Source organism: Burkholderia sp. IDO3, from assembly GCF_003366075.1.
Lineage (GTDB): Bacteria > Pseudomonadota > Gammaproteobacteria > Burkholderiales > Burkholderiaceae > Burkholderia > Burkholderia anthina.
On sequence record NZ_CP028963.1, the window covers coordinates 3242086 to 3298492 of the forward strand.

The 56407-nt window shown below is 67.3% G+C and carries 54 protein-coding genes (2 of these 54 running past the window's edge); 16 read left to right on the forward strand and 38 right to left on the reverse strand.

The window, feature by feature from the left end; genetic code table 11:
• The 4 genes from gshB to DCN14_RS29920 form a co-directional block, all read right to left on the reverse strand.
• Positions 1-883: the 5' portion of a glutathione synthase gene (gene gshB, locus DCN14_RS29905; RefSeq protein ID WP_096507417.1), read on the reverse strand. It extends 74 nt beyond the left edge of the window; the window shows 883 of its 957 coding nt (coding positions 1-883); the start codon lies at positions 881-883; the stop codon falls past the left edge of the window.
• A gap of 25 nt (positions 884-908) precedes the next feature.
• Positions 909-2198, reverse strand: a complete 1290-nt coding sequence (gene gshA / locus DCN14_RS29910; protein ID WP_044848231.1) for a glutamate--cysteine ligase — start codon at positions 2196-2198, stop codon at positions 909-911.
• A 243-nt stretch (positions 2199-2441) separates the two neighbouring features.
• Entirely contained in the window at positions 2442-3929 is a 1488-nt protein-coding gene (locus tag DCN14_RS29915; protein WP_096507418.1) for an ammonium transporter, read from the reverse strand.
• Between the two features lie 32 nt (positions 3930-3961).
• On the reverse strand, positions 3962-4300 hold the full coding sequence (locus tag DCN14_RS29920; RefSeq protein WP_006398175.1) for a P-II family nitrogen regulator: 339 nt from the start codon (positions 4298-4300) through the stop codon (positions 3962-3964).
• 356 nt (positions 4301-4656) lie between these two features.
• Here DCN14_RS29920 and DCN14_RS29925 point away from each other — a divergent pair, with 356 nt between their 5' ends.
• Both DCN14_RS29925 and DCN14_RS29930 read left to right on the forward strand, forming a co-directional pair.
• The gene (locus DCN14_RS29925; RefSeq protein ID WP_096507419.1) at positions 4657-4908 is read left to right on the forward strand and encodes an accessory factor UbiK family protein; all 252 of its coding nucleotides are present in this window, start codon (positions 4657-4659) and stop codon (positions 4906-4908) included.
• 241 nt (positions 4909-5149) lie between these two features.
• Positions 5150-6808 (forward strand): YifB family Mg chelatase-like AAA ATPase, encoded by a 1659-nt coding sequence (locus DCN14_RS29930; RefSeq protein ID WP_096507420.1) that lies wholly within the window; start codon positions 5150-5152, stop codon positions 6806-6808.
• Positions 6809-7141: 333 nt separating this feature from the next.
• Here DCN14_RS29930 and DCN14_RS29935 read toward each other — a convergent pair whose 3' ends face one another.
• Positions 7142-7714 carry a hypothetical protein gene (locus DCN14_RS29935; RefSeq protein WP_096507421.1) on the reverse strand — a complete coding sequence of 191 codons (573 nt, stop codon included), beginning with the start codon at positions 7712-7714 and terminating at the stop codon, positions 7142-7144.
• A gap of 163 nt (positions 7715-7877) precedes the next feature.
• Between DCN14_RS29935 and DCN14_RS29940 the strand changes: the two genes are divergently transcribed.
• On the forward strand, positions 7878-8414 hold the full coding sequence (locus DCN14_RS29940; protein WP_096507422.1) for a TlpA disulfide reductase family protein: 537 nt from the start codon (positions 7878-7880) through the stop codon (positions 8412-8414).
• A 97-nt stretch (positions 8415-8511) separates the two neighbouring features.
• Here DCN14_RS29940 and DCN14_RS29945 read toward each other — a convergent pair whose 3' ends face one another.
• The 9 genes from DCN14_RS29945 to DCN14_RS29990 all read right to left on the reverse strand — a co-directional run bounded on the left by DCN14_RS29945 (position 8512) and on the right by DCN14_RS29990 (position 21790).
• Positions 8512-9867 (reverse strand): sigma-54 dependent transcriptional regulator, encoded by a 1356-nt coding sequence (locus DCN14_RS29945; protein WP_096507423.1) that lies wholly within the window; start codon positions 9865-9867, stop codon positions 8512-8514.
• A gap of 100 nt (positions 9868-9967) precedes the next feature.
• A complete protein-coding gene (locus DCN14_RS29950; RefSeq protein ID WP_096507424.1) occupies positions 9968-11989 on the reverse strand; it encodes an ATP-binding protein in 2022 nt (673 codons plus the stop codon).
• Between the two features lie 4 nt (positions 11990-11993).
• The gene (locus DCN14_RS29955; RefSeq protein WP_096507425.1) at positions 11994-13283 is read right to left on the reverse strand and encodes a dicarboxylate/amino acid:cation symporter; all 1290 of its coding nucleotides are present in this window, start codon (positions 13281-13283) and stop codon (positions 11994-11996) included.
• Positions 13284-13636: 353 nt separating this feature from the next.
• Positions 13637-15331 carry a cation acetate symporter gene (locus tag DCN14_RS29960; protein ID WP_096507426.1) on the reverse strand — a complete coding sequence of 565 codons (1695 nt, stop codon included), beginning with the start codon at positions 15329-15331 and terminating at the stop codon, positions 13637-13639.
• Between the two features lie 11 nt (positions 15332-15342).
• Positions 15343-15648, reverse strand: coding sequence for a DUF485 domain-containing protein (locus DCN14_RS29965; RefSeq protein ID WP_096507427.1), 306 nt, complete (start codon positions 15646-15648; stop codon positions 15343-15345).
• 387 nt (positions 15649-16035) lie between these two features.
• Positions 16036-17241, reverse strand: coding sequence for a CaiB/BaiF CoA-transferase family protein (locus DCN14_RS29975; RefSeq protein ID WP_096507428.1), 1206 nt, complete (start codon positions 17239-17241; stop codon positions 16036-16038).
• 30 nt (positions 17242-17271) lie between these two features.
• Positions 17272-18408, reverse strand: a complete 1137-nt coding sequence (locus tag DCN14_RS29980) for an acyl-CoA dehydrogenase family protein (RefSeq protein ID WP_096507429.1) — start codon at positions 18406-18408, stop codon at positions 17272-17274.
• 14 nt (positions 18409-18422) lie between these two features.
• Positions 18423-19619: an acyl-CoA dehydrogenase family protein gene (locus tag DCN14_RS29985; protein WP_096507430.1), complete on the reverse strand. Its 1197-nt coding sequence runs from the start codon at positions 19617-19619 to the stop codon at positions 18423-18425.
• A gap of 29 nt (positions 19620-19648) precedes the next feature.
• The gene (locus tag DCN14_RS29990; RefSeq protein ID WP_096507431.1) at positions 19649-21790 is read right to left on the reverse strand and encodes a 3-hydroxyacyl-CoA dehydrogenase NAD-binding domain-containing protein; all 2142 of its coding nucleotides are present in this window, start codon (positions 21788-21790) and stop codon (positions 19649-19651) included.
• A 244-nt stretch (positions 21791-22034) separates the two neighbouring features.
• Between DCN14_RS29990 and DCN14_RS29995 the strand changes: the two genes are divergently transcribed.
• From DCN14_RS29995 to DCN14_RS30005, 3 genes are all read left to right on the forward strand, one after another.
• Positions 22035-22997: a LysR family transcriptional regulator gene (locus DCN14_RS29995; protein ID WP_096507432.1), complete on the forward strand. Its 963-nt coding sequence runs from the start codon at positions 22035-22037 to the stop codon at positions 22995-22997.
• Between the two features lie 67 nt (positions 22998-23064).
• Positions 23065-24948, forward strand: a complete 1884-nt coding sequence (ggt, locus tag DCN14_RS30000; protein ID WP_096507433.1) for a gamma-glutamyltransferase — start codon at positions 23065-23067, stop codon at positions 24946-24948.
• A 153-nt stretch (positions 24949-25101) separates the two neighbouring features.
• Positions 25102-25737: a LysE family translocator gene (locus DCN14_RS30005; protein WP_096507434.1), complete on the forward strand. Its 636-nt coding sequence runs from the start codon at positions 25102-25104 to the stop codon at positions 25735-25737.
• 125 nt (positions 25738-25862) lie between these two features.
• On the opposite strand, the gene DCN14_RS30010 is transcribed toward DCN14_RS30005, so the two are convergent.
• Genes DCN14_RS30010 through tauA form a run of 3 tightly spaced genes read right to left on the reverse strand, consistent with a single transcriptional unit; the run spans position 25863 to position 28690 of the window.
• Complete coding sequence (locus DCN14_RS30010; RefSeq protein WP_096507435.1) at positions 25863-26828, reverse strand: ABC transporter permease subunit; 966 nt, start codon at positions 26826-26828, stop codon at positions 25863-25865.
• Complete coding sequence (locus tag DCN14_RS30015) at positions 26828-27625, reverse strand: ATP-binding cassette domain-containing protein (protein ID WP_096507436.1); 798 nt, start codon at positions 27623-27625, stop codon at positions 26828-26830. The genes DCN14_RS30010 and DCN14_RS30015 overlap by 1 nt, the downstream gene beginning before the upstream one ends.
• A 48-nt stretch (positions 27626-27673) precedes the next feature.
• Positions 27674-28690, reverse strand: coding sequence for a taurine ABC transporter substrate-binding protein (gene tauA, locus DCN14_RS30020; protein WP_096507437.1), 1017 nt, complete (start codon positions 28688-28690; stop codon positions 27674-27676).
• A gap of 382 nt (positions 28691-29072) precedes the next feature.
• Here tauA and DCN14_RS30025 point away from each other — a divergent pair, with 382 nt between their 5' ends.
• The 4 genes from DCN14_RS30025 to DCN14_RS30040 all read left to right on the forward strand — a co-directional run bounded on the left by DCN14_RS30025 (position 29073) and on the right by DCN14_RS30040 (position 31776).
• Positions 29073-29624, forward strand: coding sequence for a PAAR domain-containing protein (locus DCN14_RS30025; RefSeq protein ID WP_096507465.1), 552 nt, complete (start codon positions 29073-29075; stop codon positions 29622-29624).
• On the forward strand, positions 29621-30535 hold the full coding sequence (locus tag DCN14_RS30030) for a hypothetical protein (protein ID WP_096507438.1): 915 nt from the start codon (positions 29621-29623) through the stop codon (positions 30533-30535). Before DCN14_RS30025 ends, DCN14_RS30030 begins: the two co-directional genes overlap by 4 nt.
• A gap of 13 nt (positions 30536-30548) precedes the next feature.
• The gene (locus tag DCN14_RS30035; protein WP_096507439.1) at positions 30549-31217 is read left to right on the forward strand and encodes a hypothetical protein; all 669 of its coding nucleotides are present in this window, start codon (positions 30549-30551) and stop codon (positions 31215-31217) included.
• Between the two features lie 130 nt (positions 31218-31347).
• Positions 31348-31776 carry a DUF4440 domain-containing protein gene (locus DCN14_RS30040; protein ID WP_096507440.1) on the forward strand — a complete coding sequence of 143 codons (429 nt, stop codon included), beginning with the start codon at positions 31348-31350 and terminating at the stop codon, positions 31774-31776.
• A gap of 116 nt (positions 31777-31892) precedes the next feature.
• Here the strand turns inward: DCN14_RS30040 and lipA are convergent, their stop codons facing one another.
• From lipA to DCN14_RS30055, 3 genes are all read right to left on the reverse strand, one after another.
• Positions 31893-32885 carry a lipoyl synthase gene (gene lipA, locus DCN14_RS30045; RefSeq protein WP_059451537.1) on the reverse strand — a complete coding sequence of 331 codons (993 nt, stop codon included), beginning with the start codon at positions 32883-32885 and terminating at the stop codon, positions 31893-31895.
• Positions 32878-33633 carry a lipoyl(octanoyl) transferase LipB gene (gene lipB / locus DCN14_RS30050; RefSeq protein ID WP_096507441.1) on the reverse strand — a complete coding sequence of 252 codons (756 nt, stop codon included), beginning with the start codon at positions 33631-33633 and terminating at the stop codon, positions 32878-32880. The genes lipA and lipB overlap by 8 nt, the downstream gene beginning before the upstream one ends.
• Positions 33634-33716: 83 nt before the next feature.
• Complete coding sequence (locus tag DCN14_RS30055) at positions 33717-34043, reverse strand: DUF2917 domain-containing protein (RefSeq protein WP_096507466.1); 327 nt, start codon at positions 34041-34043, stop codon at positions 33717-33719.
• A gap of 102 nt (positions 34044-34145) precedes the next feature.
• Here DCN14_RS30055 and DCN14_RS30060 point away from each other — a divergent pair, with 102 nt between their 5' ends.
• Positions 34146-35132, forward strand: coding sequence for a transcriptional regulator GcvA (locus tag DCN14_RS30060; protein ID WP_096507442.1), 987 nt, complete (start codon positions 34146-34148; stop codon positions 35130-35132).
• Here the strand turns inward: DCN14_RS30060 and DCN14_RS30065 are convergent.
• The 10 genes from DCN14_RS30065 to DCN14_RS30110 all read right to left on the reverse strand — a co-directional run bounded on the left by DCN14_RS30065 (position 35116) and on the right by DCN14_RS30110 (position 44183).
• Entirely contained in the window at positions 35116-35424 is a 309-nt protein-coding gene (locus tag DCN14_RS30065; protein WP_011353335.1) for a YbeD family protein, read from the reverse strand. The two genes, DCN14_RS30060 and DCN14_RS30065, sit on opposite strands and share 17 nt — an antisense overlap.
• A complete protein-coding gene (locus tag DCN14_RS30070; RefSeq protein WP_096507443.1) occupies positions 35424-36350 on the reverse strand; it encodes a D-amino acid aminotransferase in 927 nt (308 codons plus the stop codon). Before DCN14_RS30070 ends, DCN14_RS30065 begins: the two co-directional genes overlap by 1 nt.
• A 48-nt stretch (positions 36351-36398) precedes the next feature.
• Positions 36399-37709, reverse strand: a complete 1311-nt coding sequence (locus DCN14_RS30075) for a D-alanyl-D-alanine carboxypeptidase family protein (RefSeq protein WP_096507467.1) — start codon at positions 37707-37709, stop codon at positions 36399-36401.
• A 498-nt stretch (positions 37710-38207) separates the two neighbouring features.
• Positions 38208-38852, reverse strand: coding sequence for an alpha/beta hydrolase (locus DCN14_RS30080; protein ID WP_096507444.1), 645 nt, complete (start codon positions 38850-38852; stop codon positions 38208-38210).
• 13 nt (positions 38853-38865) lie between these two features.
• A complete protein-coding gene (locus DCN14_RS30085; protein WP_006485233.1) occupies positions 38866-39183 on the reverse strand; it encodes a ferredoxin in 318 nt (105 codons plus the stop codon).
• Between the two features lie 147 nt (positions 39184-39330).
• On the reverse strand, positions 39331-40482 hold the full coding sequence (locus DCN14_RS30090) for a VanZ family protein (protein ID WP_096507445.1): 1152 nt from the start codon (positions 40480-40482) through the stop codon (positions 39331-39333).
• A gap of 19 nt (positions 40483-40501) precedes the next feature.
• Positions 40502-41125: an ABC-type transport auxiliary lipoprotein family protein gene (locus DCN14_RS30095; protein WP_096507468.1), complete on the reverse strand. Its 624-nt coding sequence runs from the start codon at positions 41123-41125 to the stop codon at positions 40502-40504.
• 38 nt (positions 41126-41163) lie between these two features.
• Positions 41164-42093 (reverse strand): MlaD family protein, encoded by a 930-nt coding sequence (locus DCN14_RS30100; protein ID WP_096507446.1) that lies wholly within the window; start codon positions 42091-42093, stop codon positions 41164-41166.
• Between the two features lie 24 nt (positions 42094-42117).
• The gene (locus DCN14_RS30105) at positions 42118-43062 is read right to left on the reverse strand and encodes an ABC transporter ATP-binding protein (RefSeq protein ID WP_096507447.1); all 945 of its coding nucleotides are present in this window, start codon (positions 43060-43062) and stop codon (positions 42118-42120) included.
• Positions 43059-44183, reverse strand: coding sequence for an ABC transporter permease (locus DCN14_RS30110; RefSeq protein WP_096507448.1), 1125 nt, complete (start codon positions 44181-44183; stop codon positions 43059-43061). Before DCN14_RS30110 ends, DCN14_RS30105 begins: the two co-directional genes overlap by 4 nt.
• A gap of 284 nt (positions 44184-44467) precedes the next feature.
• Here DCN14_RS30110 and DCN14_RS30115 point away from each other — a divergent pair, with 284 nt between their 5' ends.
• On the forward strand, positions 44468-46537 hold the full coding sequence (locus DCN14_RS30115) for a bifunctional 2',3'-cyclic-nucleotide 2'-phosphodiesterase/3'-nucleotidase (protein WP_096507449.1): 2070 nt from the start codon (positions 44468-44470) through the stop codon (positions 46535-46537).
• Positions 46538-46551: 14 nt separating this feature from the next.
• The gene (locus tag DCN14_RS30120; RefSeq protein ID WP_096507450.1) at positions 46552-47397 is read left to right on the forward strand and encodes a tetratricopeptide repeat protein; all 846 of its coding nucleotides are present in this window, start codon (positions 46552-46554) and stop codon (positions 47395-47397) included.
• A gap of 60 nt (positions 47398-47457) precedes the next feature.
• Here DCN14_RS30120 and DCN14_RS38140 read toward each other — a convergent pair whose 3' ends face one another.
• The 3 genes from DCN14_RS38140 to DCN14_RS30135 form a co-directional block, all read right to left on the reverse strand.
• A complete protein-coding gene (locus DCN14_RS38140; protein WP_162826255.1) occupies positions 47458-47790 on the reverse strand; it encodes an OmpA family protein in 333 nt (110 codons plus the stop codon).
• An 82-nt stretch (positions 47791-47872) separates the two neighbouring features.
• Positions 47873-48547 carry a M35 family metallo-endopeptidase gene (locus DCN14_RS30130; RefSeq protein WP_096507452.1) on the reverse strand — a complete coding sequence of 225 codons (675 nt, stop codon included), beginning with the start codon at positions 48545-48547 and terminating at the stop codon, positions 47873-47875.
• The gene (locus tag DCN14_RS30135) at positions 48537-49091 is read right to left on the reverse strand and encodes a hypothetical protein (RefSeq protein ID WP_096507453.1); all 555 of its coding nucleotides are present in this window, start codon (positions 49089-49091) and stop codon (positions 48537-48539) included. The genes DCN14_RS30130 and DCN14_RS30135 overlap by 11 nt, the downstream gene beginning before the upstream one ends.
• A gap of 491 nt (positions 49092-49582) precedes the next feature.
• Between DCN14_RS30135 and DCN14_RS30140 the strand changes: the two genes are divergently transcribed.
• From DCN14_RS30140 to DCN14_RS30150, 3 genes are all read left to right on the forward strand, one after another.
• Entirely contained in the window at positions 49583-50503 is a 921-nt protein-coding gene (locus DCN14_RS30140) for a biotin--[acetyl-CoA-carboxylase] ligase (RefSeq protein WP_096507454.1), read from the forward strand.
• Positions 50500-51288: a type III pantothenate kinase gene (locus tag DCN14_RS30145; protein WP_096507455.1), complete on the forward strand. Its 789-nt coding sequence runs from the start codon at positions 50500-50502 to the stop codon at positions 51286-51288. The genes DCN14_RS30140 and DCN14_RS30145 overlap by 4 nt, the downstream gene beginning before the upstream one ends.
• A 227-nt stretch (positions 51289-51515) precedes the next feature.
• Positions 51516-51758: a hypothetical protein gene (locus DCN14_RS30150; protein ID WP_096507456.1), complete on the forward strand. Its 243-nt coding sequence runs from the start codon at positions 51516-51518 to the stop codon at positions 51756-51758.
• Between the two features lie 16 nt (positions 51759-51774).
• Here DCN14_RS30150 and rfaE2 read toward each other — a convergent pair whose 3' ends face one another.
• From rfaE2 to DCN14_RS30180, 5 genes are all read right to left on the reverse strand, one after another.
• A complete protein-coding gene (gene rfaE2 / locus DCN14_RS30155; protein ID WP_096507457.1) occupies positions 51775-52260 on the reverse strand; it encodes a D-glycero-beta-D-manno-heptose 1-phosphate adenylyltransferase in 486 nt (161 codons plus the stop codon).
• A 155-nt stretch (positions 52261-52415) separates the two neighbouring features.
• Positions 52416-53294, reverse strand: coding sequence for a diiron oxygenase (locus tag DCN14_RS30160; protein ID WP_096507458.1), 879 nt, complete (start codon positions 53292-53294; stop codon positions 52416-52418).
• A 485-nt stretch (positions 53295-53779) separates the two neighbouring features.
• Positions 53780-55006, reverse strand: a complete 1227-nt coding sequence (locus DCN14_RS30170; RefSeq protein ID WP_096507459.1) for a patatin-like phospholipase family protein — start codon at positions 55004-55006, stop codon at positions 53780-53782.
• 24 nt (positions 55007-55030) lie between these two features.
• Positions 55031-55798 (reverse strand): PhaM family polyhydroxyalkanoate granule multifunctional regulatory protein, encoded by a 768-nt coding sequence (locus DCN14_RS30175; protein ID WP_115531462.1) that lies wholly within the window; start codon positions 55796-55798, stop codon positions 55031-55033.
• A gap of 92 nt (positions 55799-55890) precedes the next feature.
• Positions 55891-56407 carry the 3' portion of an enoyl-CoA hydratase/isomerase family protein gene (locus DCN14_RS30180; RefSeq protein ID WP_096509057.1) on the reverse strand. Its footprint extends 311 nt past the window's final position, so the window shows 517 of its 828 coding nt (coding positions 312-828); its start codon lies off the right edge, out of view — the gene reads right to left on this strand; the stop codon is at positions 55891-55893.

Sequence of the window (56407 nt, forward strand, 5' to 3'; positions counted from 1 at the left end):
GGAAGCACGTCGGGCTCGTCACGTTCACCTCGGTCAGCCAGTCGCCGATCGCATCGAGGCCGACCAGCAGCAGCCCGCGCGCCGCGAGCACGGGGCCGAGCGTCTCGGCGATCTCGCGATCGCGCGGCGTCAGCGGCTGCGCGACGCCGAGCCCGCCCGCCGCGAGATTGCCGCGCACTTCGCTGCCCTGCGGAATCCGCGCGAGCGAATACGGCACCGGCTCGCCCGCGATCAGCAGAATGCGCTTGTCGCCCGCCTTGATCTCGGGAATGAACTTCTGGATCATCAGCGAGCGCGTGCCGTCATGGCCCAGCATCTCAATGATCGCGCCGAGATTCATTCCGTCGGCCTTCACGCGGAACACGCCCATCCCGCCCATGCCGTCGAGCGGCTTCACGATCACGTCGCCATGCTCGGCGTGAAATGCCCGCAAGCGCGCGGCGTCGCGCGTGACGAGCGTCGGTGCGACGAACTGCGGAAACTCGCCGATCGCGAGCTTCTCCGAGTGATCGCGGATCGACTGCGGCTTGTTGAACACGCGTGCGCCTGCCCGCTCGGCAAGCTCGAGCATCCAGGTGGCCGTCACGTACTCCATGTCGAACGGCGGATCCTTGCGCATCAGCACCGCGCCGAACGACGTCAGCTGCCGGGATTCGTGCGCGGCCGTCTCGTACCACGGATGACGATGCAGGTCGGCCGTGTCGCCGACGATCGTCACGCGCTGCACGTCCGCCTCGACGCCCGAACCCGTCCACGCAAGCTGGTGCGGCTCGCATGCGTACACCGCATGCCCGCGCCGCGCGGCCTCCGCCATCATCGCGTAGGTCGAATCCTTGTAGATCTTGAAGCGCTCGAGCGGGTCGGCAATAAAGAGAATGTCCATGCGGGTCCTGTACGTAGCGAAGCCGTTACACCTGGATGGCTTCGGGATCGGTCTTTTCCAGTTCGATCGACGACGCGATCAGCGACAGCCGCGCGACGACGCCGTACATGTAGAAACGGTTCGGCGGCGCGGCGCCCGGCTTCGCGCCGGCATCCGGCAGCGCGGTGTGCTCGAAGCCGAGCGGCACGTAATGCATGCCGGGGGCGTTCAGGTTCTGGTCGCGCTCGCGGCCGCCGTGCGTGCGGTAGAAGCCGCCGACCACGTAGCGGTCGATCATGTACACGACGGGCTCCGCGACTTCGTCGCCGACGCGCTCGAACGTATACACGCCTTCCTGCACGATCACGTCGCGCACCGCGAGGCCGGCCTTCGATTCGGCCATCTGCGCGCGCTCCGCCTTCGACATGCGGCCGATCTCGGCCGCGTCGTGCACGGTCATCACGCCGCGCCCCGCGGTGCCCGCGTCGGCCTTCACGACCACGTACGGCTTTTCACTGATGCCGTATTCGCGATACTTGCGCGCGATCTTCTTGAGCACGCCGTCGATCGCGTCGGCGAGCGCCTGCTCGCCTTCATGGGCCTGCCAGTCGACGCCTTCGACGTGCGCGAAATACGGATTCACCATCCACGGATCGACGCCGACCATCTTCGCGAACTTCTTCGCGACGTCGTCGTAGCACGAGAAGTGCGTCGACTTGCGGCGCACGGCCCAGCCCGCATGCAGCGGCGGCAGCAGATACTGCTCGTGCAGGTTTTCCAGCACGGCCGGAATCCCTGCCGACAGGTCGTTGTTCAGCAGGATCGAGCACGGATCGAAATTCTTCAGGCCGAGGCGGCGCTGCGAACGCTCGAGCGGCTCGAGCACGATCTTCTGGCCGTCGGCCAGCGTGATCGGCGTCATGTCGGTGATGCTCGGATCGAGCGAGCCGAAGCGGACGTTCAGGCCGGCCTGGCGCATGATCGTCGCGAGCCGCGCGACGTTTTCCAGGTAGAACGCGTTGCGGGTCGGCAGCTCGGGAATCACGAGCAGGTTCTTCGCGTCCGGGCAGATCTTCTCGATCGCGGCCATCGCGGCCTGGACGGCGAGCGGCAGCACTTCGGACGGCAGATTATTGAACGCGCCGGGGAACAGGTTCGCGTCGACGGGCGCCAGCTTGAAGCCGGCGTTGCGCAGGTCCACCGAACAATAGAACGGCGGGGTGTGTTCCTGCCATTCGAGCCTGAACCAGCGTTCGATCGCAGGCGTCGCGTCGAGGATCTTCTGCTCGAGTTCGAGCAGCGGACCGTTCAACGCGGTAACGAGGTGGGGAACCATGAATCACTCGCGAGCGGGAGAATGAAGATTGTAGAGCAATTGCCTTGCCCATTTGGGGATTGTTCCCGGCTTCACAAGGGTTTGGAGGAAGTTTTCGGCTATTGACCCGATAGGTCGAAGGGTTATGCGCTGCGACAGCAGGCGTCAGGAGAAAAAAAGCCCGCCGGGTGGGCGGGCCGAAGTCGCTGCGCTCATTCGTCGCGGGCGCCGTCTGCGCGGCGGCCCGCCGTTCATCCGTACGACTTATTCGACGTGTTCGCCGTGCAGCACCACGTCGAGACCTTCGCGCTCTTCCTCTTCGGTCACGCGCAGGCCGATCGTCAGGTCGATCAGCTTCAGCAGCACGAAACTCAGCACGCCGCTGTACACCAGCGTGATCAGCACGCCCTTCGCCTGCAGCAGCAGGCTGCCGTCGGCCCCGCCGATATCCTTGACCGCGAACACACCCGTCAGCAACGCGCCGAGGATCCCGCCGATGCCGTGCACGCCGAACGCGTCGAGCGAATCGTCGTAGCCGAGCTTCGACTTGAGCCAGGTCGCCGACCAGAAGCACACGACGCCGGCCGCGATGCCGATCACGAGTGCGCCCGTCACGCCGACGAAACCGGCGGCCGGCGTGATCGCGACAAGGCCCGCGACCGCACCCGACACGATGCCGAGCACCGACGGCTTGCCGTGCGTGAGCCACTCGGCGAACATCCAGCCGAGCGCCGCGCAGGCCGTGGCCACTTGCGTCGTCAGCATCGCGAAGCCGGCACGGCCGTCGGCCGCGACCGCGGAACCCGCGTTGAAGCCGAACCAGCCGACCCACAGCATCGAGCCGCCGATCATCGTCAGCACCAGGTTGTGCGGCGCCATCGATTCGCGGCCGAAGCCGACCCGCTTGCCGAGCATCAGGCACGACACGAGGCCCGCGATACCGGCGTTGATGTGCACCACGGTGCCGCCCGCGAAGTCGAGCACGCCGTCCGACGACAGCCAGCCGGTCGGCTCCCACACCATGTGCGCGATCGGCACGTAGACGATCAGCGACCAGAGCGTCATGAACACGAGCATCGCCGAGAACTTCATCCGGTCGGCGAACGCGCCGCAGATCAGCGCCGGCGTGATGATCGCGAACGTCATCTGATAGACGAAGTAGACCGACTCAGGAATCGTCGTCGCCAGGTGGCTGACGGTCAGCGTGGTCGCCTTGTCGCCCTTCACGTAGGTCATCCCGTGCAGGAACACGCGCGACAGGCCGCCGATGAAGCCGTTGCCCGGCGTGAACGCGAGGCTGTAGCCGACCACCGTCCACAGCACCGTGATCACCGCGGTGATCGCGAAGCTCTGCATCACGGTCGCGAGCACGTTCTTCTTGCGGACCATGCCGGCGTAGAACAGCGCGAGGCCGGGGATCGTCATGAACAGCACGAGCGCGGTGGACGTGAGCATCCACGCGGTGTCGCCGGCGCTGATCTTCGACGAATCGACGGAGAACGGTGCGGTCGGCGCGGCGGGGGCGGCCGATGCGTCGGCGGCGCCCGAAGCGGGTGCGGCGGCAGCCGGTGCCGATGCGTCCGTGGCGGCCGGCGCCGAAGCGGCGGGCGCTGCGGCAGCGGAGGCATCGGACGCCGTGGCGGCGGGCGCGGACGCAGCCGCGGCGGACGCCGCGTCGTCGGCGAGCGCGGGGCCGACGCCGGCCGCGATCAGCGAGCCGGCCATCAGCAGGGACATCAGAAGTTTGCGCATCTCGGGTTTCCTCTTGTCGCTTGTCTTGTTCGTTACAGCGCGTCCGCGCCTGTCTCCCCGGTCCGGATCCGGATCACCTGTTCGATCGGCGTGACGAAGATCTTCCCGTCGCCGATCTTGCCGGTGCGCGCGGCCCGCTCGATCGCCTCGACCGCCTGGTCGACGAGGTCGTCCGACACGGCCGCCTCGATCTTCATCTTCGGCAGGAAATCGACCACGTATTCCGCGCCCCGATACAGCTCGGTGTGCCCCTTCTGGCGCCCGAACCCCTTCACCTCCGTCACGGTGATGCCCGAGACGCCGAGCGCGGAGAGCGCTTCGCGTGTCTCATCGAGCTTGAACGGCTTGATGATTGCGGTAATCAGTTTCATGAAGTCCTCTCGCTGGGTGTCCCGTCGAATTGGTTGGAATGTTGTAACGGTTCTCTTCTCAGCAACTCGCATGCCATGTTCGCGAGAGCGCCGTCTCGAACGGCCCGGAAGCGGGGTCGCATCGCATGCCGAAAGGCGCGCGAGCCCGGCCGAATGGCCAATGTGGGCCGGGTTTGCTGGCGCGGCGAAAGGATCGTTGCTAGAGTGCACGCACGTCCCGGATCACCGGGCCATTCACCCATGCGGGCGCCATGCCCGGAATTCGCGCCGCCGGCGCACCATTTCCGGTCATGCGTGCATCATGGGCACGTACGCAACTGAAGATGCACATTTTTTGTGCAAGGAAGGGTAACCACATGAAGCAACCCAGCGACGTTTTCAACGATCTGCAGTCGCGCGTCAGCGACCTGCTGAAAAACTCGCCGGCCAAGGATGTCGAGCGCAACGTGAAGGCCATGCTGTCGCAAGGCTTCTCGAAACTCGATCTCGTCACGCGCGAGGAGTTCGACACGCAGGCCCAGGTGCTCGCCCGCACCCGCGTGCGTCTCGAGGAACTCGAGAAGCGCGTCGCGGAACTCGAGCAGAAGCTCACGGCACCCCAGGCCTGACGCCCCGCCCGACCGACGGGTCCGGGCGCGGGCCGCCTCGTGCGGCTCGCGCCCGCTACCCCGAAATCGCTCCGCCGTTTCGTCGTACTCCGCAGTCCCTCGCTCTTCGCTGTTCCTCGTTTCAGCAGTCCCTCGTTCTTTCTCCGCGCCACGCCGGCAAGCGCGCACCGATTCCTCCGATTCCCGCGGCATGCGGCCCCGAACGGCCGTTGCCGTCCGATTCCTTTACAGGAGCCTCGCCATGTCGCTTGCCGTGGTGCGCAGTCGCGCGCCGGCGGCCGGCCGCGCGCCGGACGTCACCGTCGAAGTCCACCTCGCCAACGGGTTGCCGTCGTTCTCCATCGTCGGCCTGCCCGATCTCGAAGTCCGCGAAAGCCGCGAGCGCGTGCGCGCCGCGCTGCAGAACTGCGGATTCGAATTCCCCGTCAGGCGCATTACCGTCAATCTCGCGCCGGCCGACCTGCCGAAGGAGTCGGGCCGCTTCGACCTGCCGATCGCGCTCGGCATCCTCGCGGCGAACGGCCAGATCCCGGCCGACGCGCTGGCCGGCCGCGAATTCGCCGGCGAACTGTCGCTGACCGGCGCACTGCGGCCGATGCGCGGCGCGTTCGCGATGGCGTGCGGCGCGGCCCGCGACTGGCGTGCGGGTGGCGCCGGAGCGGGCTTCGGCTCCGGTTTCGATTCCCGTCCCGATTCCCGTCCCGATTCCGGGCTCCGGCCCGGTCTCGGTTCCAGCCCCGATTGCGTCGCGATATCCGGCGCGACCGCCCCGTCGCGCCCGCCCGAGCTGTACCTGCCGCTCGACAGCGCCGCCGAGGCCGCGCTCGTGCCGGGCGTTACCGTGTTCGGTGCGCCCGACCTGCCGGCGCTGTGCGCGCATCTCGCCGATGCGCCCGACGCCCGGCTCGCGCCGGTCGCGGCGCCGCGCCTCGACGGACTGCCGACGCCGGCCGCCCCCGATCTCGCGGACGTGGTCGGCCAGCGTGGCGCGCGGCGCGCGCTCGAAGTCGCCGCCGCCGGCGGCCACCACATGCTGATGGTCGGGCCGCCCGGCGCCGGCAAGTCGATGCTGGCCGCGCGCCTGCCCGGCCTGCTGCCACCGCTGACCGACGACGAAGCGCTGACGTCGGCCGCGCTCCTTTCCGCGAGCCGTCTCGGCTTCTCGCCCGCGCAGTGGCGGCGGCGGCCGTTCCGCTCGCCGCATCATTCGTCGAGCGCCGCCGCGCTGGTCGGCGGCCGCAACCCGCCGCAGCCTGGCGAGATCACGCTCGCGCACCTCGGCGTGCTGTTTCTCGACGAGCTGCCCGAATTCGACCGGCACGTGCTGGAGATGCTGCGCGAGCCGCTGGAAGTCGGCCGCATCACGATCTCGCGCGCGGCGCAGCAAGCCGACTTCCCCGCCGCCTGCCAGCTGATCGCCGCGATGAATCCGTGCCCGTGCGGCTGGCACGGCGATCCGTCCGGGCGCTGCCGCTGCTCGCCCGACGTCGCCGCGCGCTACCTGCGCAAGCTGTCGGGGCCGCTGCTCGATCGCATCGACATCCAGATCGACCTGCCTGCGCTGTCGCCAGCGGAACTCGCGTCGCGCGCGACGGCGCCCGGCGAATCGAGCGCGGCGGTCGCCGCGCGGGTCGCGCAAGCGCGTGCGCTGCAGCTCGACCGGCAGGGCAAGACGAATCACATGCTGAGCGGCCGCGAGACCGACGATCTGTGCCGGCCGACCGGCGACGGCGAGCGGCTGCTGCGCGAGGCCGGCGAACGCTTCGGCTGGTCCGCGCGCGCGTATTTCCGCGTGCTGAAGGTGGCGCGAACGATCGCCGACCTCGCCGGCGACCCGCTGCCGACGGCCGCGCAGATCGCCGAAGCGATCCGCTACCGGCGCGCGCTGACGGCGCTGTAAATGCCTGCGGAGGACAAAATTAGACTGTCAAGACTTGACTTATGCACAATTCCACGAATCCGGCCCCGGATCGGCTCGCGCGGGCGCTCTCTTATTGCGGAATTGCTATCCCGTTGTTTTTATTGATCTTTCCTAAACGGCGCACGAGCCGCCAAATGTCCCGAAAGGCCGTCCGGCATGGCTTTGCGGCGGATTTGGCAAACTTTTCAACAAAGTTATCCACATGCGCTGTGGATAGCCGAAAAATCCCCGCAAAATCCGGCGATTAGCGTCGAAAGCTGCGAATGAACTTTCAATTGTCACAGAGTGTCTGAGCGCCCTCGCCGGCCGGTATCAGTCGAGTTTGAACGAGCCGAAAAACTGGTCGAGCTGCTCCTGCGCAAGCGGCCCGTCGGCGATCACGACGGCCTGGTACGCGTGGCGGCCGCGCGCGACGAGCCGCGCGATGATCGTCTTGCGCGCATGGTCGCCGCCGCTGGCTGCACCGGCAATGCGCAGCTCGAGCCCGTTCACCGCGCCGCCGGCCGCGAGCGGCACGGGCACCGATGCGATCTGCGGCGTGCCTTCGAGATTGCGCGACAACCCGGCCTGCAGGAAGTCGAGCGCCGCGCGGCGTGTCTCGTCGCGGTCGTCCGGCAGCGTCAGCGTGCCGACCGCGAACACGGCGCCGTCGACGTGCGCGGCCTGCATCCGCATCGGCATCGACGCGCCGCCCACCGCCACCGGCTGGTTCTCGACGGTCGGCTTCGCCGGCAGGTCGATCGTGTAGCCGGCATCGTTGTGCAGCGTGCGCCAGTCATATGACGGCGAGCACGCAGCCAGCACCGCGCTCACGCACGCGAGCGCGGCGAAGTGTCGCAGCGGACGAAAAAGGGGGCGCAACAATTCGATGACTTCCTTCGGCATGGCAGTGATGGGGACAGGCAAAACGCCCATTATCCGCCGAACCCGACGGCCGAGATGTGAGGTGGCCGCCGGTGCACGGGCCGCATTCGCGCTAAAATGAGCGCCGAATTTCGACGTCCCTTGCATCGACCCGCGTCATCGACCGACTCCGAGAGCACCGCAGATGAACACCACGCCTCCCGCCCAGCGCCGCACCGGCCCCGCCCGCTATATCGTCGCGGCCGTCGTCGTCGCAGCCATCGCCGTTGCCGGCTTCTTCGCGTTCAACGGCAAGTCCACCGTGCCGGACGCCACGTTCACGCTGCTGTCGGGCCAGAAGGTGTCGACGGCCGGCGACCTGAAGGGCAAGGTCTACCTCGTGAACTTCTGGGCGACGAGCTGCGCGACCTGCATGCAGGAAATGCCGCAGATGGTCGATACCTACAATCGCTTCAAGGGCCAGGGGCTGGAATTCGTCGCGGTCGCGATGAACTACGACCCGCCGATGTACGTCGCGAACTACGCGCAGACGCGCCAGTTGCCGTTCAAGATCGCGCTCGACGACGGCAGCGTCGCGAAGCAGTTCGGCAACGTGCAGCTCACGCCGACGACCTTCGTCGTCGACAAGGACGGCAAGATCCTGAAGCGCTACGTCGGCGCACCGCAATTCGCGGAGCTCGACGCGCTGCTCAAGAAGGCACTCGGCAACAACGCCGCCTGAGCGCCGCCCGACACGGCTCGCAGGGCCGCGCACCGCACCCTGCTCCGTCGAACGGACCGCACGACCGGCCAGCCCGGTTCTGCGGTCCGTGTCTTTTTCAGCGCTCGGTTTCGCCTTTCGCGGACAGCCCGTAGCGCTTCATCTTCTCGTACAGCGTCGCCTTGCCGACATGCAGCCGGTCGGCCGTCGCGGCGACCGCGCCGCCCGTCTGGTTCAACGCCTCGGCAATCACCGCGCGCTCGAACTGTTCGATGCGCTCCTTCAGCGTCTGGTCGCTCTCCGCGTCGTCGCTGCTCGCGCCGGCCTCCTGCGGCATGTCGGCGACGCCGAGCACGAAGCGGTCGGCCGCGTTGCGCAGTTCGCGCACGTTGCCGGGCCAGTCGCGCTGCATCAGGCTCGCGCGCTGCCGGTCGGTCAGCACCGGCGCGGGGCGCCCGTAACGCACGGCCGCGTCGAGCATGAAGTGCTCGAACAGCGGCACGATGTCCTCGCGGCGCTCGGCGAGCGGCGGCAGCGCGATCGTCACGACGTTGAGCCGGTACAGCAGGTCGCGCCGGAACGTGCCGGCCGCGACGAGTTCGCTCATGTCGCCTTTCGCGGCCGCGACGACGCGGCAGTTCACGCGGATCGGCTGGTTCGAGCCGAGCCGCTCGAGCACGCCGTCCTGCAGCACGCGCAGCAGCTTCACCTGCAGCGCGAGCGGCATGCTTTCGATTTCGTCGAGGAACAGCGTGCCGCCGGATGCGTATTCGAGCTTGCCGACACGGCGCTTCGCCGCGCCCGTGAATGCGCCGGGCTCGTAGCCGAACATCTCCGACTCGAACATCGGCTCGGGCAGCGCGCCGCAGTTCACCGCGATGAACGGCTTGTCGCGACGCGGCGACAGCTCGTGCAGGCTGCGCGCGATCAGCTCCTTGCCGGCGCCCGTGTCGCCGTTGATCAGTACCGACGCGTCGGTGGGCGCGACGTTCGCGATCAGCTTGCGCACCTGTTCGATCGCGGGGCTCCGGCCGATGATGCGCGGCGCGACGATGTTCTGCCCGGCCAGTTCGCGCCGCAGCGCATGGTTCTCGAGCACGAGCTCGCGCCGCTCCAGCGCGCGGCGCACCGTCTCGATCAGGCGTTCGGCCGCGAACGGTTTTTCGATGAAGTCGTACGCGCCGTCGCGCATCGCCTGCACGGCCATCGAGATGTCGCCGTGGCCGGTGACGAGGATCACCGGCACGTCGGGCACGCGCTCGCGGCACTGCGCGAGCAGGTCGAGCCCGCTCGCGCCGGGCAACCGGATATCGCTGACGATCACGCCGGCGTTTTCGGAGACGATCGCCTTGTCGGCCGCTTCGGCCGATTCGAACCCGACGACGTCGAACCCCGCGAGCTGGAGGCTTTGCACGCTCGCCCGGCGAACGAGCGCGTCGTCTTCGATATAGATCACTTGCAGCCGGTTGGCCATCGTAGTCACTTGCTCCTGACGGGCCGCGCGGCAAGGTTGCGGTGCGGCTCTCGTTGATGCCGGTCGTGCGACCGGGTCTGCGGCGGGCCCTGCTGCTGCCCTAGCGCGAGCCCGCGGGCTCGGACACGGAGTCCGGATGATGCGTGCGCGCGCGCCGCAGCGTCAAGACGAACAGCGCGCCGCCGGACGGCGCATTACGCGCGGTCAGCGCCCCGCCCGCGTCGCTCGCGATCGACGACGAAATCGCGAGGCCGAGCCCGAGCCCGCGCCCCATTTCCTTCGTCGTGAAGAACGGCTCGAACAGGCGCGGCAGCAACTCGGGCGCGATGCCGGAGCCGTTGTCGCGCACCTCGATCGACAGCGTCGCGGCCGACACCACGATCGTCACTTCGATCGCCGGCGCCGGGGCTGCAACACCCGTGCCCGCCACCGCGTCGAGCGCGTTGCCGAGCAGGTTGATCAGCACTTGCTCCAGGCGCAGGTCCTCGCAGCGGGCGACGAGCTGCGGATAGTCTTGCGCCAGGTCGAGCGGCGCATCCTGCGCGGGCGACACCGTCGCATCCCGCAACGTCAGCGTGAGCGCGACGCCGCGCAGGCGCTCGCCGAGCAGCGACAGCACGCTGCGCAGCGCGCGCACGACGAGCGCCTGCTCGTTGCGCGGCTTCGCGCGGCCGACGAACAGTTTCAGCTGATTGGTGATCTTGCCCATCCGCTCGGTCAGCGCAGCGATCGCCTCGAGGTTCTCGCGCGCGGCCGCCTGCTCGCCGCGATCGAGCAGCACGCGCGTGTTGTCCGAGAAGCTGCGCAGCGCCGCAAGCGGCTGGTTCAGTTCGTGCGTGATGCCGGCGGCCATCTGGCCGAGCGCGGCGAGCTTGCTCGCCTGGATCAGTTCGTCGTGCGCGGCGCGCAGCTCCTGTTCCGCCCGGATCCGGTCGCCGACTTCCTTCTGCAATTGCTCGTTCGCTTCCGACAGGTCGGCCGTGCGCTCCTCGACGCGCCGGTTCAGCTGCGCATACGCCTGCTGCAACAGCGCGCGGCCGCGGATCATCTCGCGCACGCGCGCGCGACGCATCCGCCAGTAGAACGCGAGCAACGCGACCGACACGAAGCCGAAGCCCGTGACGATCGTCGCGTTGCGTGCATCGGCGTCCACCGGGGCGATCGGCGCGAGCGTGACGAGCAGCCAGTCGGGCTCGCCGATGCGCCGCTTGGAGGCCAGGAAACGCGGCGCACCGAGGCCCGGGCCGAGCCGCACGATCTCCGCATCGGGGCCGAGCACCTGCTCGACGCGCAGCGGCAGCGGCGTGACGGGCTGCTGCGCGTACTGGCGCGTCTCGTAGATCGACGCGGCAACCGGCCCCGTCAGCGGATGCAGCGTGTGGTACTTCCACGCGGGCACGGACGACAGGAACACGACGCCGTGATCGTCCGCGACGACGAGCGGCTCGGACGCATCGGCGCCCTGGAACCATTCGAGATTGAGCTTCACGACGACGACGCCCGCGATCCGCCCGTCGCGCCACACCGGCTGCGAGATGTAATAGCCCGGATCGCGCGAGATCGTGCCGATGCCGAAGAAGCGGCCGACCTGGCCGTTCATCGCGTCGATGAAATAAGGACGGAAACGATATTCGATCCCGACGAAGCTGTCCGGCGCGCGCCAGTTGCTGGCGGCCACGCACAGGCCGTCCGCGCCGATCACGTAAGTGACGGTCGCGTGTGCGTGTTCGTTGAGGTCTTCGAGATAGCGGTTCGCGCGCGCGGTGAAATCGGCGCGCTTCGGCTCGGCGAGGAGATCCTGCACGTACGGATGGCTGCCGAGCAGATAAGGCAGCGATTCGTAGCGATCGAGCGTGCTCTTGAGCGCGTTGGTGGTGCGGTCGACGCGCACCGCGGCGTTGCGCTGCAGCTCCGCGACGCCGCGCCGCCACGTGATGGTCCACGTCAGCGCGCACGCCGCGGCGAGCGCGGCGGCAAGCATGACGAGGATGAGCAGGCGGCGCTTCACGGACGAGGCTTCCTGGCGATGCGGATCGCCTATTGTGTCATAGGGCTCCGCATCGCCGCCCTGGCCGCCGCGCGGCGCGCCGCCTGCGGGCGGTACCGCCGCCTGCGCCTTCATGATGTCAGACGCCGGCCGTCTCGGTCGTCGTGACCTCGCCACCGCCCTTGAGCGCCTGGCGCAGCTTGTTGCGGTCGAGTTCCTTCTCCCATGCCGACACGACGACGGTCGCGACACCGTTGCCGACGATGTTGGTCAGCGCGCGGCATTCGCTCATGAAGCGGTCGATGCCGAGGATCAGCACCATGCCCGACAGCGGGATCGTCGGCACGACGGCGAGCGTCGCGGCGAGCGTGATGAAGCCCGCGCCCGTGACGCCGCTCGCGCCCTTCGACGTCAGCATCGCGACCGCCAGCAGCGTGAGCTGCTGCATCCACGTCAGTTCGATGTTGGTCGCCTGCGCGATGAACAGCACGGCCATCGTCATGTAGATGTTGGTGCCGTCGAGGTTGAACGAGTACCCGGTCGGCACGACGAGGCCGACGACCGAACGCGAGCAGCCGGCCTTCTCGAGCTTTTCCATCAGCTGCGGCAGCGCGGCTTCCGACGAGCTCGTACCGAGCACGATCAGCATCTCTTCCTTGATGTACGACACGAAGCGGATGATCGAGAAGCCCGTGAAGCGCGCGATCGTACCGAGCACGACCAGCACGAACACCACCGACGTCAGATAGAACGTGCCGATCAGCTTGAGCAGCGGCACCAGCGAGCCGACGCCGTACTTGCCGATCGTGAACGCCATCGCGCCGAATGCACCGATCGGCGCGAGCTTCGTGACGATGTGCACGATGCCGAACAGCACGCGCGTCAGGCCGTCGATGAAGTCGGTGACGACGCGGCCGCGCTCGCCGAGGTGCGCAAGCACGCTGCCGAACAGCAGCGCGATCAGCAGGATCTGCAGGATTTCGCCCTGCGCGAACGCATCGACCATCGTGTTCGGGATGATGTGCATCAGGAAGTCGACCGTCGACTGCCCGTGCGCCTTCGCCGCGTACGATGCGACGGCCTTGCCGTCGAGCGTCGCCGGATCGATGTTGAAGCCGACGCCCGGACGCAGGAGGTGCGTGGCCGCGAGGCCGAGCAGCAGCGCGAAGGTCGACACGATCTCGAAGTACAGGAGCGCCTTGCCGCCGACGCGACCGACCTTCTTCATGTCCTCCATGCCGGCGATGCCGGTGACGACCGTACAGAAGATGATCGGGCCGATCACCATCTTGATCAGCTTGATGAAGCCGTCGCCGAGCGGCTTCATGTCGGTGGCGATCGACGGGTAGTAGTGGCCGAGGATCACGCCGACGACGATGGCGAAGATCACCTGCACATAGAGCACTTTGTAGATGGGTTTCTTCTTCACGATGGTTCCTGCTGAAGTAGATGAGCCGGTGGAAACGGCGTCACGCGCGCGGACGAGTGTCAGGGGAAGCGCCATTCGCCCGCGCGGCTGCCGTGCCGCAACAAGCGATGCCTCAGGACGTCCGGAGGGGGAGGAAGGCAGTGGTCATCGATTGTCTCCTTGGTTTAATAGTCAGGCCGGGGGATTGGCCGTGCTTTTCATATTGCAAGGTCGATGCCAGGTCTCCGGAAGCCACCAAAGCATTGTTTTTATTGTATTTCTCATAATGCGGCAGGCAAGAAAATCCGGGATTCCGGATTTCCGGAAAACATCCGTCCGGCGATCCGGACGGATTCGTGTTTTCGTCCGATAAATCAGTGCTGCACGGCGCGGCCGGCGAGCACACCCGTCTGCGCGTAGAACTCCTGCTGCGCGAACGCGTCGCGCTCGCGCCGCGCGCGCTCGCCGCGATCCAGCAGCGAGCCGACGACGATCCCGACGAACGCGAGCGGCACCGACACGAGCGCCGGGTTGTCGAGGAACACCGGCGCGTGCGCGTGGTGCAGCACGTCGACCCACACCGATTTCGACAGCACCGTGAGCGCGACCGCCGACGCGAGGCCGAGGCCGCCGCCGAGCACCGCGCCGCGCGTCGTCATCCCGCGCCAGAAGATCGACATCGCCAGCACCGGGAAATTCGCGCTCGCGGCCACCGCCGCGACGAGCCCGACCATGAACGCGACGTTCACGTGCTCGAACAGGATCGACAGCGCGATCGCGATTGCCGACAGGCCGATCGTCGCCGCACGCGAGATGCGCATCTCGACGCGTTCGTCGGGCTTGCCGCGCGCCCACATCTGCGCGTACAGGTCGTGCGAGATCGTCGTCGCGCCGGCGAGCGTGAGACCCGCGACCACCGCGAGGATCGTCGCGAACGTGACGGCCGCGATGAAGCCGTAGAACCCGTTCCCGCCGACCGCCTGCGCGAGCTTCACCGCGACCATGTTCGAGCCGCCGAGCAGGTCGTGCGTCAGGTTGAACGTGCCGTTCGCGCCCAGCTTGAAGAACTCCGGATGCTGCGCGAGCAGCACGATCGCCGAGAAGCCGATCACGAAGGTCAGCAAATAGAAGTAGCCGATGAAGCCGGTTGCGTAGAGCACCGACTTGCGCGCCTCCTTCGCATTGGGCACCGTGAAGAAGCGCATCAGGATGTGCGGGAAGCCGGCCGTGCCGAACATCAGCGCGATGCCGAGCGACAGCGCGTTGGCCGGATCGCGGATCAGCTTGCCGGGCCCCATGATCGACAGCGCGCCCGGATGCACGGCCACCGCGCGGCGGAACATCTCGTCGACGCTGAAGCCGAATTCGCCTAGCGCGAGCACGACGAGCACCGTCGCGCCGCACAGCAGCAGCACGGCCTTGATCACCTGCACCCAGGTCGTCGCGGTCATCCCGCCGAAGAATACGTAGACGACCATCAGCACGCCGACGATCAGCTCGGCCGTGCCGTACGACAGCCCGAACAGCAGTTGGATCAGCTTGCCGGCCCCGACCATCTGCACGACCAGGTACAGCACGACGATGGTCAGCGAATTCGCCGACGTGAGCAGCCGGATCGGCCGCTGTGCGAAGCGATATGCGACGACGTCGACGAACGTGAACTTGCCGAGGTTGCGCAGCGGCTCGGCGATCAGGAACATCACGAACGGCCAGCCGACGAGGAAGCCGATCGAGTAGATCAGCCCGTCGAAGCCGAACATGAACACCATGCCGGACAGCCCGAGGAACGACGCGGCCGACATGTAGTCGCCCGCGATCGCGAGCCCGTTCTGCAGCCCGGTGATGCCGCCGCCGGCCGTGTAGAAGTCGCGCGTCGAACGCGTGCGGCGCGCGGCCCAGCGCGTGAGCGCGAGCGTCGCGAACACGAACGCGAAGAACATCCCGATCGCGACCGGGTTCAGTTCGACCTTGTCGGGCATCGGGCCTGCGACGGATACGGCGTGTGCGGTGGCTGAAAAGAGAACAAGGGGAATGGCAAGCGCGCCGGGCGCAATCGCGGTCAGTCGCATGTCGGCCTCCGTCACGAACGCTGCAGGATTGCGTCGACGCGGCGGTCGAACGCACGGTTCGCGCGCAGCACGTAGCACGCGGTCAGGCCGATTGCGACCACGATGATCGCAACGCCCGCGGCGATCCCGACCGTTATCGTCGCGCCGCGGTACAGCGGCGCGGCGAGCACGTGCGGCGCGAGCGCGACGAGCAGGATGAAGCCGTAGTACGTGGCGATCATCAGCGCCGTCAGCGTGAAGCTGAAGCGGCGCCGCGCACGCACGAGCTGCTGATAGTCACGGCGTGCCGTGACCGATTCGATGACGGAAAGCTCCATGGTGTCTCCTGTCGACCAGAGTTGGCGCTTTAGCGCTTACTCTGGTCCCATGCTTCGCGGTCGACCAGAGTTGGCGCTTTAGCGCTTATGTCGGCCGGTGTTAGTGCTTCAGCACTTACTCCGGCCCCATGCTTCGCATCTGGTCCCATGCTTCGCGGTCGACCAGAGTTGGCGCTTCAGCGCTTATGTCGGCCGGTGTTAGTGCTTCAGCACTTACTCCGGCCCCATGCTTCGCATCTGGTCCCATGCTTCGCGGTCGACCGGAGCTGGCGCCTCATCGCTTAGCTCCAGTCCCCGCAGGGCGATCTCCTCGTCGTAGCGAGGCGTGTCTTATGGATGGCCGGCGCGTCGACTGCTCCGCCCGCGCCGCGGCGGCAAAAAAACGACTTACACGACGCGATCCGCCCGCAGCCGCGCTACCTCGTCGGCCGACAGCCCGAGCCAGCCGCCGAGCACCGCATCCGTATCCGCGCCGAGCACCGGCGGCGCGCCCCGCACCGGCAGGCGCGCGCCATCGAACCGATACGGCGGCGCAAGCACGTCGACGCCGCCCGCGACCGGGTGCGGCTGCCGCGTGACGAGCCCCGCGCGCGTCGCGCGCTCCGACGTCAGCGCGTCATGCAGCCCGAGCACTTCGCCGCACGGAATGCCCGCGCCGGCGAGCGCAGCAAGCAGCGTCGCGCGCGGCCGGCGCGCGAGTTCGCCGCGAATCTCCGGCAGCAGGTCGGCGCGGTTCTGCGAGCGGCCGAGGTTGGTCTTGAAGCGCGCGTCGGCTGCGAGGTCGGGCCGCTCGATCACGTCGCAGAAGCGCGTGAACTGCGTGTTGTTGCCGACCGTGATCACGAGCGGACCGTCGGCTGCGTCGAACACGCCGTACGGGACGATCGACGGATGCGCATTGCCGTAGCGCGGCGGATCCTCGCCCGTGAGCAGCGCGTCGAGCCCGTAGTACGCGGTGATCATCAGCCCGCAGTCGAACAGCGCCATCTCGATGCGCCGGCCGCGCCCCGTCGCATGACGTTCGTACAGCGCGGCGAGAATCGCCTGCGCCGAATACATGCCGGTGAACAGGTCGACCGCCGCGACGCCGAACTTCAGCGGCGGCTGGTCGGCCTCGCCGTTCAGCGCCATCAGCCCGGCCTCGCCCTGCACGACGAGATCGTAGCCGGGCCGCGCGGCCTCCGGGCCCGAGCGGTCGTAGCCCGAGATCGCGCAATGCACGAGCCGCGGATTCAGCTCGGCCAGCGCGTCGTAGCCGAGCCCGAGCTTTTCCGCGCCGCCGAACTTGAAGTTGTGGATCAGCACGTCGGCCTGCGCGGCCAGCTCGCGCGCGATGCGCTGCCCTGCCTCGGTCTGCAGGTCGATGCAGATCGAGCGCTTGCTGCGGTTCACACTGTTGAAGTACGTCGTCTCGGTGTCGCCGACCCGCAGCCCCCAGTCGCGCGTGTCGTCGCCGCGCGCCGGATGCTCGACCTTGATCACCTCCGCACCGAAATCGGCGAGCACCATCGCGCACCACGGGCCCGCGAGCACGCGCGAGAAATCGAGCACCTTCACGCCGGCGAGCGGCAACGCGCGCGGTTCGTTCGTCATCCTTGTCTCCTCCATTCGCGTCGATCGTTGTTACTGTTTCGACAGCGCGATATAGCGCGCGAGGTGATGATCCTCGTCGCCGAGCTGGTGATCGATCATCACGAGGCGCTTCGCGTAGTGCGACAGCGGCAGCTCCCACGTCATCCCGATCCCGCCGTGCAGCTGGATGCTCTCCTCGGCAACCAGCGTGCCGATCCGGCCGATCGTGTACTTCGCCGCCGCGAGCGCGCGTTCGCGCACCGCGCGCGGCGCATCGAGCTGCGCGGCCGCGTTGATCACGGCCGAGCGCGCCTGTTCGACTTCCAGCAGCAGATCGGCCATCCGGTGCTGCAGCGCCTGGAAGCTGCCGATCGGGACCCCGAACTGTTTGCGCGTGCGCAGATACTCGAGCGTCGCCTCCTTCGCGACGTCCATCGCGCCGAGCGCCTCCGCCGACAGCGCGAGCAGCCCGTAGCCGAGCACGCGTTCGAGCAGCGCCGCGCCTGCCTCGCCATCGTGCTCGCCGAGCGCGGCATCGGCCGGCAGCGCGACGCGTTCGAAGCGCACTTCGGCCGCGCGGCCGCCGTCGATCTTCTTGTAGTCGCGCAGCGATACGCCCGGAGCATCGGCCGGCACGACGAACAGGCCGATGCCGGCCGCATCGTCGTCCTCACCGGACACGCGCGCGCTGACGACGAAGAACGCCGCCTGCGCAGCCTGGTCGACGACGCCCTTCGCACCGGTCAGCACCCAGCCGTCGCCCGAGCGCTCGGCGCGCGTGCGCACGGTCGTCAGTTCGTAGTGCGAGCCCGGCTCGTCATGCGCGAATGCGGCACTCGCGCTGCCGTCGATCAGCGCGGCCAGCCGGTCGCGATGCGCGGCGCCGCCGGCGAGCGACAGCGCACGGCCCGCGAGCAGCGCGCCGAGGAACGGCTCGACGACGAGCCCGCGCCCGAGGCATTCGAACACCACGGCGATGTCGAAGCCCGCGCCGCCGAAGCCGCCGTCGGCTTCCGAAAACAGCGCGCCGACGGTGCCGAGTTCGGCAAAGCGCTGCCACATCGCGCGATCGAAACCTTCGGCCGACTGCGCGATGCGATCGCGCACCGGGAACGCATACTGTTCGGCGATGAAGCGGTTCAACGTGTCCGTCAGCATCCGGCGGTCTTCTGTGTGCTGGAAATCCATCGTCGCGTCCCTCGTTACAGCCCGAGCATCATCTTCGCGATGATGTTCTTCTGGATCTCGTTCGAACCGCCAAAGATCGACAGCTTGCGGTTGTTGAAATACTGCTGCGCGGCGCTCGTGGCTTCGTCCGGGCCGACCGGTTCGCCGTCGTAATCGGCATCGAATGCTTCCTCGACGAACGGCTGCGCATACGGCCCCATCGCGCGCCGCATCAGCGCGGTGATCTCCTGGCGGATCTGCGTGCCGCGGATCTTCAGCATCGAGCTTTCCGCGCCCGGCACGCCACCGCCCGCGACCGCGGCCAGCACGCGCAGGTTGGTCGTGCGCATGTTCTCGAGCTCGATCTCGACCCGCGCGACGCGTGCCGCGAAGAACGGATCGTCCGCGAGCGGCCGGCCGTTCTTCGTGACCTTCGCGGCCACCGCGCGCAACCGGTCGAGCGCGGCCGTCGAGAAGCCGATTCCCGCGATATTGGTGCGCTCGTACGTGAGCAGGTATTTCGCGTAGGTCCAGCCGCGGTTCTCTTCGCCGACGAGGTTCTCCACGGGCACACGCACGTCGGTGAAGAACACCTCGTTCACTTCGTGCTCGCCGTCGAGCGTGATGATCGGGCGGACCTCGACGCCCGGCGTGTTCATGTCGATCAGCAGGAAGCTGATGCCTTCCTGCTTGCGCACGTCGGTTGCGGTGCGCACGAGGCAGAAGATCATGTTCGCGTAGTGGCCGAGCGTGGTCCACGTCTTCTGGCCGTTCACGACGTAGTGATTGCCGTCGCGCACCGCGCTCGTCTTCACCGATGCGAGATCGGAACCGGCGCCCGGCTCCGAATAGCCCTGGCACCACCAGTCGGTGCCGTCGAGAATGCGCGGCAGCCAGTGACGCTGCTGCGCGTCGTTGCCGTACTTGATCAGCACGGGCCCGAGCATGTTCACGCCGAACGGCACGATGCGCGGCGCACCCGCAAGCGCGCATTCGTTGTCGAACAGGAACTTCTGCGCGACGCTCCAGCCGGGGCCGCCGTATTCGCGCGGCCAGTGGCTCGCGAGCCAGCCGCGTGCATTGAGGATCGCGTGCCATTCGCGCATGTCGTCGCGCGTCAGATGCAGGCCGCCCTTCACCTTGCGCGCGGTGCGCTCGGGCAGTTCGGCTTGCAGGAAGCGCTGCACGTCGGCGCGGAACGCTTCCTCTTCGGGCGTGAAATTGAGGTCCATCGTGAGTCCGTTGCGAATGCGGTTGGCGTTCAGTCGACGCGGTTCAGGCTCGCGAAATCCGCGCCGCGCTCAACCAGCTCGACGATGAGCGGCGAAGGCGTCCAGAACAGCGGATCCTCTTTCGCGAACGCGCGGATGTCGGCGAGCACGTTCGCGAGGCCGACGGTGTCCGCGTAGTGCATCGGGCCGCCGCGATAGCGCGGGAAGCCGTAGCCGTACAGGAACACCGCGTCGACGTCGAGCGGGCGCAGCGCGATCTTCTCGTGCACGACGTTCGCGCCTTCGTTGATCATCGCGGCGAGGTAGCGGCGCAGGATCTCGTCGTCGCTGAATTCGCGCGGCGTGATGCCCTTCTTCGCGCGCTCGTCGGCGACGATTGCGTCGACTTCCGGGTCCGGTGTGCCGACGCGTGCGCCGTCCGGGTACAGGTAATAGCCGCGCCCGGTCTTCTGCCCGAACCAGCCGCGCTCGCACAGCCGGTCGGAAATCCCGACGTAGCGCGCGCGCGCGCGCGGGTCGCGCGTCGCCGCGCGGCGCTTGCGGGTCGCCCAGCCGATGTCGCCGCCCGCGAGATCGACGACCTGGAACGGTCCCATCGGGAAGCCGAATCCGCGCACCGCGCGATCGATCTGGTAAGGCGACGCGCCGTCTTCCATCAGGTAGTCGGCCGCGGTGCGGTAGACGGCGAGGATCCGGTTGCCGATGAAGCCGTCGCATACGCCCGCGCGCACCGGCGTCTTCTTCAACTGCTTCGCGAGCGCGAACGCGGTCGCGACGACGTCCGCGCTCACGCGCGCCGGCACGACGATCTCGAGCAGCTTCATCACGTTGGCCGGCGAGAAGAAATGCAGGCCGATCACGTCGCCTGGCCGGTCGGTGCTGGCCGCCAGCTCGTCGATGTCGAGATACGACGTGTTGGTCGCGAGCACCGCGCCCGGCTTGCACACGCGCGCGAGCTCGGCGAACACCGCCTGCTTGACGGCCATGTCCTCGAACACGGCCTCGATCACGACGTCGGCCTGCGCGAGCGCGTCGTACGACGTGCTGCCCTTGAAGCGCGCGAGCCGCGCCGCATGCGCGGCCGGCGTCATGCGGCCCTTCGCGACGAGGCCGTCGTACACCTTCTCGACATGCGCGCGGCCGCGCGCGAGCGATGCCTCGTCGCGCTCGATCATCGTCACCGGCAGCCCGGCGTCGAGCGCCGCGACCGCGATGCCCGCGCCCATCGTACCGCCGCCGACCACGCCGATCCGCTCGACCGGACGCGCGCTCGCGCGGCGCGCCTCGGGCGCCTTCGCGGCTTCGCGTTCCGCGAAGAACGCATGCACGAGGCCCGCGCGCTGCGGGCTGTCGAGGCATTGCAGGAACAGGCTGCGTTCGAGCTTCATCCCGGCGTCGAACGGCTGCGTGAGCGCGGCCTCGACCGCATCGACGATCTTCGCCGGCGAGAAGAGGCCACGCGACTTCTTCGGCAGTTCGGCGCGCGCCGCGTCGATCGCGGCCTGCGCGGCCGCGCGATCCGCGAGGCCCTGCGCATCGCGCGTGCGGCGCACCGGCGCACCGAGCGACACGAGTTCCTGCGCGTAGGCGAGCCCTTCGGCGAGCGTGTCGTCGCTGTGCGCGACGCGATCGACGAGGCCGAGCGCGAGCGCTTCGTCGGCGCTCGCGTGGCGCCCCGTCAGCATCAGGTCGAGCGCGGCCTTCGCGCCGATCAGGCGCGGCGCGCGCTGCGTGCCGCCGGCGCCGGGCAGCAGGCCGAGCGTGACTTCGGGCAGGCCGAGCTTCGCGCCGGGCACCGCGAGCCGGTAATGCGCGGCGAGCGCGACCTCGAGGCCGCCGCCGAGCGTCGCGCCGTGCAGCGCGACCACCACCGGCTTCGCGCTCGACTCGATCCGCTCGCACACGTCGGGCAGCGACGGCGGCACCGGAGGTTTGCCGAATTCGCGGATGTCGGCACCCGCGATGAAGTTGCGGCCGGCGCCGACGATCAGCACCGTGCGGATCGCGTCGTCGGCCTGCGCGGCCTCGAGCGCGTCGGCGAGGCCGCGCCGCACGTCGGCGGACAGCGCGTTGACGGGCGGATGGTCGATCGTGACGACGAGCACCTTGTCGCGCCGTTCGCGCGTGACGGTGCCGGCCGCGGGGCTGGCGGGGGAAGCGGTGGAATTCATCGTGTCTCCAGTGCGGTGCGCCGCGCGCGGGCCGCGGGACCGGCCGGCAGGGCCGGTTCCCGATCGGGGCCCGCGCGGCGCGGGAAACGATCCGGCGTGGTTGCCGGGCATGACTCGATTCTCGATTGATCGAGAATCATTGACAATTCCCGCACGCCTTTACAAGCTGTCAAGTCTGACTTGACATTGAATGCTTTCGGACCGTTTCGGACCGTTAAGCGGGACGGATCAGGAGACACCGGGGATGGACCTGAACGCGTTGACGCTGCTCGTCGAGATCCTCGACGCGGGCAACCTGAGCAAGGCCGCGCAGCGGCTCAAGATGAGCCGCGCGAACGTCAGCTACCGGCTGAACCAGCTCGAGCGATCGATCGGCCAGCAGCTCGTGCGGCGCACGACACGGCGCATCGAGCCGACCGAGATCGGGTTGAAGCTGTACGAGCACGGCCGGCGCATCCGCAACGAGCTGCTCGCCGCGCAGGAATCGGTGACGACGCTCGGCCAGGACCTGCAGGGCCGCGTGCGGCTGTCGGTGCCGAGCGGCTACGGGCAGATGGTGATGTCCGACTGGCTGCTCGCGTTCAAGCGGCTGCATCCGGGCATCGTGCTCGACGTGGTGTTCGAGAATCGCGTGGAAGACCTGATGCGCGACGAGATCGACATCGCGGTGCGCGTGATGCCGGAGCCGCCGCAGAACCTCGTCGCGCGCGACATGGGCGCGGTGCGCTACGTCGCGTGCGCGTCGGCTGCGTTCGCGGCCGCGCACGGGATGCCGGCGAGCCTCGGCGCGCTGGCCGCCGCGCCGGTCGTCACCGCGACGGTGATGGGGCGGCAGCTCAGAATCGCCGCGTATCTCGGCGACGAGCGCCACGAGGTGCTGCTCGAACCCACGCTGATTTCGGAGAACTTCCTGTTCCTGCGCCAGGCGATCCTCGGCGGGATCGGTGTCGGCATCGTGCCCGACTACGTGATGCAGGACGACATCCGGCACGGCACCGTCGTCACGTCGCTCGATGCGTACCGCCTCAGCATCTTCGGCACGCATATGTACATGCTGTACATGCCGAACCGGCACCACACGCGCGCCACGTCGACGTTCATAGAGTTCATCCTCGAACAGGCCGGAAAGACCGGCCGGGGCGGGCCCGGCGGGCTGCGTCAGGGTTTCTTGTCTGATGACAATCCGTCGGCCGTGCGGCGACAATAGCGCGCCGCGTGCGCACGGCGCGTGCCGCGCCGGCGCCCCCTTCGATTTCACAGCTGCCGAGGGTTCAATGTCCGACCGGATTCGTCCGCATTCGCGTCCTCCGACGCTCGTCGCCGCGCTCGCGCTCGTCGCGCTCGTCACGTTCAACGCCGGCTGCACGTCCCCGTCCGCGCCGTCGGGCGCCGTCGTCCCGGTTGCCGCCGCGTCGGGCGCCGCGGTGCCGCTGCCCGGCGTTCACGCGCCCGAACTGTCGTCCGGCTGGACCGACAAGCCGGGCTGGACCTCGCAGCACTTCATGATCGCGGCCGCGAACCCGCTTGCGACGCAGGCCGGCTACGACATGCTGAAGGCCGGCGGCACCGCGATCGACGCGGCGATCGCGACGCAGATGGTGCTCGCGCTCGTCGAACCGCAATCGTCGGGGCTCGGCGGCGGTGCGTTCATGCTGTACTTCGACGGCAAGGCAACGCAAGCGTACGACGGCCGCGAAACCGCGCCGGCCGCCGCGACCGATCGCCTGTTCTACGGGCCGACCGGCCAGCCGATGGGGTTCTACGAAGGTGTCGTCGGCGGGCGTTCGGTCGGCACGCCGGGCGTGCTTCGGATGCTCGACGCCGCGCACCGCGCGCACGGCAAGCTGCCGTGGCGCCGGCTGTTCCAGCCCGCGATCCGGCTCGCCGAGCACGGCTTCACGATCAGCCCGCGCCTGGCGATGCTGATCGCGAACGACAAGTACCTGAGCAGCGATCCGGCCGCGCGTGCGTACTTCTACAACAGGGACGGCACGCCGAAGGCGGCCGGCACGGTGCTGAAGAACCCCGCGCTCGCGACCGTGCTGCGCCAGGTCGCCGACCGCGGCGCGAATGCGTTCTACACCGGCGCGATCGCGCGCGACATCGTCGCGAAAGTGCGCAAGCATCCGACCAATCCGGGCCTGCTGTCGCTGCAGGATCTCGCACGCTACAAGGCGAAGGTGCGTGCGCCGCTGTGTACCGATTACCGGCGCTCGGTCGTCTGCGGGATGCCGCCGCCGTCGTCGGGCGGCCTCGCGATCGCGCAGATGCTCGGCATCCTCCAGGCGATGCCCGACTGGCAGCAGATCGGCGTGCAGAAGCCGGTACGCACCGAGCTCGGCTACGAGCCGACGCCGTTCGCCGCGCACCTGTTCAGCGAGGCCGGGCGCCTCGCGTATGCGGACCGCGCGCGCTACGTCGCCGATCCCGATTTCGTGCCGCTGCCGGGCGGCAGCTGGGCGAGCCTCACCGACCGGACCTATCTCGCGCAGCGCGCGCGCCTGATCGGCGACACCAGCATGGGCGTGGCACAGGCAGGCACGCCGCAGGGCGCGACGCTCGCGATGGCCGACGACCGCAGCCCCGAATTGCCGTCGACGTCCGACATCGCGATCGTCGATCGCTACGGCCAGGCGCTGTCGATGACGACGAGCATCGAAGACGCGTTCGGTTCGCGGCTGATGGTGCGCGGCTTCATGCTGAACAACCAGCTCACCGATTTCTCGTTCGTGTCGAGCGAGAACGGCCGGCCGGTCGCGAACCGCGTGCAGCCCGGCAAGCGGCCGCGCTCGGCGATGTCGCCCGAGCTGGTGTTCGACCAGAAGACGAAGCAGGTGACGATGATCGTCGGTTCGGCCGGCGGCCCCGCGATCATCAACCACGTCGCGAAGGCGCTGATCGGCGTGCTCGACTGGGGGATGACGATGCAGCAAGCGATCGCACTGCCGAACTTCGGGTCGATGAACGGGCCGACGCAGCTCGAGCGCGGACGCATATCGGATGCGCTCGTCGACGGACTGAAGGGCCGCGGGCATGACGTGCAGCTCGTCGAGATGAACTCGGGGCTGCAGGGGATTCAGCGGTTGAACGTGCAGGGACAGACGGTGTGGTTCGGCGGAGCGGATCCGCGGCGCGAAGGGGTGGCGATGGGGGATTGAGGGTGGTGAGCGGTGCAACCTGCGCGCGGCCCGACTCTCGTGCGCGAATTTGGCAACGCAATCCGCCTGGTGAGCGGGTGCAGAGTGAAAGTATGCCGCCCGTCAGGCCAGCATTACACTGACGGCTTCTGCTACCCGCCAAGAAGCCCCGACATGAACTCGACGACACTCCTGCTGTACGTCATCACGGTGTCCGCCGTCACGGTCACGCCAGGCCCCACGATGCTGCTGGCACTGAACAACGGCGCCACGCGCGGCATGCGCATCGCGGCTTATGGAATTGCCGGCGCCGCGCTGTCGGACCTGATCCTGATCGGTGCGGTCGGATGCGGCCTCGGCGCGATCATGCAAGCCTCGGAGCACCTGTTCGTGATGCTGAAGTGGGCGGGCGCCGTGTATCTGCTGTACCTCGCCTGGGCGCTCTGGCACGCCCCCGCCACCATGCCGTCGGCCGACGTCGCGCAAGCCGACGGTGCACGAGACGGCCGGTCCGCATTCAAGCGTTCGCTGTTGGTCGCGTTATCCAATCCGAAAGGGCTGCTGTTTTTCTCGGCATTCCTGCCTCAGTTCATCCAGCCTGAAGCAAGCGTCGCGCCCCAGTACGCTGTGCTGGCCGTCGCCACTGCCATGATCGACATTCTGTTGATGGCGATCTACGCCGCGAGCGGCTATCACATGATGAGAGCAATGTCCGGGGGCGCGCTGAAATGGCTCAATCGTGGCTGCGCCGGCATGCTGGCCGGACTGGCGGTGGCACTGAGCCTCTATCGTCGCGGTACCGTGGCATGATCCCGTCACGCCAGTGACGACACCGATACTCGTCACATCGACATGACCACGCCCGACGGATTGAACCGGATTCGCTCCGCCCGCACGTCCTGTCCATCGCCACGACTCCCGGGCAAAATCGGTGCTTACCCCCTTCCCTTCCACGGCACCACCCGCCGCTCGACCCAGCGCATCGCGAGATCGAACAGCCACGCGATCGCGCCGATGATCAGGATCCCCATCACGACGATATCGGTGCGCAGGAAGCTCGATGCATTGAGCACCATCTGCCCGAGCCCGGCCGTCGCGGCGACCATCTCGGCCGCGACGAGCGTCGTCCAGCCGAAGCCGATCGCGATCCGCAGCCCGGTGAGGATTTCCGGCAGCGCGGCCGGCAGCACGACGTGGCGCACGATCTGGGCGAAGCTGCCGCCGAGCGAATACGCGGCGTTGATCTGCTCGATCGTCGCCGCGCGCACGCCGGCGCGCGCCGCCATCGCGATCGGCGCGAAGCACGCGAGGAAGATCACGACCAGCTTCGCCGTTTCGTCGATGCCGAACCAGATCACGACGAGCGGCAGGTACGCGAGCGGCGGCAGCGGCCGGTAGAACTCCAGCAGCGGATCGAGCACGCCGCGCGCGATGCGGCTCACGCCCATCAGGATACCGGCCGGCACGCCGATCGCGGTCGCGAGCGCGAACGCGCCGAACACGCGCGCGGCGCTCCACATCAGATGCTCGGACAACGGCAGGCCGCCCTGAATGCGGCCGTGCCACGCGTCGACGAACGCCGTCCACACCGCTTCCGGCGCGGGCAGGAACAGCGGCGGCAGCCACTGCAGATGCGTCGCGACCCACCACAGCACGACCAGCGCCGCGACCGTCGCCGCGCTCAAGGCGGCCGTCTTCCCCTGCCCCGGCAACCGGTAGCGATGCGACGCACGCGCCGGGCGCGTTGCATCGCGCCGCTGCGTGCCGCGCTCGTTTTCTCCGAATCCGGCGGCCGCTCGATCGGCCGCCCAGGAATCCTGCGTGCTCATGTCGTCCTGCCTGTGCAAAGTACTGATCCGTCCGCGCCCGACGGACGTGCCCTGCCGCGCGAACTCGTGCATCACACCGTCTCCCCGACCGGCTCGTCGCGATGCAGATACGCGATCAGCCGCTCGCGCCACGCGATGAAATCCGGCGACGACTTCACCGCGCGCGCATCGCGCGATTCGACGTAGCGCCGCGCGAACGGCAGCTCGAACGTCTCCGCGATACGCCCCGGCCCGGGCGTCATCACGACGAGACGCGTCGCGAGGAACAGCGCCTCCTCGACGTCGTGCGTGATGAAGAACACCGTCTTGCCGGTGCGCGCCCACACGTCGAGCACGAGCGCCTGCATCGTGCCGCGCGTCATCGCGTCGAGCGCGCCCATCGGCTCGTCCATCAGCAGCACGCGCGGATCGCTCGCGAGCGCCCGCGCGATGCCGACGCGCTGCTGCATCCCGCCGGACAGTTCGTACACGCGCGCATGCGCATGGCGCTCGAGCCCGACGAGCGCGAGCATCTCGCGCGCCCGTGCATCGCGTTCGGCCTTCGACACGCGCGCGAAGCGCAGCCCGAGCGCAACGTTCTCGAGCACGTCGAGCCACGGCAGCAGCGCGTATTTCTGGAACACGACGCCGCGATCGGCACCGGGGCCCGTGACCGGCACGCCGTCGACGCGCACGTCGCCCGTCGTCGGCGCGACGAAGCCGGCCATGCAGTTCAGCAGCGTCGTCTTCCCGCACCCGGACGCGCCGAGCGCGACGACGAATTCACCGGACGCGATGCGCAGGTCGACGCGCGCGAGCGCCTGCGTCGTCGGCCGGCCGCGCTCGCCCGGATAGGAGACCGATACCTGACGGACTTCCAGCGTGCTCATGATCGTGGGCTCCGCGATGAGTTTCCCGAGTTGTCCGAATGGCCGCGCTCAGCGCGCGGCCTTCTGCACGAACTGCGGATCGACGCCGACCGAGTAATCGGCGAGCACCGTCTGGATCGTGCCCTGCGATTTCAGGAACGCGGCGGTGGCCGCGAGCGACTTCGCGGCGCCCGACTGCGCACCGCCGCCGAGCCACGTCGGCGACGCCTGCTCGGCCGGCGTCGGGAATGCGTAGAGCGCGAGGCTCGCCGGCACGTCCTGCACGTTCGCGCCAGACACCTTCGCGACTGCCGCGACCTGCGGCGAGCCGACCTTCCACGCAGCCGCGTGCGCACGGTAATCGGCGTCGGCCGATGCGAGCACCTTCACGAAGCCCGCGACGAACGCCGGGTTCTCGCGCGCGAACTTGCGGCTCACGACGAAGCCGTCGAAGGTCGCCTTGCCGCTTTCCTTCGCGACCCGGCCCGACGTCGTCAGCACCGTGCCCGACTGCTTGACCTTCGCGAGCACCGGATCCCAGATGTAGGTCGCGTCGATGTCGCCGCGCGCCCATGCGGCCGCGACTTCGGGCGGACGCAGGTTGACGATCTTCACGTCGTTCGGATTGACGCCCGCGGCCTGCAGCGCGACGAGCGTATGGAAATGCGACGTCGACACGAACGGCACGCCGATCTTCTTGCCCTTCAGCCCGGCGACGCTGGTCACGCCCGAGCCGTTGCGCGCGACGAGCGCCTCGGCGTCGTTGATGTTGTCGAGCACCCAGAACAGCGAGATGTCGAGCCCCTGCGACAGGCCTGCCGCGATCGGGCTGGAGCCGGCTTCGCCGAGCTGCACGGAGCCCGACGCAAGCGCGCGGATCACGTCGGCGCCGCTGTCGAGCTTGCGGAACGTGACCTTGTAGCCGGTCGCCTTTTCGACTTCACCGCTCGCCTGCGCGTAGCGCCACGGCACGACCATGTCCTGGTACGCGATCACGACCTCGCGCGATTCGGCGTGCGCCGCGCCGAGCGCGGCAAAGGCGGTCAGCGCGACGACGGCGCGGCGGATGAAGCTGAAACGGGACATGCGGCTCTCCTTCGAATGCGGGCATTGCTGCGGGAGAGCCGACTTTACGAGCTTTGCGCGCGGCGGGAGCGAACTTATCCTGCGAAGCTATCGATGATGTTTCAGCTTTGCTTTCCATGCTCGATTGGATCGCGCGTCCGGTCGGGTGGCGATTGTCGTGCGGGGGCAGGCCGTTGCCGCGCCTGCTAGGCGCTCGTTAGCCGATACGAAACGTAGCAAACTTGCGAGACGCTGCACGCTTCGCCCATCCGGGGTGAAAAATCGACAAAAAACGTGAGACTTTTAAAAAAATTCGGATTCCAGAATTTTTAGTACCCGTCTGATTGCTACGCCCAATGCCACCGTGATAATTCTTCATCTGTTGCGAAAACAGGTGAAGAGCATGAAACGGTACCTGCTTAAGGTAGGCGACAAGTCAACTACGGGTGGCATCGTCATCGAGGGGGTAGACAGTTGCAGGCATCACGGCACAGCTCTAGCTTTTGTTGGCGCTCAAGTCGTCTGTAACGCGTGCCAGTCCACGGGTGTCATCGCGGCTCAAGGTCCTCGTTGGCCCGATCATACGATGGGCAAAGAACAGGCTCTTGATGGCGACTTGTGCCTTTGCAAATGCCATCCTCCTCCTGTGATGATCGCCTCCCAAACCGATAGTTTTCATAGCTTCGAGCCTCACAACCTCGCAGAGATGGGATACGGACCTTCCGGGCAATCTCTGACGGAAGAGTATCGAGGCAACTGCGATGAGCGCGTGCGCGTGCTCGACGGCAACAATCAACCTGTTTGCAGTTCCCCGTATCACATTCGGACGTCAGCAGGGGCGGTCTATAAGGGGCTGACGGATTCGCAAGGTTACTGCCCTCGCGTCTACACGAAGGATGTGTCAACGCTGGACATAGCAGTAGGCCTGCAAGCGCTGGAGCGATGGGAGCAATGAGCAACTTCGTCTATCGAACAACGACCAACACTACCGATGGCTCCCAACATGATGTCCTCGGGCATCACATGCCTGCTCGCATTTTCTTCTTTGTTACAGTTGAAGAAGTCGGCAAGGATGGCATGCTGGTCCGTCGCACGTACAGCACGCTCGACGACCCATATCTCAAGCAACTTGAACTCTCACCGCTTGGTGAGATGCGCGAAGTCTATCCAGAAAAATATGGCCTGTGGAGCAAGGGCGGTCCCAAAGCTCCAGGCAGTGTTGTTGACCACGTGCTGGAATACGACAAGCTCACTTCCTATGCCTCTACCAGCAGCATCTATCCTGAAGGCACGGGGAGAATGGCGGGCAAGACAGTGTATGTCGACATCGCCAAAGCCAAGCGAGCGGGTGCGAAGCTCGTGACAACCGAGGAGATTGTTCAAGCCATCGATGAGTATGCTGCCAGGGCTCGCTCAAAAGACAGGCGGTGGGCGGAACATATCAAGCAGAAAGTCCTGACAATGGACAACGAGGTTCTGGTTCAGCCACGGCCAATGGTGCCCGGTGAAGGCGTGTTCTCGCAGCGAGGTTTGGCTATCAGCCTCGGCATCGTCAAATATGCTCGTGTTGTGCAGGTCGTCGGGCTCGTTTTTACAGGCTATGACCTCTCGGTTGCATCCAATGAATCGATTCGTCTAAAGTCCATTCGCCCCCTGGAGAAGGAAGTCATTCGACAGGCTGGAGGTTGGGCGGGTAGTTGGGCCGGCGCCGTTGCTGGAGCCAGGGTAGGTGCTACAGCGGGCGCGATGGTCGGTGTTGAACTCGGGCCTGGTGCCGTAATAACCGGCGCCATCGGCGGCATCCTCTTTGGTGCTATCGGCTATTTCGGCGGCTCGATGATTGCCGATCAGATTCTTGATAAATGATGAGGGAGGGGATGTGTCTTTCTTCAAGCGCAAGGTTGAAGAGCTGCAAACGAAGCGGGCGGAGCGAGGAAGTCTGAAGAGTCTGGAAAATACCTTTGGAAAGCCACTCGGTGAACTGCAAACTATTTTCGGTTCCGGTTCACTCGATCTAAAGAAGCAGCAACTTCCCACCTATCCCAAGCCGATATATCAAGGCGATGCAGGTATCAATGCTTTTGCGCTGGTTCATCATGTTCAGCCCAGGCAGTTTCCGGTTTTGCTCGATCTGGTGCGGCAAGGCAGGAAAGAGGTGGCATATTTTCACTTCATGCGCGAAGTCGACGGGCAGTCGCTGAGTACAATCCTCTCCCCCACATGGCGGTTTTCAGAGCGAAACGTGCGCTTGCTCTCCAACGATGTTGAGCTGATTGCCACACTCTCGGAGCAAGGCCTCCACCCCACCCCTCCGTGGATCACGTTGTATGAGTTCGGACCGGTTCTGCATATCAGTCAGGGCGATCCTCACTACTGGCTGAACTATGTATGGGACTCGTTCTGGGAAAGCCTGAGTCTGGATGAACAGACTAGCTTTCTGGAAGAAGGCAGGAAAGAGACTGGCGCCTACATCTCGGCCGAGGATTGGGAACTGTGGGTCGAGAGTATCAGAATGCGCGATGCCCGATTTCGCAAGCTTGAGGACTAGAAGTCCGTAAAGGACTGACAGCAAAATCAGCGCATCGCTCCAGTGTCACTTATGACTGGTAGTGCATCGGCGCGTGTAGCAAACAGGTCTTTTCATCGAGCCAGCCTCGGTGAGGTAAACGGCGGTGACAATGAAGAACAAGTACAGTCTGTTGCAAATGAGGGATGTCTGGATCGACGCCTATATGAACAACGACATCGATCAGTTGAATTTTATGGAGAACCCTCACTTCTTCGTGAAACAGGGGGACAGGATACTCACCAAGCCCCAGCAAATATCCCATCTACAACGACACCTGTCCGAAAAAGGCCAGCGCAATTTCGATCTGCAGGTCCACAACGAGATCACGGCAATCACGGAAAGCCCACACTGGGCATCGATTTCCGGTACTGGCTCGACGCGACGTGATGGCAGCGTGCTTACCCGGTTTAAGTTTCTGGAGCTATGGCTGATTCACGACGATCGGTGGCAGATCGCAGCACTTTGCTATGACGAGCAGGAGTGCGAAGGCGGAATGACGGAAAATCGACCGGATACCGACGGCCGATGGGAACGCTGACGAAATCGCGCCTGCGCTAGAAGCCGCTGCGCTGCTTCGTCAGGATATCGAGACGAAGAACCGAATAAAAAAACCCGCAAAGCGGGTTTTTTTATTCATTGAGCGCCAGCGAGCAATCAAACCACCCCTGCCCCATGCGCCTGCAGATCGGCGTGATAGCTCGACCGCACCATCGCGCCGACGGCCGCGTGCGTGAAGCCCATCTTGTACGCCTCTTCCTCGTACATCTTGAACGTATCCGGATGCACGTATGCACGCACCGGCAGATGATGCTCCGACGGCTGCAGGTACTGGCCGATCGTCAGCATGTCGACGTCGTGCGCGCGCAGGTCGCGCATCACCTGCAGGATTTCCTCTTCGGTCTCGCCGAGGCCGACCATCAGCCCCGACTTCGTCGCGACGTCCGGATGCAGCGCCTTGAAGTCCTTCAAGAGCTTCAGCGAGTGCGCGTAGTCCGAACCCGGGCGCGCTTCCTTGTACAGCCGCGGCACCGTTTCGAGATTGTGGTTCATCACGTCGGGCGGCGCCGCGTTCAGGATCGAGATCGCACGGTCGAGACGGCCGCGGAAGTCCGGCGTCAGGATCTCGATGCGCGTTTCCGGCGACTGCTCGCGCACTTCGCGGATGCACTCGACGAAGTGGGCCGCGCCGCCGTCGCGCAGGTCGTCGCGGTCGACGCTCGTGATCACCACGTACTTCAGCTTCAGCGCCGCGATCGTGCGCGCGAGGTTCTTCGGTTCGTCGGCGTCGAGCGGATCGGGACGGCCGTGGCCGACGTCGCAGAACGGGCAGCGGCGCGTGCACTTGTCGCCCATGATCATGAACGTCGCGGTGCCCTTGCCGAAGCATTCGCCGATATTCGGGCAGCTCGCTTCCTCGCACACGGTGTGCAGATTGTGCTCGCGCAGGATCGTCTTGATCTCGTTGAAGCGCGAACTGCCGGTGGCCGCCTTCACACGGATCCACTCCGGCTTCTTCAGTTTCTCGATCGGAATGACCTTGATCGGGATGCGCGCCGTCTTCGCCTGCGCCTTCTGCTTGGCGGTCGGATCGTAGGCCGGGGTCGCGGCCGAATCGGCCGGTGCGGGAGAAGCGGTAACGTCAGTCATTCGAATGTTCCAGTGCCTGCGGCTTGTCGGCGGCCGCGGATTCGCCATCGAGGTTGGCAATCAGACGACCCACCAGTGTGTGGGCGACGTCGTTCCAGTCGGCGGCAACCTCGAGGCTCGCCATGTCGACGGTTTCCAGTCCGGCATAGCCGCACGGGTTGATCGCAAGAAACGGGCGCAGATCCATCTTCACGTTCAGGCTCAGCCCGTGATAGCTGCAACCGTTACGGATCTTCAGGCCGAGGGCCGCGATTTTCGCGCCTTCGTGCATGCCGGATGCCACGTAGATTCCCGGCGCGCCCGCCTTGCGGACCGAAGCGAGATTATACGCCGCGAGGGTTTCGATCACGGCCTCCTCGATCTTCGTCACGAGCGTGCGCACCATCAGCTTGCGCCGGCGCAGATCCAGCAGCAGGTAGACGACGATCTGGCCGGGGCCGTGGTAGGTGATTTGTCCGCCGCGGTCGACCTTCACGAGCGGCACGCCGCTGTCGGCCACCAGCAGGTGGGCCGGGTCGCCGGCCTGGCCGAGCGTGTAGACGGGCGGATGCTCGACGACCCAGATCTCGTCGCCGGTGTCGGCCGTGCGCGTGTCGGTGAACGCGCGCATCGCGTCGAAGCTCGTCTCGTAGGCCTCGCTGCCCCGCCAGCGCACGATGACCGGCGACACGGGCTGAACCGGGGACCCGGCGGGCGATTCGGAAACGGCAACAGGCGTGGGCACGATGAAAACCGGCGAGACGGACATGGGCGGTAGTTTACCGAAAACCCATGGGTCTCGCCGGCCCTGGAAGGGGACGGATCGCACGGATCCGTCGGACGAAAGGTCCGTCAGACGGTGCGCCAGCCGTCGTGAAGCAGCGCGCTCACGCGATTGCGCAGCCGCGCGAGCCCGCTGAGCGCGACTTCCGCGGGCGGCCGCGACACCGAGAACGCGACGTGCGCGCCGTGCCCGCTTTCCGCGCTGAGCCACAGCCGCTCGCCGCGGCGCAGCTTGAGCGTGTCGCCGTCGACCAGGAAGTAGTCTTCGACGTCGTTGCTGCGCGTCGCCCAGACGGGCCCGCATTGAACCGTCAGGCGCGTGCTGCGTTGCACCCGCATCGGCACGGTTTCGCCAGTAGGAATTTCGAACGTGATGCTTGAGGAAATTTCTTGCATGATCGACTCCGCCAATAAGTGCTTCGATGGCTACAATCGTAGTCACTTAAAGGCGCCCGACCAAACGACCAATTTTCACGTCGATGTGAGGAAAATTAGCAAATGGACCTCCGCCAGCTCCCTGCGCTGAATGCGATTCGCGCGTTCGAAGCCGCTGCCCGTCACGAGAATTTCTCCCGCGCCGCCGACGAACTGTTCGTCACGCACGGCGCGGTCAGCCACCAGGTGCGCGCGCTCGAGGAGGAGCTGGGCGTGCAGCTGTTCACGCGCAACGGCAAGCGGCTGTGCCTGACCGGCGCCGGCATGCGCTACGCGCAGCAGGTACGCACCGCGCTGATGATGCTGTCCGACGCGACGCGCGAAGTGCGCGCGAGCGATCGCGACCGGCGGCTGGTGGTGTCGATGCTGTCGTCGTTCGCCGCCCGCTTCGTCACGCCGCGCATCGGCACGTTCATCGAGCGGCATCCGGAAATCGACGTCGAACTGCAGTCGACCAACACGCTGACCGATTTCGCGCGCGACGACGTCGATCTCGCGATCCGCTTCGGCTTCGGCAACTATCCGGGGCTGCACGTCGAGCCGCTGTTCGAAGAGGTGTTCTTTCCGGCCTGCGCGCCGACGCTGAACGGCGGCAAGCTGCCGCAAACGCCGGCCGATCTCGTGCACTACAACCTGCTGCGCTCGGACGACGAGCTGTGGCGGCCGTGGTTCGACGCGGCGGGGCTCGACACGCTGACCGAGCCGAAACGCGGGATTCTGTATCAGGATTCGTCGAACCTGCTGCTGGCCGCGATCGACGGCCAGGGCATCGCGCTGATACGCCGCTCGCTCGCGGTGCACGACCTGCTCGACGGACGCCTCGTGCGCCTGTTCGACATCGACGGGCCGAGCCCGTGGCACTATTTTTTCGTGTGTCCGCCGCCGCTTCTGAACACGCCGCGCGTGCAGGCGTTCAGGACGTGGATTCTCGAGGAAGTCGCCAAGTTCAAGCTGCTGTGCGACGAGCTGGACGCGCGGCGCGCGGCGGGGAAGACCCCCGCCGAGTGCGCGCAGGAAGGAGGATGGAAGGGCGTTACAGCACGACCTTGACCATCGGATGGCCGGTCAGTGCGCGGTAGATGTTGTCGAGCTGCTCCTGGCTCGTCGCGCGCACGGTGATCGTGAGGCCGGTGTAGTTACCGCCGCTCGATGCACGCTCTTCGATCTTCTCGACGTCGATCTCGTTGTCGTGAACGGCCACGACCTTGAAGATCGTGTCCTTGAATTCCGGGTGCGCCTTGCCCATGATCTTGATCGGGAAATCGCACGGAAACTCCAGCAGCGACTCCTTCCGGGTATCGATCGCGCCGGTGACCTCGATGGTTTTGGTCGGTTCGCTCATCACTTTCTCCGGGTTAGGTCAAACTGTTCAAACTCGCGCGCTTTCGCGCGCTGGTACGCGTCGTACAACGCCGCGAATACGGGGCCCGGCTTGCCGCCCTTCACGGGCAGATCGTCGAGCGACGTGACGGGCAGGATTTCCTTCGTGGCCGACGTGATCATGATTTCGTCGGCCGAGCGCAGCTCGACCTCGCTGATCTCGCGCGCGACGAACGAAATCCCGCACTCGTCGGCCAACTGCTCGACCAGCGCGTAGCGGATCCCTTCGAGGATCTTGTTGCTGCGCGGCGGCGCCATCAGTTCGCCGTTCTTCACGACCCACACGTTCGACGACGAACCTTCGGTCAGGTTGCCGTCGCGCAGCTGAATCGTCTCGAACGCATCGTGTTCGGCCGCATGCTGCGCCATCAGCACGTTGCCGAGCAGCGAAACCGACTTGATGTCGCAATGCAGCCAGCGACGATCCTCGGCCGTCACGCAACGCACGCCCTGCGCGCGCTCTTCGTCCGGCGGCAGGCGCAACGGGCTCGTCATCGCGAACACCGTCGGCACCGCATTCGGCGGGAACGCGTGGCCGCGCTTCGCGACACCGCGCGTCACCTGCAGGTAGACGAGCGCGTTGCCGTCGACGAGGCCTTCCGCGTTCGCGGCGAGCACGCGCTCGATCAGCGCGCGCCAGCCGGCCGCGTCGTGCGGGTTGTCGATGCCGATCTTCTTCAGGCTGCGCGCGAGCCGGTCCAGATGCTGCTCGATCCGGAACGGCACGTGCGCGCCGTCATGCGCATAAACGGGCACGACTTCATACACGCCATCGCCGAAGATGAACCCGCGGTCGAGCACCGGAACACGGGCCTGCGACAGCGGCACCAGCTCCTCCTGCGACGACACGCTGAGGTAGACGATCGGTTCGAATTCGGCTTGGCTCATGGCTATACCAGATGGGGATGAAGTCGTAAAAACAAAGGCCCGTCGCGCTTACTTCTTCTTGCTGAACATCAGCAGGATCGAGTCCCAGATACGTCCGAAGATACCCGCTTCCGGCACGGCCTGCAGCGCGACGACCGGGAATTCCGACAGCGTCTTGCCGTCGGCGACGATCTTCACGGTGCCGACCTGCTGGCCTTCCGCGAGCGGCGCAATCAGCGGCGCGTTCACGTCGACTTCCGTCTTGACCTTGTCGCCGAGGCCGCGCGGCACGGTCGCCCACTGGTCGCCCTTCACGCCGACCTGCACGGTGTTTTCCTTGCCCTTGTAGATGCGCGGCGTCGACATCGCCTGGCCGCCCTTGAACAGGCGCACCGCATCGAACGCGCTATAGCCGTAGTTCAGCATCTTCATGCTGTCCTGCGTACGCTCGCCTTCCTTCTGCTCGCCCATCATCACCGACACCAGGCGGCGCTGGCCGTCGACGCCCGGGATCGCGCGCTTGGCCGATGCGATCAGGCAGTAGCCGGCCGCTTGCGTATGGCCCGTCTTCAGGCCGTCGACCGTCGGATCCAGCCACAGCAGCCGGTTGCGGTTGCCCTGGCGGATGTTGTTGTACTTGAATTCCTTCTCCGAGAAGATGCTGTAGTACTGCGGAAAATCGCGGATCAGGTGCGCGGACAGCTTCGCGAGGTCGCCGGCCGTCGTGTAGTGGTTCGGGTCGGGCATGCCGTTCACGTCGGCGAAGTGCGTGCCCTTCATGCCGAGGCGCGCGGCCTCGTCGTTCATCATCGTGACGAACTGCCCTTCGCTGCCGCCGACCAGTTCGGCCAGCGCGATCGCCGCGTCGTTACCCGACTGGATGATCATCCCGTACACGAGGTCGTGCACCGACACCGGCTTGTTCGCCTCGATGAACATGCGCGACTCGTCGTGGCCGACGCGGCGCACCGCATCGCTCGGCGTGACGATCTGCTCCATCGAAATCTTCTTCTTGTCGAGCGCCTCGAACACCAGGTAGGCCGTCATCAGCTTCGTCAGCGACGCGGGCTCGACGCGTTCGTCGGCGTTGCCCGACGCGAGCACCGTGTTGCTCGTCGCATCGACGAGCACCCACGAACGCGCGTTCACGCCCGGCGGCGGCACCGCGCCCGGCATGAAGGTCGCGGGCGCGCCGGTGAACTGCTCGGCGGCGGGCGCCGCATGCGCGGCCCGGGCCTTGGCGGCCGGCTTCGCCTCGGCGACGACGATCGTCGACGCGAGCGCGACAGGCAGCATCACGCCCAGCGCGACGTTGCGCGCGGCGGTGCCGAAGGCGATGGAAGAAGCGAGGGACTTGAGGCCTTGGGGTGACAGACGCATGATCGATTCAGGCTGATGGCAGAAAGTGCGGCGCGAAACGCGCAGGGTTGAACGGCAAGGCGGCGGGCGTTTCGGCCATTCGCCCGACTTCGTCGGGCGACGTGAAACGCGCCGGTTGGACTCGTGCGGACGCGTTCGGTTCGCGGCCGTCGCGAGCGGGCGGACAGGCGGCGAAACGAGCGCCGCATGGGCCCAGCCGGGCCGCGGGCGACGCGAAATGCGGCCATTATACGTGGCCGCGAACAGCACTTTCGCGAACCGTGCGCCGGGCGGGCGCGCATCGGCTTCCAGAGGATAGCGCGGCTTCACGGCCGGCGATGGCGATCGAAGCCGTGCGAAAGGCGTGCGCAGGCAGTGTGCAAGTCGGGTTGCGCCGCGTGGCGGACAGCCGGTGCGACCGTGTCGAAACCCGGTGCGACCGGCTGCCGTGCGGCGTGTAGCCGTCGGGCAACGCGCCACGCGACGGGCGGCGGCATCGGCGCCGCCCGGTTCAGCGGATCAACGCCACGCGTCGACGATGATGCGCTTCAGCACGTGCAGCTTGCGATGGAAGAAATGCTCGGCGCCGGGGATCACGACGACCGGCAGTTCCTGCGGCCGCGCCCAGTCGTACACCGACGCGATCGGCACCGTGTCGTCGGTTTCGCCGTGGATCACGAGCGTGTTCTCCGGCACGTCGGCGACTTGCCAGCGGCTCGCGGCCGTGCCGACGAACACCATCCGCTCGATCGCCTCGCCCGCGTCGCGCAACCGCTTCGCGACGTGCGACAGCACGAAGGTGCCGAACGAGAAGCCCGCGAGCACGATCGGCAGGTCCGCATAGGCCGGCTGCGCGCGCATGTGCGCGAGCACCGCGAGCAGGTCGTCCGCTTCGCCGATGCCGTTGTCGTGCACGCCTTCGGTCGCGCCGACGCCGCGGAAGTTCGACCGGTACACCACGTAGTCGAGCTGGACGAGCGTGCGCGCAAGCGTTTGTGCGACCTTGTTGTCCATCGTGCCGCCGAACAGCGGGTGCGGATGCGCGACGAGCGCGATGCCGCGCGGCGCGGCGCGGCCTTCGCGCACGGCATCCGGCACGTCGACCGCGATTTCGATCTGCCCGACCGGGCCGGCGATCAGCGACTTCTGCGTATGAACGTTCATTCGGCCGGCCCGCTCAGATCTTCAGGCGGTCGACGACCTTGCCGTCGCGCAGGTGCGATTCGACGATCTCGTCGATGTCGGCCTGGTCGACGTACGTGTACCACGTGCCTTCCGGATACACGACCATCACGGGCCCTTCCTCGCAGCGGTCGAGGCAGCCGGCCTTGTTGATGCGGACCTTGCCGGGGCCCGCGAGGCCGAGTTCCTTCACGCGCTTTTTCGCGTATTCCTGCATGGTCTGCGCATCGCATTGCGCGCAGCTCGGACGCTCGGCGCCCGGATCGCGCTGGTTCAGGCAGAAGAAAACGTGGTGCTGGTAGTAGGAATCCATGATGGTGACGTGCGGCCCGGCGCGGTGCCGGGCGAAAAGAGGGGCGATTGCCGCGGTGCCGTGCAATCGAGGATGCGGACGATTATAACGAGCAGCGCGCGCCGCTGCCCGCGACCGAGCCGCGGCCGCCCCGCCGGAATCGCCGCGTCAGCGCCGCACCGCCGCGGGCAGCCACGCGCGCTCGACGCGCAGGCCGAGCCAGATCAGCGCCGCATAGGGCCACATCCACGCGAGCCAGCGCGCGATGCTGTTGAAATGCACGTAGCGGCCCTGCCGCCAGCCCGACAGCGTGAAGTCGAAGAACGGATTGACCGGCAGCAGGTTGACGAGCGCCACGCCGGCCAGCAGCGCGAGCGCCGCGAGCATGGCGCGCCACGTGGCCGGCACGCGCAACGCGATCAGCGCCGCCGCGAAGCCGAGCTCGATGCCGAGCCGCGCGCCGGGCGTCGCCCACACGACGACGAGGCCGGTGGTCGACTGCATGAATGTGGCGGCCGCCTTCAGCACGAGCGTCGCGACGACGAACGCGATCAGGAGTCGCACGCGCGGGGCGGCGGCGCGCATCGCGAGCGACGCGATCGCCAGCACGGCGAACAGCATCAGCCCGCCGAGCACGGCTTCCCATGCGGAATCGGACAGCCAGCCGTCGACGCGCTCGGGCCACTGGCTCACCTGCCACACGGCCGGCAGCCACGCGAGCAGCGCGTCCTGCATCGATCCGTCGACACGCTCCCACAGCGCGGCCGGCCAGTCGCCGATGCCGAACAGGAACGGCGACGGAAAGAGGATCGCGAACGGCCACAGCCCGGCGAGCAGCAGCGGCGTCGAGCCGTCGGTTTCGAACCACGCGAAACGCAGCCGGCGCAGCGCGCCGCGATCGAGCAGCGCACCGGTGGCGGGTGCCGCGAGTGCCGCGCCGAGCAGCGCGCCGAGCGCGTTGGCCGCGAGATCGAGATTCGACGCGACGCGCGTCGGCAGGTAGGTCTGCAGCGCTTCCATCGATCCCGACAGCAGCACGCCCAGCACGCTGACGATCAGCGTCGCGGCCACCCCGCGCCAGCGCGGATGCAGCGCGAGCACGCCGAGTGCGCCGAACGGCATGTAACCGAGCACGTTGGTGACCACGTCGAACGCGGTCACGTAGCGCTGCATCGGCGCGAGCAGGTAGTCGAACGGCCCGATGCCGAGCGACACCCAGCCGCCGAACGGATACAGCGACGCATAGACGACGAGCGCCGCGTAGGCGGCAAACGCCTGGCGCGCCAGCGACGACGCGCGATGCGTGTCCGGCGCGTTCATCGCGAGCGCGCGTCGCGCGTCACGGCGTGCCCGCGTACGCCTGCACGCCGACCCAGGCGGCGATCTGCGACACGAGCTCGTCGCTCGCGGCCGCGAGCGCACGCGCGCCGCCGGCCGCATCGGGCGTGCTCGACGGCGCGCGCGCGACGAAGGTGCGCTGGCCGAGCACCTTGCCGTCCTGCATCAGCGTCGCGCGCGCGGTGACCGCGCCATGACTCTGCGACTGCCCGTCGAACACCTGCTCGAATTCGTTCAGGTCGACCTTCAGCGTCGGCGCGCGTACGCCGTCGGAGCCTTCGAGCACCGCGCCGCGCGACGACAGCGCGCCGCGCAGCCGCTGCGTGAGCAACTGCGCGGGCGGCGCGGTCCAGCGGCTGTCGCGATAGACGGCCATGCGCTGCGCATCCGCGTACGCGAGGCGGTAGACGAACTTGTCCGAGTCGAGCCCGTCGGGCGCGGCGACGTCGAGCACCTTCAGCGCGGGGCCGGTGCCGGCCGTCACGACCGGCGCGGCCGGCCCGAGGTCGTAGCGAACGTTCGACAGCGCGGCATTGTTGCCGGCACAGCCGGCGGCGAGCGCGAGCGTCAGCACCGCGAGCGCGGCTGCGGCCGGCCGCAGCGCGCGATCAAGAATTCGTGGCATGGCGTGATCCTGCATGATGTTTCCGGTTTCGATGGGCGTTACTGCCCGGCCGTCGCACTCGGCCAGACGAAGCCCGCTTCGCCGGGCCCGGGCGCGGAGCCGGGCGAACCGAACAACAGACTGCTCGGGTTGCGGCCAAGTTCACCGGCAACGTCCTTCAATTGCCGCGACGCGTCGCCGACGGTGCCCGCCAGCGCATTGAAGCGTGGCAGCGTGTCGTACTGCACACGCGCGTTGAGATCGTTCAGCGTGATGCCGACCTGCTCCGCGGCCGTGCCGGCCTTGTTCAGGTTCGACACGAGCGGCCCGTTCGGCTGCAGCAGCGTGTTGGCCGACGCCATCGTGCGATTCACTTCGTGCATCGTCTCCGGCAGCGCGGCCACCGCCGGCGCAAGCTGCTTCGACAGCGTCGTCGCCCCGTCCGCCGCGTGCTGCAGGCTTTCGGCCGTCGCGCGCAGCTGTTCGCGCATCTCCGGCGACATCAGCGCATTCGCGCTTTTCGCGGCCTGCTCGAGCTGCCGCAGCAGCACGTCGCCGCGCTCCTGGATCTGGTCGAACAGGCTCGGCCGCATCGGGATCTGCGCGATCGCCTTCGGCGACGACGGCAACGGCGCAAGGTCGCGCCCCGTATCCTCGAGCTGCACGAACGCGATGCCCGTCACGCCCTGGAAACCGAGACTGCCGTAGGTCGACTGCGTGATCGGCGCGTCGTGGTCGACCATGATCCGGATCCGGATCTGTCCCGGATGCGTGCGATCGAAGCCGATCGACTGCACCTTGCCGACGTCGAGGCCGCGAAAGCGCACGGCCGCATCGGGGAACAGGCCCGTCACGTTGGTGCGCGCGAGCAGGTCGTACGGCACGCGCACGGTGCGGTCGACATTGAACCAGAACACGGTGCCCGCGATCGCCAGCGTCAGCGCGATCGTGAACAGGCCGGCCCAGAACGCATGTGATTTGTTTTCCATCGGAGGGTTCCTTGTCCTTGCCGGTTACAGCTCGACGCTGGACAGCGCCGGTTCGAGGGCCGCCTTCGGCAGCTTCGCGCGCCGCTCGGGCGGCAGCGCCTGCAGGGCGCGGCGCCCGCGCAGCCCCAGGAAATATTCGTGGATGAACGGATGGTCGACGTTCGCGACCTCCTCGACGGGTGCTGCGACCAGCACCTTGCGGTCGGCCAGCACCGCCACGCGCGTCGACAGCGCGACCATCGTGTCGAGATCGTGCGTCACCATCACGACCGTCAGCCCGAGCGTGCGATGCAGCGTCGCGATCAGCTCGACGAATTCGTCGGAGGCCTGCGGGTCGAGCCCGGCGGTCGGCTCGTCGAGAAACAGCAGCTCGGGCTCGAGCGCGATCGCGCGCGCGATGCCGACCCGCTTGATCATCCCGCCCGACAGCGCGGCCGGCATCTTCGACGCGTGCTTGCACGGCAGCCCGACCATCTCGAGCTTCAGCATCACGATGTCGTGCAGCAGGTCGGGCGGCACGCGGCCGAGCTCGCGCAACGGCTGCGCGACGTTGTCGAACACCGTCATCGACGAGAACAGCGCGCCCTGCTGGAACAGCATCCCGGAACGCGTGCGCATCATCCGCGCGCTCGCGTCGTCGATCGTCGACGTGTCTTGGCCGAACACCTTGATCGTGCCCGACGTCGGCCGCTCGAGGCCGAGAATCTGCCGCACCAGCGTCGTCTTGCCCGAACCCGAGCCGCCGACGACCGCCACGATCTCGCCGCGCCGCACGTCGAAATCGAGCTTCTGGTGAACGACGTTGCGCCCGTAGCGCTTGGTCAGGTTGCGCACCTCGATCACGAGGTCGTCGCCGCGCACCTCGGCGGCCGGCGGCGTGCCGGCCGATCCGGCGCCGACGGCCGCCGCATGGGCAGTCGCGGCACCGGCCACCGCGGCATCGGCCGCCGTTTCTTTCGACGCGTTCATCCGAGCCCCACGTTCTGGAACAGGATCGCGAACACGGCGTCGGCCAGGATCACGATCGTGATCGACGTGACGACCGACGTCGTCGTCCCCTGGCCGAGGCTCTGCGAGTTCGCCTTGATCCGGAAACCGAAATGGCACGCGACCAGCGCGATCAGCATGCCGAACACGACGCCCTTGCCAACGCCGATGTACAGATTCGCGATCGGCACGACGCCCGGCAGCGAGCGCACGAAGTAATTGACGTCGATGCCGAGCACCATCTTCGCGGCGAGCGCGCCGCCCGTCAGCGCGATGATGTTGGTCCACATCACGAGCAGCGGCATCGCGACACCCAGCGCGAGCACGCGCGGCAGGATCAGCCGCAGCCCGTGCGGGATGCCCATCACGCGCATCGCGTCGAGCTCCTCGGTCACGCGCATCACGCCGATCTGCGCGGTGATCGCCGACCCGGAGCGGCCCGCGACGAGGATCGCCGACAGCACGGGCCCGAGCTCGCGGATCACCGACAGCCCGAGGATGTTCACGATGTAGCGGTTCGCGCCGAACATCTGCAACTGCTGCGCGGACAGATAGCTGAGCACGATGCCGATCAGGAACGCGACCAGCGCGGTGATCGGCAGCGCCTGCGCGCCGGCGCTGTAGATGTTCGCCGACGTTTCCTTCCACGGCATCGTCTGCGGGCGGCGCAGCACCGACAGCGCGTCGAGGATCACGAGGCCGAACATCGCGATGCCGCCCTGCAGGTGTTCGCCGAACGAGAAGATCGTCTGGCCGAGCCGCGTGACGGGATCGACGCGCACGATGCGCTCGGGCGCCTCGCGCTCGCTGTCGAGGCGTTCGATGCGCTCGAAGATGGTGCGCTGCGTCGCGCTCAGCGCGACACCGTCCGGCAGCTTGCGGCCCCATACGCGCCACAGCGCCTGACCGCCGACGTGGTCGAGCCGTTCGATACCCGACAGATCCCATTCGCTCACGCGCCCGGACGCGATGCCCGCAACGCGGCGCGCAACCGCGCCGCGATTGCGCGCGAGCGCGAGCGCAGTCCATTGGCCGTACAGGCGCACCGTCTGGCCCTGACCGCCGGCGTCGACCGACAGGCCGGGAGGAGTCTCGAAGTCCAAAGGCGGGTTGTTTGCAAAAGGATGACAGCGGCCATTGTAGCGAACCGTCCGGCGCCGCGACGTGAGGATTTCCGTCAGGGCGCGCGGCCGGGAGCGGCAGGCGTCGACACCCGCCGCGGACCGCCGCATCGTTCGCCGCGCGCCCACCTTTCATTCTTCCGTCATGTTTCCTTTCGATACTCTCACGCGCCGCACCTCAGGCCGTCGGCGCCCGCGCCGCCATCTCGCGGCGCGCCTCGCGATTCGTCGCGACTCATAGAACAGAACACCGAACAGGACAATCGATGCGTCTCCCCCCGCTTTCCCGCCGCCGCGTGACCGGCGCCGCCGCGCTCGCCAGCCTCGCCTTCGCCCTCGCCGGTTGCGGCGGCGACGACGTCGCCTCGCCGTCATCGTCGCAGCCGCAGGCCCAGGCCCCCGCCGGCACGACCGCCACGCTCGCGCTGCTCGAGACGACCGACCTGCACACCAACGTGCTGTCGTACGACTATTTCAAGCTCGCCGCGGACGACTCGCTCGGTTTCGAACGCGTGTCGACGCTGATCGCGCAGGCGCGCGCGCAGTACCCGAACACGCTGCTGCTCGACAACGGCGACACGATCCAGGGCACCGCGCTGTCGGACTACCAGGCGCTCGTGAAGCCGGTCGGCTGCGACCAGACGCTCGCGATCTACAAGGTGATGAACGCCGCGAAGTTCGACGGCGGCGGCATCGGCAACCACGAGTTCAACTACGGGCTGCCGTACCTGTCGCAGGTGACCGGCAACACGTTCGACGTCGACGGGCTGCCGGCCCCCGCGCAGCAGAAGAAGTGCGCGGGCCCGAACTTCCCGCAGGTGCTCTCGAACGTGATCAGCGCGAAGACCAACGCACCGCTGTTCACGCCGTACACGATCCTGACCCGCACGGTAACGGCCGTCGCGCCGGACGGCACGACGGTCAGCGCGCCGGTGAAGATCGGCATCATCGGCTTCACGCCGCCGGCGATCATGAGCTGGGACAAGCGCTGGCTCGACGGCAAGGTCTACACGACGGGCCTGAAGGAAGCAGCCGAGAAGTACATTCCGGAGATGCGCGCGAAGGGCGCCGATCTCGTCGTCGCGATCTCGCACGGCGGCCTCGACGACGCCGCGTATTCGCCGACGATGGAAAACGGCAGTTGGTGGCTGTCGAAGGTGCCCGGCATCGACGCGATGCTGATCGGCCACTCGCACCAGGTGTTCCCGGACGCGAACAGCACGGTCGCGCAGTTCAACCTGCCGGGCGTCGACAAGGTGAAGGGCACCGTCAACGGCGTGCCGACCGTGATGGCGAACTACTGGGGCAAGCATCTCGGCGTAATCAAGCTCGGCCTGAGGTTCGACGGCAAGGCATGGAGCGTCGACAAGTCGCAGACGACCGTCGAGGCGCGGCCGATCCAGAACGCCGACAAGAGCTACGTCGCCGCCGATCCGTCGGTGTCCGCCGCGATCGCCGCCGAACACCAGGCGACCATCGACTACGTGAAGACGCCGATCGGCTCGACCGACTACCGGATGAACTCGTACTTCGCGGACGTCGGCGATCCGGGTGCGATCCAGATCGTCAACGAGGCGCAGGCCGACTACGTGCGGACCTACGTGCAGGCGAACCTGCCGCAATACGCGTCGCTGCCGGTGCTGTCGGTCAGCGCGCCGTTCAAGAGCGGCTTCGGCGGCGGCAGCGACTACACCGACGTCGCGCCGGGCGCGCTCGCGATCAACAACGCGGCCGACCTGTACCTGTATCCGAACACCGTGTACGCGGTGAAGGTGAGCGGCGCCGACGTGAAGAACTGGCTCGAGACGGCCGCGAAGCGCTTCAACACGATCGACCCGACCAAGGCGACCGTGCAGCCGCTCGTCAGCAGCTTCCCCGGCTACAACTTCGACATGTTCACGTCCGCCGATCTCGCATACGAGATCGACGTCACGCAGCCCGTCGGCAGCCGGATCAGGAACCTGACGTACAAGGGCGCGCCGATCGATGCGAACGCGCAGTTCATCGTCGCGACCAACAACTACCGCGCGAGCGGCGGCGGCAACTTCCCGGGCCTCGACGGCAGCAAGACGATCTTCGCGTCGCCCGACGCGAACCGCGACGTGCTGATCGCGTTCGTGAAGCAGCGCGGCAAGATCACGCGCGCGGCCGACGGCGCGCAGCGCAGCTGGCGCTTCACGAAGCTCGCGAGCTCGGTCGCGCACGTGCAGTTCGCGTCGGCACCCAACCGGCTCGGCGACGCCACGTCGGCCGGGCTGACCGGCATCACGCAGGTCGCGGCCGACGACGGCTCCGGCAAGAACCTCGCCGTCTACGAGATCGACCTGACGCAATGACCATGAGACCCGTGATGCAACCGATCCGGACGATGCGGCCGGCCGAAGCCGGCTTCGCCGCCACCGCGCGGCGCCTGCTGCGCGCGAAACTCCCGCCGGCCGCGCTGCTTGCGGCAACCGCCGTGACTGTCGCGGTCGCCGCGGCGGCGACCGGCTGGCGCGCGACCGGCCCCGCGCCGAGCGCCGCGCAGCTCGACGAGTGGCAGGCAATGGTCACGCAGGCCGTCGAGCCGCATGCGCTCGCGCAATTGCGCACCCTCGCGCGGCGCGGGTCGGGCGACGCGCAGGCGGCGCTCGGCATCGCGCTCGTCGATGCGCGCGAGCCGGGGCTGCGCGATGAAGGGCGCGGCTGGCTCGAGACGGCCGTGCAGGACGACGGGAAGGCGGACACGCCGGCCGCGCGGCGTGCGCAGCTCGCGCTCGGCAAGGCGCTGCTGCTCGGCAGCGGCGACATCCCGAAGGACTATGCGCGCGCCCGCGTCCTGCTCGGCGAAGCAGCCGAGCATGGCGATCCGGCGGCCGCGTATTACCTCGGGCTGATCTATCGCAGCGGCTACGGCACCGCCGCCGATCCCGTGCAGGCCGCGCACTGGTTCGATCTCGCATCGCGTGCGGACATCCCGGCCGCGGACTTCATGCTCGCGAACGCGTACCGCGACGGCAGCGGCGTGCCGCGCGACGAGGCGCGCGCGCTCGCGCTGTATCACCGTGCGGCGGAACACGAGTTGCCGGAAGCCGTGCAGACGCTCGCAATGGCGTATCGCAACGGCGAGCTGGGGCTCAAGCCCGATGCGGACGAATTCCACGCGCAGTGGATCGAGACCGCGCATGCGTTGAAGCATCCGGTGGTGGCGCCGTGACGGTGTTTCGGTAGCTCGGGGGGGAATGCGCGGCGGCGGCACGAACCGCGCGCAGGCGTGCTAGCGAGTTTCGGACAGTTCGCATGGGTTATCGCAACCATCCGATGAACACGCCGGAATGAACTCAAGCTCCACTTGGTTGCGCTCGCCCGGCGGGACAACGGAGTTACTTCGCCATATTTTAGATTCGACATGAATTCGATCTTTCGAAACACCGAGATCGAGCAGATACGCCTGGACAGCGATCGCCCGGTTACGGGCGATCGCAATTGCATCACGCTCATGCTCATCGGAATATCCGTAGATCACGACGGGACCGTTGTTCGCGGCACTGTTCCGAACAGTAATCAACAAGCTGGCTAGGGCCACCCTGTCGACATTCGAAATGGTCACGGCGCCGTGCTCGAGCTTACTCGAATATTGCAATGCAAAACTGCAAGCAAACGCAGCACTTGAAGCACACAGCGCCACAAGACTAATCGACGCACAGGATATACCACGCAATATTGTCTGCATTTCTAATTGCCATTGCTGGATTTTCCTTAGCGAGCCGCTTGCTGAGGAATTGTCCATAGGTGTTCTTGTAGTCAAGCGCTCCGAACGTATCAAGAAAATGAGCGCATTCGTGAACAATGGTAAGTTGCATCGAGGAAAATGTGCCTGCACTCGTGTCTGGCAGCTCACAGAACTTGGGGGTAATCGATATCGTATGCGTTGCAGTATCGGGACCGCAAACGTGCGCAACCTCTCCAGCTAGATTCTTGGTATTGGGCGTACATCCCAGTGCCCTATCAAGTTCGGGATCGGAGCGAACGAAATTCCTTGCCGCCAATCCATTCATGACCGTAACCAGGGCGGCCAACCCATTCGTCAGCACACTTCGAATAGGCTCGTCGGCTATCCCAAACCACTCCCTGACTCTTGCCCGTGCGGGCCCTTTCCAGGCATCAAGCTCGTCAATTCGCTGCGCGATTATTTTCACGGCGTCGTCGCGTAAAGTCAGGACTCTCGTACGAAATTCCGCATCGGTCATGTTTTCACAGATTGGTGGTTCGTCGACGGCCAGTAAAAGTTCCACCTTCGAGCCATGCACGGTGTTTGTCACTGCTGAGTCGTGTACAGTCACGTACTCGTAGTCATCATGCGGCATCGTTCTTCTCGACTATCTCGATTCTCAGTTTCTCCGCGCAGCGCGTAGCAACGCGCTGTGTATGCCCTGTACTATCGGTCGTGCCACTGAAGAGCTCGCCGGAACTGGTATGTATTCGGTATGACACACGGGCCAAAGGCCGCCCGGTCTTCGCGTTTTTCAATACATACTGCTCGTCGTATTCAGCATCAGCAATTGGCCGGTGCGAAATTCCATTTCCTGGTTCTTTCGGCTCAACCGCAGACGTGTGGCCGACAAACATCCTCATACCTCGCTCGGCATGGAAGACAGGCGGCGGATTGCACCCGCATGCATTGACATCTCCGCTCAACGCCCATGGCTGGCCATTTGGCGCTCTGCCAGGCAACCTCGGGCCTTTCGGCGAGACAAACCCTTCCTGCATACAGGCCGAGCAATAGGTTTTCATGTAGAGCGTGGCGATCTGCACGCGTGGCGGTGGATTGGAACACGTGACGGACTCCAACCCCTCCGTAATCGTGGCACTGCCACCCCGATCGCCTCTGGCGAGGAAATAGCGGATCATGCTGCGCCACCTCGACCCATCGCGCTCCGCCGGTTTTCGTCAACGACAGCGCCCCTCGCTGCAAATCCGGCGGCTGTCGACCTGCCGGTAATGCCTCCGTCTCCTCGCGGCATACGCCGACAGACGACCGCCAAAGCAATCCTTGGTAACGCGTGCCCGCTACGACTCATCTGAATTTCCTTTCATCATTGATTGGCGAAACACTCGCTGTTCCAAAATGCGCGATTGGAATAGGAGAATCAATCAGACGAATTCGAAATCCTAATCAGTCGACGTCGGTCGATTATGGTTTCCCGATAGGCATTCCAAAAACGCGAAAGGTACTGTTTTACGTGTGTCGATGCGCCTTCGCCAGGATGCACGCCCGCCCAGAGGAGCAACGGTACATTCGCGCTTAATGCGTTACACCGATCGCCGCTCATACTTCAAACAGATCGATCACCGCCTCCTTACCGACGCGCCCCGCCCCCCCTGTCGCTACAATAGCCCCCATGAACGCCCCCACCTCCTCCGACACGCCCGATTCCGGCGACGCGCACATCGCGCGCAACCGGCTCGAGGCGCACCTGGATGCCGCGCCGCGCGCGTGGCCGCTCGATATCGTCGCCGCCACCGGCTCGACCAACGCCGACGTCGCGACCCGCCTCAAGGCGCTGCCGCGCACCGCGAACGCGCTGCCCGCGCCGCTCGTGCGCGTCGCGTTCGAGCAGACGGCCGGCCGCGGCCGGCAAGGCCGTCCGTGGTTCGCGCAGCCCGGCAACGCGCTGCTGTGCTCGGTCGGCTGCATCGTGCCGCGCTCCGTCGACGCGCTCGGCGGCCTGAGCATCGCGATCGGCGTCGCGCTCGCGGAAGGGCTCGCGGCGCTGCCGCTCGACGCCGGCACGCGCGTCGCGCTCAAATGGCCGAACGACCTGCTGCTGACGGCCATCGACGACGGCACGCCGCGCATCGTCGGCAAGCTCGCCGGGATCCTGATCGAAACCGTCTGGACCGCCGCCAACGCGACCGCCGTCGTGATCGGCTTCGGCATCAACGTGCGCGGCGCGGAAGCCGTCGCCGCGCAGGTCGACGCGCTGCGCGCGCGCGAAGCGACGCTCGCGAGCGGGTTGCCGCCGGCCGCGCTGTCGGCCGCGTGCGCATCGGCGAACCTCACCGACACGCTCGCCGCCGCACTGAACGCCCTGACACCCGCGCTCGCGCAGTTCGGGACCGACGGGCTCGCACCGTTCCTGCCGCGCTGGCACGCGCTGCACGCGTATGCAGGGCGCGAAGTCGTGCTGCTCGAACAGGGCGTCGAACGCGTGCGCGGCATCGCGACCGGCATCGACACAACCGGCCAGCTGCTGCTCGACACGCCGGACGGCATGCAGGCGATCGCGGCCGGCGACGTGTCGCTGCGCGAAGCACAATGAGCGAACCGCATCTGCTGATCGACGCCGGCAACAGCCGAATCAAGTGGGCGCTCGCCGACGCGCAGCGCACGCTCGTCGACACGGGCGCGTTCGGCCATACGCGTGACGGCGGCGCCGATCCCGACTGGTCGAGCCTGCCGCGTCCGCGCGGCGCCTGGATCTCGAACGTCGCGGGCGCCGACGTGGCCGCGCGACTGGACGCATTGCTCGACGCACGCTGGCCGAGCCTGCCGCGCACGACGATACGCTCGCGTCCCGTGCAGTGCGGCGTGACGAACGGCTATACGACGCCCGAACAGCTCGGCAGCGACCGCTGGGCCGGCCTGATCGGCGCGCGCGCGGCGTTCCCGGACGAACACGTGCTGATTGCGACGTTCGGCACCGCGACGACGCTCGAGGCACTGCGTGCGGACGGCCGCTTCACTGGCGGGCTGATCGCGCCGGGCTGGGCGCTGATGATGCGCGCGCTCGGCACGCACACCGCGCAGTTGCCGACGCTCACCACCGACATCGCGAGCGGGCTGCTCGCGGGCGCGCAGGCCGAACCGTTCCAGGTCGATACGCCGCGCTCGCTGTCGGCCGGCTGCCTGTATGCGCAGGCGGGGCTGATCGAGCGCGCGTGGCGCGATCTCGTCGAGGCATGGCAGGCGCCGGTTCGGCTCGTGCTGGCCGGCGGCGCGGCCGACGACGTCGCGCGTGCGCTGCCGCTGCCGCATACGCGGCACGACGCGCTGATCCTGTCGGGACTCGCGCTGATTGCCGCGGAAACGGCGGCGCAGGATTGACGGAAAGCGGCCGGCATCGCGCCGGCGGCACGGCCGAAAGCCCGTGCCGCGAGTTTCGCCACGATGACGGCAGGCCTGCCCCCATGCAGACGGATGCACACGGCAGCGCGCACACGCGGCCGGGCCGCCGCGAACGATCCGTCGGCCGCAATGAAAAAGCCGGCCAGACGGCCGGCCCGACGGGACTGAATGGTGGAACGACTGACCAACGACGAGGAGTATCGACGATGCTGCGCTGGCTGATCGCTGTTCTCTTTCTCGCCAACCTGCTCGCGTTCGTGCTGGTGCGCGGCGTGTTCTGGCCGCTGCCGGCAGCGGGCCCGCGCGAACCGGGCGTGCTATCCCGGCAAGTACAGCCCGACGCGCTGCGCGCGACGCCGCTCGCGCAGGCGAGCGATCAACCCGTGATCGGCGGCCCGATCGCCGCGCCGGCCGTCACGGCCGAGCCGCTCGCGGCCTCCGCGCCCTGACGGCGCGACACTCGCGTCAGGACTGCTGCGCGCGCACCTTCTTCAGCAGCGCCGTGGTCGAGCGGTCGTGCTCGAACGGAATCGCGAGCGCCCGCCCGCCCCAGCCGCGCACCAGTGCCGATTCCGGCAGCGCGTCCATGTCGTAGTCGCCGCCCTTCACGAGAATGTCCGGGCGAACGGCATCGATCAGCGACACGGGCGTCTTCTCCTCGAACTTCACGACCCAGTCGACGCTTTCAAGCGCCGCGAGCAGCGCCATCCGGTCTTCCTCGCGGTTGATCGGACGGTCGTCGCCCTTGCCGAGCATGCGCACCGACGCATCGCTGTTCACGCCGACGATCAGGCACGCGCCGAGCGCCCGGGCGTCGGCGAGATACGTGACGTGACCACGGTGCAGGATGTCGAACACGCCGTTCGTGAACACGACGGGCGAAGTCAGCGACGCGCGCAGGGCAACGAGGGCGTCGCGGGTGATCAGCTTGCGTTCGAAGGTAGCGGGCATGACGGAGGTCGGGTGGAGTAAGCGATGCGCGTCGCGACGAAATACGGCGGCGCCAGATAAAAAGCCCGCCGGATGGCCGGGCGGGCTTCATGCGTGGATGCAGCGCGGCGATCGCGACCGGCGCGACTTCACGCCGGGAGCGATGCCTGTCGGCCTCAGGCCGGTTGCGCGGCCGACGACGGGCCGCTTTCGGACTGCAGGCGGCCGGTGACTTCCTTGCGGTAGCGGTTCAGCTCCTGCGCGGTCGCGAACGTGCGCTCGAACAGGATCGACAGGTTGTGCAGGATCCGGTCGACGACCTTCTTTTCCCAGTCGCCGTCGAAGCGGATCTGCTCGTCGAGCCAGCGCTCGAGCCATTCCGGATCCGGCAGGCGCGACTGCACGGTGTCGCGCGGGAACAGCGCCTGGTTCACGTGCAGGTTGGTCGGGTGCAGCGGCTTCTCGGTGCGACGCGCCGACGCCATCAGCACGCCGATCTTCGCGAACGCCGCACGCGCGACGTCGCCGCAGTTGTTCAGCGCCTTCTTCATGTAGCGCAGGTACGCGCCGCCGTGACGTGCTTCGTCGCGCGAGATCGTTTCGTAGATCTGCTTGATGACCGGCTCGGTGTGCCAGTCGGCCGCGCAGCGATACCAGTGGTTCAGGCGGATTTCGCCGCAGAAGTGCAGCATCAGCGTCTCGAGCGGCGGCGCCGGATCGAACTGGAAGCGCACGGCGTGCAACTCTTCCTCGGTCGGCACCATTTCCGGGCGGAAGCGGCGCAGGTATTCCATCAGCACGAGCGAGTGCTTCTGCTCTTCGAAGAACCAGACGCTCATGAACGCGGAGAAGTCGCTGTCATGCTGGTTGTCGCGCAGGAACATCTCCGTCGCGGGCAGCGCCGACCATTCGGTGATCGCGTTCATCTTGATCGTCTTCGCCTGCTCGTCGGTGAGCAGTGAAGCGTCGAACTTGTCCCACGGAATGTCCTTCTCCATGTCCCAGCGGACAGCTTCGAGCGACCTGTAAAGTTCCGGATAAAGCATGGTGTTCATGATGGTCCCACCCCTGTTCTGCGCAATGCGACTTCTCTAAACGTGACTGTTGCCGCGTGGGCGCGCGAGCGCGCTTTTTGCAGCCAAGATTCTAATTTTACGCGTGAATTCGCCCCCCGGACGCGGATTCCACGTCCGGCAGCCGGCGGCCGCGCTGCCGCCTCGTGACACGCCGCAGCCCCGCTCCACTCGAACGGAACCGGCTGCGCGTGCCTGATGTGGGGGCCGGCGCAAGCCGGCTCATTGGCGAGCCCGTCCCCTGCGCCACACGGCTCCCGGACGGGTTCCCGCGCGGCAGCCGGACCGGCGGGCTGCTCGATATGGTATATACGGCGGCGGCCATAATAGCATGCGTACATGTCCGTTCCGAGACGCCGGCCCGGTCGCGCGCCGCCAACCGCGGTGCGGCGATCGGTCGCGGGCAACCGTCGCGAAAATGCAACCCGTCTGTAAGCATGGCGTCCTATGGGTGCATTCGGTGCGCGTCAGACCCGCATTTCGCCGGCCGCGCGACCGCCTTCCGGCGACATGCCGGCCGCCGCCGCGCTGCTGCCGTCGGCATGCGCGATCCAGCCGGCCAGCGTCTCGCGCTGCGCACGCCCGTCGCGGTAGCCGAGCTCGATCAGCTCGCGCGTAAACGCCTCCTCGAACAACAGGTAGCTCGCGAACGACGCGCCGGCAGGCTGGCTGCCGCCGATCGCGCCGAGCAATCCGCGCATCGTCGCCGGCATCTGCTTCAGGTGTTTCGCGGCGATCAGCTCGATGCGCTCGGACGGCGCGATCGCGAGCACGTCGACGTGCCGCCAGCCGCTGTCCACCTCGACCTGGTGCGGCAGGTGCTCGATCATCCGGTTGATGTGCTCGATCCGCTCGATGTCCGAGCCGATCGAATCGAGAAACACGCTGGCGAGCACCTGCTGGCCGATCTGCGCGAGCGTCGGATAGCCGCGCACCAGTCCCGAGCCGTTCGCGGCGGGAATCTCGGGACGCGGATCGGCCGCGCCGATCACGACGATCCGGTCCGCGCCGAAGTGGATCGCCGGCGACAGCGGCGCGACCTGCCGGATCGACCCGTCGCCGAAGTACTCGATCTGCCCGTCGAGCACGAGCGGCACGGCCGGAAACACGAACGGAATGGCCGACGATGCGAGCAGGTGCGACGCCGACAGGTCGACGAGCCGCGCGGTGCGCTGCGCGCGCCGCCAGGCCTGGATCGGTTCGGCGGCCTGGTAGAAGGTCAGGTGCCGGCCGCTCGAATAGCTGAGCGCCGTGATCGAGAGCGCGTGCAGCAGGCGGCTCTCGAGCATCTGCTCGATCCGGTGGAAACTCAGTTCGCGCTGCAGCAGGTGCGCGAGCGGCGCGTTGTCGAGCAGCCCGCGCGGCGAACGGCGCGCCGCCCAGCCGAAGCTCATCGTCGCGAGCCACCGTGCGCCCGCCGCCGCAATGCCGAGCCAGTCGGTGCGATACACGTAGTCGGCGCGCAGCGGCTCCCAGAATTCGAGCAGGCGGCGCACGCCGTGCGAAAAATCGTCCGCGTGGCTTGCGACCGACGTCGCGTTGATCGCACCGGCCGACGAGCCGCACACGACCGCGAACGGCAGCGTGTGCCGGTGCGGATCGGCCTCGCGCGCGATCTCGGCCAGCGCCTTCAGCACGCCGACCTGGTAGGCGGCGCGTGCGCCGCCTCCCATCAGAACGAGCGCGAGCCGCATGATCGACCTGCTACCGGGTTCGCGTCACGTCGAGCGTTTCGGCGGACGGGTTGCCGGCGACGAAGCAGCCGCCGCGCGCGCCGCGGCCGAGCCGGCCGGCTTCGCGCGCTTCGCCGCGGGCTTGCGCGGCGCGGCCGCTGCAGCCGCCGCGGCCGGTGCAGGCTGCTCGGCCTGCGCCGGGCCGGCCGTCGAAGCCGGCGGCGCTTCGCCCGGCGCGGCGGGCTGCGCGCCCGGCTGCGTCATCGCGAGGCTCGCGAGCTGATTGAACTGCGCTTGCAGCAGGTTCCACCAGCCGGACGGATCGAACGCCTGCTGCGCGGCATCGCCTGCGGGCGGCGCGTCCGCGGCGCCCGCCGCGGCATCCGGTGCGGGCGGTGCATCGGCGCGCGGCGCGGACGCCGCCTGCGCGGCCGCGACAGCGGCCTCTTCGGCCGCCGACATCGAACTTTGCGCGAATGCGCCGAACGCGCGCAGCGTCGCGAGCGTCGCTCGCTGCACCTCGAGCGCCTGGATCGCCGACTGCAGCATCCCGAGATTGAGCTTGAGCCACTGCTCGACCGCGCGCAGATCGGTGATCCGCTTGTCGAGCTCCTCGACGCTCGTGAGCGGCGCCATCATGTCGGACATGCTCGACAGCGACGGCGGCAGCCCCGATGCGGCGCCGGGAAACGACGCCATGCCGCCGCCGAACGGCGACATCCGCATCATGTCCCACATCCGGTCGAGCATGTCGGCAGGCTTGAAACCGGCAAAGCCGGCGAAAGGATTGGAACCGGAAGCATCGGTGGTCATACGGGCATCCTGTTTGACTGGGGGAGCAAGGCGGCCGGCGCGCGGCGCACAGCCGCCTCTGGTTCGATCATAGCGCGCACCCGAACGGCACGTCAGAACGGTGCGTCGCCGCGGAAGTCGGGCGGACGCCGCTCGCGCAGCGAGCGGATGCCCTCCTGCACGTCGGGCCCGGAGAAGCCCATGAATTCGAGCGCGAGCGACGTATCGAACGTCGGCCCGGCCGAGCGCAGCCAGTTGTTCAGCGCGTACTTGGTCCAGCGGATCGCCGGCTGCGAACCGTGCGCGAGCCGCTCGGCGACTTCGTATGCCTTCGGCAGCAGGTCGGCCGGCTCGACCGCGAGCGACACGAGGCCGATGCGCTCGGCCTCCTCGCCGCTCACCGGCTCGCACAGCAGCAGGTAGTACTTCGCCTTCGCCATCCCGCACAACAGCGGCCACACGATCGCGGCATGATCGCCGGCCGCGACGCCGAGCCGCGTATGGCCGTCGATGATGCGCGCATCCTTCGCGGCGATCGAGATGTCGGCGAGCAGCCCCGCGACGAGGCCCGCGCCGACGGCCGGCCCGTGCATCGCCGACACGATCGGCTTGCTGCAGTTGATCACGTTG

Coding starts and splice junctions, on each gene's coding strand:
- gshA (WP_044848231.1), bottom strand. CDS start 2,198: ATGGTTCCCCACCTCGTTACCGCGTTGAACGGTCCGCTGCTCGAACTC.
- DCN14_RS29915 (WP_096507418.1), bottom strand. CDS start 3,929: ATGCGCAAACTTCTGATGTCCCTGCTGATGGCCGGCTCGCTGATCGCG.
- DCN14_RS29920 (WP_006398175.1), bottom strand. CDS start 4,300: ATGAAACTGATTACCGCAATCATCAAGCCGTTCAAGCTCGATGAGACA.
- DCN14_RS29925 (WP_096507419.1), top strand. CDS start 4,657: ATGAAGCAACCCAGCGACGTTTTCAACGATCTGCAGTCGCGCGTCAGC.
- DCN14_RS29930 (WP_096507420.1), top strand. CDS start 5,150: ATGTCGCTTGCCGTGGTGCGCAGTCGCGCGCCGGCGGCCGGCCGCGCG.
- DCN14_RS29935 (WP_096507421.1), bottom strand. CDS start 7,714: ATGCCGAAGGAAGTCATCGAATTGTTGCGCCCCCTTTTTCGTCCGCTG.
- DCN14_RS29940 (WP_096507422.1), top strand. CDS start 7,878: ATGAACACCACGCCTCCCGCCCAGCGCCGCACCGGCCCCGCCCGCTAT.
- DCN14_RS29945 (WP_096507423.1), bottom strand. CDS start 9,867: ATGGCCAACCGGCTGCAAGTGATCTATATCGAAGACGACGCGCTCGTT.
- DCN14_RS29950 (WP_096507424.1), bottom strand. CDS start 11,989: ATGAAGGCGCAGGCGGCGGTACCGCCCGCAGGCGGCGCGCCGCGCGGC.
- DCN14_RS29960 (WP_096507426.1), bottom strand. CDS start 15,331: ATGCGACTGACCGCGATTGCGCCCGGCGCGCTTGCCATTCCCCTTGTT.
- DCN14_RS29965 (WP_096507427.1), bottom strand. CDS start 15,648: ATGGAGCTTTCCGTCATCGAATCGGTCACGGCACGCCGTGACTATCAG.
- DCN14_RS29975 (WP_096507428.1), bottom strand. CDS start 17,241: ATGACGAACGAACCGCGCGCGTTGCCGCTCGCCGGCGTGAAGGTGCTC.
- DCN14_RS29980 (WP_096507429.1), bottom strand. CDS start 18,408: ATGGATTTCCAGCACACAGAAGACCGCCGGATGCTGACGGACACGTTG.
- DCN14_RS29985 (WP_096507430.1), bottom strand. CDS start 19,619: ATGGACCTCAATTTCACGCCCGAAGAGGAAGCGTTCCGCGCCGACGTG.
- DCN14_RS29990 (WP_096507431.1), bottom strand. CDS start 21,790: ATGAATTCCACCGCTTCCCCCGCCAGCCCCGCGGCCGGCACCGTCACG.
- DCN14_RS29995 (WP_096507432.1), top strand. CDS start 22,035: ATGGACCTGAACGCGTTGACGCTGCTCGTCGAGATCCTCGACGCGGGC.
- ggt (WP_096507433.1), top strand. CDS start 23,065: ATGTCCGACCGGATTCGTCCGCATTCGCGTCCTCCGACGCTCGTCGCC.
- DCN14_RS30005 (WP_096507434.1), top strand. CDS start 25,102: ATGAACTCGACGACACTCCTGCTGTACGTCATCACGGTGTCCGCCGTC.
- DCN14_RS30010 (WP_096507435.1), bottom strand. CDS start 26,828: ATGCACGAGTTCGCGCGGCAGGGCACGTCCGTCGGGCGCGGACGGATC.
- DCN14_RS30015 (WP_096507436.1), bottom strand. CDS start 27,625: ATGAGCACGCTGGAAGTCCGTCAGGTATCGGTCTCCTATCCGGGCGAG.
- tauA (WP_096507437.1), bottom strand. CDS start 28,690: ATGTCCCGTTTCAGCTTCATCCGCCGCGCCGTCGTCGCGCTGACCGCC.
- DCN14_RS30025 (WP_096507465.1), top strand. CDS start 29,073: ATGAAACGGTACCTGCTTAAGGTAGGCGACAAGTCAACTACGGGTGGC.
- DCN14_RS30030 (WP_096507438.1), top strand. CDS start 29,621: ATGAGCAACTTCGTCTATCGAACAACGACCAACACTACCGATGGCTCC.
- DCN14_RS30040 (WP_096507440.1), top strand. CDS start 31,348: ATGAAGAACAAGTACAGTCTGTTGCAAATGAGGGATGTCTGGATCGAC.
- lipA (WP_059451537.1), bottom strand. CDS start 32,885: ATGACTGACGTTACCGCTTCTCCCGCACCGGCCGATTCGGCCGCGACC.
- lipB (WP_096507441.1), bottom strand. CDS start 33,633: ATGTCCGTCTCGCCGGTTTTCATCGTGCCCACGCCTGTTGCCGTTTCC.
- DCN14_RS30055 (WP_096507466.1), bottom strand. CDS start 34,043: ATGCAAGAAATTTCCTCAAGCATCACGTTCGAAATTCCTACTGGCGAA.
- DCN14_RS30060 (WP_096507442.1), top strand. CDS start 34,146: ATGGACCTCCGCCAGCTCCCTGCGCTGAATGCGATTCGCGCGTTCGAA.
- DCN14_RS30065 (WP_011353335.1), bottom strand. CDS start 35,424: ATGAGCGAACCGACCAAAACCATCGAGGTCACCGGCGCGATCGATACC.
- DCN14_RS30070 (WP_096507443.1), bottom strand. CDS start 36,350: ATGAGCCAAGCCGAATTCGAACCGATCGTCTACCTCAGCGTGTCGTCG.
- DCN14_RS30075 (WP_096507467.1), bottom strand. CDS start 37,709: ATGCGTCTGTCACCCCAAGGCCTCAAGTCCCTCGCTTCTTCCATCGCC.
- DCN14_RS30080 (WP_096507444.1), bottom strand. CDS start 38,852: ATGAACGTTCATACGCAGAAGTCGCTGATCGCCGGCCCGGTCGGGCAG.
- DCN14_RS30085 (WP_006485233.1), bottom strand. CDS start 39,183: ATGGATTCCTACTACCAGCACCACGTTTTCTTCTGCCTGAACCAGCGC.
- DCN14_RS30090 (WP_096507445.1), bottom strand. CDS start 40,482: ATGAACGCGCCGGACACGCATCGCGCGTCGTCGCTGGCGCGCCAGGCG.
- DCN14_RS30095 (WP_096507468.1), bottom strand. CDS start 41,125: ATGCCACGAATTCTTGATCGCGCGCTGCGGCCGGCCGCAGCCGCGCTC.
- DCN14_RS30100 (WP_096507446.1), bottom strand. CDS start 42,093: ATGGAAAACAAATCACATGCGTTCTGGGCCGGCCTGTTCACGATCGCG.
- DCN14_RS30105 (WP_096507447.1), bottom strand. CDS start 43,062: ATGAACGCGTCGAAAGAAACGGCGGCCGATGCCGCGGTGGCCGGTGCC.
- DCN14_RS30115 (WP_096507449.1), top strand. CDS start 44,468: ATGCGTCTCCCCCCGCTTTCCCGCCGCCGCGTGACCGGCGCCGCCGCG.
- DCN14_RS30120 (WP_096507450.1), top strand. CDS start 46,552: ATGCAACCGATCCGGACGATGCGGCCGGCCGAAGCCGGCTTCGCCGCC.
- DCN14_RS30130 (WP_096507452.1), bottom strand. CDS start 48,547: ATGCCGCATGATGACTACGAGTACGTGACTGTACACGACTCAGCAGTG.
- DCN14_RS30135 (WP_096507453.1), bottom strand. CDS start 49,091: ATGATCCGCTATTTCCTCGCCAGAGGCGATCGGGGTGGCAGTGCCACG.
- DCN14_RS30140 (WP_096507454.1), top strand. CDS start 49,583: ATGAACGCCCCCACCTCCTCCGACACGCCCGATTCCGGCGACGCGCAC.
- DCN14_RS30145 (WP_096507455.1), top strand. CDS start 50,500: ATGAGCGAACCGCATCTGCTGATCGACGCCGGCAACAGCCGAATCAAG.
- DCN14_RS30150 (WP_096507456.1), top strand. CDS start 51,516: ATGCTGCGCTGGCTGATCGCTGTTCTCTTTCTCGCCAACCTGCTCGCG.
- rfaE2 (WP_096507457.1), bottom strand. CDS start 52,260: ATGCCCGCTACCTTCGAACGCAAGCTGATCACCCGCGACGCCCTCGTT.
- DCN14_RS30160 (WP_096507458.1), bottom strand. CDS start 53,294: ATGAACACCATGCTTTATCCGGAACTTTACAGGTCGCTCGAAGCTGTC.
- DCN14_RS30170 (WP_096507459.1), bottom strand. CDS start 55,006: ATGCGGCTCGCGCTCGTTCTGATGGGAGGCGGCGCACGCGCCGCCTAC.
- DCN14_RS30175 (WP_115531462.1), bottom strand. CDS start 55,798: ATGACCACCGATGCTTCCGGTTCCAATCCTTTCGCCGGCTTTGCCGGT.